Origin of the sequence: Micromonospora sp. GCM10011541 (assembly GCF_042650725.1) — a bacterium.
In the GTDB taxonomy this organism is placed as follows: Bacteria; Actinomycetota; Actinomycetes; order Mycobacteriales; family Micromonosporaceae; genus Micromonospora; species Micromonospora sicca.
Genome location: NZ_JBHSBP010000027.1, coordinates 1 through 47794, shown reverse-complemented (window position 1 = coordinate 47794; position 47794 = coordinate 1). Strand labels below are relative to the sequence as shown.

The window sequence follows — 47794 nt, the reverse complement described above, 5'->3', positions numbered from 1 at the left end:
CAGCAGGCCGCCCACCTCGTCGCCCAGCACTGGAACAGCTGACCTGACCAAGCAACACGCAACGAGCCGCTGGCCGGCACCCCGACGAGGGTGCCGGCCAGCGGCGTCTGCACTTCCCGAGATCTTGGAGAGTTGGCGTCAGCAGCGAACGGAAACTGTCCAAGATCGCAGGCGGTGGGGCGTACCAGAGAAAGACAGTGACGGGCGGGCGGCGGCCGACCACGACGGGGCTGGGGGTGACCGTCCCCGGCGCAGGGATCAAGCCTGACCGCCCGGAGCCGGGGACGGTCGCCCCCAGCCCCCAGCCCCCAGGCGCAACCAGGTCGGAAGCGGGACCCCGAAAGCCAGAAGCGCGAGCGCAACCACCGACAAGACCGCGAGCCACCGGGGCCCGACGAGGCCGGGTCCCACCCGATGACGTTGACGTCATCAGCTTCGTAGCGTGCCGGCAACAACCGCCAGGGCCCGTACCCGGGGAAAAGGCCGGAAAGGCCGACCGCCGCACCCCGGACAGGGCACGGCGGTCGGTGTCGGCGCTGGTGGACGGCCGGGCTCAGGTGCCCGGGGTGTCGCCGCGCTTGGCGGTCGCCGCGAGGTAGTCGCGGTTGAGCCGGCCGATCGTGTTCAGCGGGATGCCCTTCGGGCAGACCACGGTGCACTCACCGGCGTTGGTGCAGCCGCCGAAGCCGGCCTCGTCGTGCGCGTCGACCATGCCGATCACCCGGGTGTACCGCTCCGGCTGGCCCTGCGGCAGCAGCGAGAGCTGGGTGACCTTGGCGGCCGTGAAGAGCATGCCGGAGCCGTTCGGGCAGGCCGCCACGCAGGCGCCGCAGCCGATGCAGGCGGCCGACTCGAAGGCGGCGTCCGCGTTGGCCTTGGCCACCGGCGTGGAGTGCGCCTCGGGGGCGCTGCCGGTCGGCGCGGTGATGTACCCACCGGCCGCGATGATCTTGTCGAAGGCGTTCCGGTTGACCACCAGGTCCTTGATGACCGGGAAGGCCCGGGCCCGCCACGGCTCGATGTCGATCGTCTCGCCGTCGGAGAACTGCCGCATGTGCAGCTGGCAGGCGGTGGTGCCGCGCTGCGGCCCGTGCGCGTCGCCGTTGATCATCAGGCCGCACATGCCGCAGATGCCCTCGCGGCAGTCGTGGTCGAAGGCCACCGGCTCCTCGCCGGCGAGGATCAGCCGCTCGTTGAGCACGTCGAGCATCTCCAGGAACGACATGTCCGGGGAGACGTCGTCGACCTGGTAGGTCACCATCCGACCCTTGTCCTCAGGGCCCTTCTGGCGCCAGATGCGCAGGGTCAGGTTCACTTGTAGCTCCGCTGCGTGGGGTGGACGTATTCGAACTTCAGGTCTTCCTTGTGCAGCACGGACGGCTCGCCGGTGCCGGTGTACTCCCAGGCCGCCACGTACGCGAAGTGCTCGTCGTCGCGCTGCGCCTCACCGTCCGGGGTCTGGTGCTCGGCCCGGAAGTGGCCGCCGCAGGACTCCTCGCGGTGCAGGGCGTCGATGCACATCAGCTCGGCCAGCTCGAAGAAGTCGGCCACCCGGCCGGCCTTCTCCAGCGACTGGTTGAGCCCTTCGCCGTCGCCCGGGACGCGGACCCGCTGCCAGAACTGCTCGCGCAGCGCGCGGATCTCGTCGATCGCCTTGCGCAGACCGGCCTCGCTGCGCTCCATGCCGCAGTGCTCCCACATGATCTGGCCCAGCTCCCGGTGGAACGAGTCCACCGTCCGGTCGCCGTCGACGGCCAGCAGCCGCTGGATCCGGTCCTCGACGTCGGCGCGCGCCTCGACCACCGCCGGGTGGCTGGCCTCGACCTTGTCGAACGGGCCGGAGGCCAGGTAGTTGGCGATGGTGCTGGGCAGCACGAAGTAGCCATCGGCCAGGCCCTGCATCAGCGCCGAGGCGCCGAGCCGGTTCGCGCCGTGGTCGGAGAAGTTCGCCTCGCCGATCACGAACAGGCCCGGGATGGTCGACTGGAGGTCGTAGTCGACCCAGAGGCCGCCCATCGTGTAGTGCACGGCGGGGTAGATCCGCATCGGGACCTCGTACGGGTCCTCGCCGGTGATCCGCTCGTACATCTCGAAGAGGTTGCCGTACTTGGCCTCGATCGCCTTGCGGCCGAGCCGGTTGATCGCGTCCGCGAAGTCGAGGTAGACGCCGAGCTTCGTCGGGCCGACGCCCCGGCCCTCGTCGCAGACGTTCTTCGCGGCGCGGGAGGCGATGTCCCGGGGGACCAGGTTGCCGAAGGAGGGGTAGATCCGCTCCAGGTAGTAGTCCCGCTCGTCCTCGGGGATGTCCCGCGGCGCGCGGTCGTCGCCCTTGGCCTTCGGCACCCAGACCCGGCCGTCGTTGCGCAGCGACTCGCTCATCAGGGTCAGCTTCGACTGGTGGTCGCCGGAGACCGGGATGCAGGTCGGGTGGATCTGCGTGTAGCAGGGGTTCGCGAAGTACGCGCCCTTGCGGTGCGCCCGCCAGGTGGCGGTGACGTTGCAGCCCTTGGCGTTGGTGGAGAGGTAGAAGACGTTGCCGTAGCCGCCGGAGGCGAGCACGACCGCGTCGGCCATCTCGGTGGTGATCTCGCCGGTGACCAGGTCCCGGACCACGATGCCCCGGGCCTTGCCGTCCACGATGATCAGCTCCAGCATCTCGTGCCGGGCGTTCATCTCCACGTTGCCGAGGCCGATCTGCCGCTCCAGCGCCTGGTACGCGCCGAGCAGCAGCTGCTGGCCCGTCTGGCCCCGAGCGTAGAAGGTGCGCTGCACCTGCGCCCCACCGAACGAGCGGGTGTCGAGCAGGCCGCCGTACTCGCGAGCGAACGGCACGCCCTGCGCGACGCACTGGTCGATGATGTTGACCGAGACCTCGGCCAGCCGGTGCACGTTCGACTCGCGGGAGCGGAAGTCGCCGCCCTTGACGGTGTCGTAGAAGAGCCGGTGCACCGAGTCGCCGTCGTTGCGGTAGTTCTTGGCGGCGTTGATGCCGCCCTGCGCGGCGATCGAGTGGGCCCGGCGCGGGCTGTCCTGGTAGCAGTAGGACTTCACCCGGTAGCCCTGCTCGGCCAAGGTGGCCGCGGCGGAGCCGCCGGCCAGGCCGGTGCCCACCACGATCACCGTCATCTTGCGGCGGTTGGCCGGGTTGACCAGCTTCGCCTCGAAGCGGCGGCGGTCCCAGCGGGTCTCGATCGGGCCCTCGGGAGCCTTGGTGTCGGCGATCGGGTCGCCCTCGATGAAGAGATCCATGGTCAGGACACCAATCCGGTGAGTACGGCGAACGGGACCACCAGGTAGCCGGCGCAGAGCGCGACGGCCAGGACCAGCGCGCCGGTACGGGCGCGGCGCTCGCCCTTCGGCGTCTGCTGGCCGAGGCTGCGGAACGCGCTGAAGGCGCCGTGGCGCAGGTGGAAGCCCACCGTGACGACGGCGAGGGTGTAGAAGAGCGTGACGTACCAGCGCTCCGGCGCGAAGTCGGCGACCACATTGCCGTAGGGGTTGCTGGCGTCGCCCTGCGGGTTCAGGTGACCGGTGGTCAGGTCCAGGATGTGGTAGATCACGAAGAGCAGGATGATCACCCCACCCCAGCGCATGGTCCGGGCCGCGTAGCTGCCCTGCACCTTCTTGCGGTGCGCGTACTTGACCGGGCGGGCGGCGCGGGCGCGGCGGGCCAGCACGGTGGCGGCCACGATGTGGGCCACCACGGCGACGGTGAGCACGGTGCGCTGGATCCACAGGTACCAGGTGTGGGGCAGCAGCGGCGTGCCGATGTCGCGCAGCCAGTGCGCGTAGTGGTCGAACGAGGTCTCCCCCGTGAACACCTTCAGGTTGCCGAGCATGTGCGCGACGAGGAACAGCACCAGGAGAAGGCCCGTCACCGCCATGACGGCCTTCAGGCCGACGTTCGAGCGGATGGGCGACCGAGTTTTCGTGATTACCACACGACCGACGCTAGGAGCAGTTTGATCAGTCGTCCAATGCATCGACCTCGCAGTCTTGATAGCCGTAGGCTATGCAGATGCAGCTCCATCAGCTCCGGTACTTCGTGGCGGTCGCAGAAGTACGACATTTCACCCAAGCTGCCGACCTGGTCGGCATAACCCAGCCCTCGTTGAGTAAGCAAATTCACGCCCTTGAGGCCGGCCTCGGGGCCCCGCTCCTCGAACGGGTAAGGGGCAACATCGCCCTCACCACGGCCGGCGAGGTGCTGCTCCCGTTGGCCAAGCGGATCCTCGCCGACGTCGACACCGCCACCCGGGAGGTGCAGGAACTGGTCGGGCTGCGCCGGGGCCGGGTCCGCCTCGGCGCCACCCCCAGCCTGGCCACCTCCCTGGCGCCGCCGGTGCTGCGCCGGTTCCGCGACGCGCACCCCGCCGTCGACCTCGGGGTGGAGGAGGGCGGCTCGCAGGACCTGGTCCGCGACCTGCTCCGCGGTGACCTCGACCTGGCGCTGATCATCATGCCGTCGGCCGGCACCGACCCGGGCCTGCGCGCCGACCCGATCCTGCGGGAGAGCCTGGTGGTCGCCTCGGTGGACCCGCTGCCGGCCACCTCGGCCACCGGCGAGCTGCGCATCACCGACCTGCGCGATCAGCCGCTGGTGATGTTCCGGGAGGGCTACGACCTGCGCGACGCCACCCTCCACGCCTGCCGGGACGCCGGGTTCGAACCGACCCTCTCGGTCGACGGCGGGGAGATGGACGCCGTGCTCAGCTTCGTCGAGGCCGGGCTCGGCGTCGCCCTGGTGCCCGGCATCGTGGTCGCCCGCCGCCCCGGCATCCGGGTCACCCGGCTCGCCCCGCCCGGCGTACGCCGGACCATCGGGGTGGCCCGCCGGCGCGACGTCGTGCCCACCCACGCCGGCCGCGAACTCCGCCGCATCCTGCTCGAGTACGTCCACGACGCCACCGCCACCGACCAGCTCCCGCCGGGCGTCGAGCCGCTGTCGTGACGGGGCGGCTCAGCGGGCCTCGGCGTCGTCCATCGCCCGGTAGATCCGCTGCTCCGAGACCGGGTACGGGGTGCCGAGGGCCTGGGCGAAGACGTTCACCCGCAGCTCCTCGATCATCCAGCGGATCTGCCGCACCGCCGCCGAGTTTCGGCGGGCCGGCGGCAGTGCGGCGAGCATGTCCTGGTACTCCTTCTGCACCACCGCGATCCGGTCCTGCTGCTGCTTGTCCCGCTGCGGGTTGCCGGGCAACCGGTCCAGCCGGCGCTCGATCGCGGTCAGGTAGCGCAGCAGGTCGGGCAGCCGGGCGTACCCGGCCTCGGTGACGAAACCGGAGTGCACCAGGCCGGAGAGCTGGTTGCGGATGTCGGCGAGGGCGGCCACCACGGCCAGGTTCCGGGTCGCGCCGAGCCGCTGCTCCACCGCGTACGCGGCGGCGAGCACCCGGCGGACCCGGTCCATCACGTCGACGACCGTGTCCACGAGGTCGGCGCGGACCTTGTCGCGCAGCGCCGCGAAGCCCTCGGCGTCCCAGGCCGGGCCGCCCGCGTCGGCGATCAGCTTGTCGATCGCCGCGCCGGCCGCGTCCTCGATGAGCTGCTGCACCCCGCCGTGCGGGTTGCGGCTCAGCGCCAGCTTCGCCTCGTTGGACAGCCGCCCCTGGAGGAACTTCGCCGGCGACGGCACGGTCAGCCGCAGCAGCCGCCGGGTCCCCGCCCAGTGCGCGGCGGCCTGCTCCGCCTCCGAGTCGAAGACCTTCACCCCGACCGTGGTGCCCTCGTCCACCAGGGCCGGGTACGCGGTCACCGCGTACCCGGCGCGGACCTGCTCGATGGTGCGGGGCAGGGTGCCGATGCTCCACTGGGTCAGGCCGCTCCGGGCCACGTCCGGCGCGGCGGCGGCGACGACCTGGCGTACCTCCTGGCGGAGCCGGCGTTGCAGGGTCGGCAGGTCCTTGCCCTCGGCGACCGGCTGGTCGTCCTCGCCGAGCACCCGGAAGGTCACCCGCAGGTGCGGCGGCAGCTTCGCCACGTCCCAGGCGTCCCGGGGAACGGTGACCCCGGTCATCCGGCGCAGCTGCCGGGTGAGCGCGTCGAGCAGCGGCTCCTCGCCGGCCGGCATCGCGGCCAGCGCCGCCCGGGCGTAGTCGGGCACCGGGACGAAGTTGCGCCGGATCGCCTTCGGCAGCGACCGGATCAGCGCGACCACCAGCTCCTCGCGCAGCCCCGGCACCTGCCAGTCGAAGCTCTCCGCCGGCACCTGGTTGAGCATCGGCAGCGGGATGTCGACGGTCACCCCGTCGGTGGGGGTGCCCGGCTCGAAGCGGTAGGTCAGCGGCAGCGCCACCCCGTCGGCCCGCCACTCGTCCGGGTAGTCGGCCTCGTCCACCCCGCCGCGGCCGGCGTTGACCAGCAGCTCGCGGGTGAAGGTGAGCAGGTCGGGCCGCTCCCGGCGGGTCTTCTTCCACCAGGAGTCGAAGTGCCGGCCGGAGACCACGTCGGCGGGGATCCGCTCGTCGTAGAAGCCGAAGATCGTCTCGTCGTCGACCAGGATGTCCCGCCGCCGGGCCCGGCTCTCCAGCTCCTCGATCTCGGTCAGCAGCTTCTGGTTGTCCCGCCAGAACTGGTGGTGGGTCTGCCAGTCGCCCTCCACCAGGGCGTGCCGGATGAACAGCTCCCGGGACAGCGCCGGGTCGATCCGGCCGAAGTTGACCTTGCGGGAGGTGACCAGCGGGATGCCGTACAGGGTGACCTTCTCGTAGGCCATCACCGCGGCCTGCTTCTTCTCCCAGTGCGGCTCGCTGTAGCTGCGCTTGACCAGGTGCTGGGCCAGCGGTTCGACCCACTCCGGCTCGATCCGGCCGTTCACCCGGCCCCAGAGCCGGGAGGTCTCCACCAGCTCGGCGGCCATCACCCAGCGCGGCGGCTTCCTGAACAGCGCCGAGCCGGGGAAGAGCGCGAATTTCGCCCCCCGCGCCCCCAGGTACTCGTGCTTCTGGGCGTCCTTGAGCCCGACGTGGGAGAGCAGGCCGGGCAGCAGCGACTGGTGCACCTTCGGGGTGTCGATCTCCTCCGGCAGGTCCGCGGCGGGGCCGCGCCGGCCGTCGCCGTCGCGCGCCGGTCGCCCTCCTTCCGGGGTACGCAGCACCTGGCGCAACTGGCTGACGATGTCCTGCCACTCGCGGACCCGCAGGTAGTTCAGGTATTCCGCCTTGCACATCCGGCGGAACGCGCTGGACGACAGCGCCCGCTGCTGCTCGCGCAGGTACCGCCAGAGGTTGAGGAAGGCGACGAAGTCCGACTCGGAGTCGGCGAACCGGGCGTGCGCCTGGTCGGCCTGGGCCTGCTTCTCCGCCGGCCGCTCGCGCGGGTCCTGGATGGACAGCGCGGCGGCGATCACCACCACCTCGGTCGCGCAGCCGTTGCGCTCGCCCTCCAGGACCATCCGGGCCAGCCGCGGGTCGACCGGGAGCTGGGCCAGCCGCCGGCCCAGCGGGGTGAGCCGCTTCGCCGGATCCGCCTCGGTCGGGTCGAGCGCGCCCAGCTCGTGCAGCAGGTTCACGCCGTCGGCGACGTTGCGCCGGTCCGGCGGGTCGATGAACGGGAACGCGGCGATGTCGCCCAGCCCGATCGAGGTCATCTGGAGGATGACCGAGGCCAGGTTGGTCCGCAGGATCTCCGGGTCGGTGAACTCCGGCCGGGATTCGAAGTCCTGCTCGTCGTAGAGCCGGATGCAGATGCCGTCGGAGGTACGACCGCAGCGCCCCTTGCGCTGGTTGGCCGAGGCCTGCGAGACCGGCTCGATCGGCAGCCGCTGCACCTTGAGTCGGCTGGAGTAGCGGGAGATCCGCGCCGTGCCCGGGTCCACCACGTACTTGATGCCGGGGACGGTCAGCGAGGTCTCCGCCACGTTGGTGGCGAGCACCACCCTGCGTCCGGCGTGCGGGGCGAAGACCCGGTGCTGTTCGGCGGAGGAGAGGCGGGCGTACAGCGGCAGGATCTCGGTGCCCAGCAGCGACCGCTTCTTCTGCACCAGCTTGCCCAGCGCGTCGGCGGTGTCCCGGATCTCCCGTTCGCCGCTGAGGAAGACCAGGATGTCGCCGGGACCCTCGGCGGCCAGCTCCTCGACCGCGTCGCCGATCGCCTGGATCTGGTCGCGGACGTTCTCCTCGTCGGCGTCCTCCTCCTCGGCCTCGGTCACCTCGACCAGCGGCCGGTACCGCACCTCCACCGGGTAGGTACGCCCGGAGACCTCGACGATCGGCGCCGGCTGCCCCTCGGCGTCGGCGAAGTGCCGGGCGAAGCGGTCGGTCTCGATGGTCGCGGAGGTGATGATCACCTTGAGGTCGGGGCGGCGGGGGAGGAGCTGGCGGAGGTAACCCAGGATGAAGTCGATGTTGAGGCTGCGCTCGTGCGCCTCGTCGATGATCAGCGTGTCGTACTGGCGGAGCATCCGGTCGGTCTGCAGCTCGGCCAGGAGGATGCCGTCGGTCATCAGCTTGACCAGGCTGTTCTCGCCCACCTGGTCGGTGAAGCGGACCTTGTAGCCCACCACGTCGCCCAGCTCGGTGCCGAGCTCCTCGGCGATCCGGTCCGCGACCGTACGGGCGGCGAGCCGGCGGGGCTGGGTGTGCCCGATCAGCCCGCCGATCCCGCGCCCCAGCTCCAGGCAGATCTTGGGCAGCTGGGTGGTCTTGCCGGAGCCGGTCTCGCCGGCCACGATCACCACCTGGTGGTCCCGGATCGCGGCGGCGATGTCGTCCCGGCGCTCGCTGACCGGCAACTGCGCCGGATAGGTGATCACCGGCACGGCCGCCCGCCGGCTCGCCAGCCGCGCCTCGGCCCGCGTCACGTCGGCGCTGATCTCGGCGAGCGCAGCGTCCCGGCGCTGCGGGTCGCGCAGCCGGCGGACCCCGTCCAGCCGCCGCTGCAGCCGGCGCTGGTCGCGGAACATCAGGGCGGGGAGGCGGCGGTGCAGCTCGCGAACGGAGTCGGGCGCGGCGGGTACGGCTGGATTCTGCATGTCGTCGCCAAGAATAGGCAGCCCCGCGGCGAAGTGCCGCCGGGTTACCGCCCGCCGACCGGCGCGGGTGGCGGCGGCGCGGACCGCACCCGCGCGCGCCCTCCCCGGTCGGGGCCGGTCGCCGGGCTAGAGTGGCCGCCGACCGACATGCTCGACGGACGGGATGATCATGCGGGACACCGACCGGGCGCTGGTGCAGGCGGCCACCGCCGTCGCCAAGCTGCGCTGCCGCAGCGAGAACCACACCGTCGCCGCCGCCGCGCGCAGCGCCGACGGGCGGGTGTTCACCGGCGTGAACGTCTACCACTTCACCGGCGGACCGTGTGCCGAGGTGGTGGCGATCGGTGCCGCCGCCACCCAGGGCGTGACCGAGCTGGAGACCATCGTCGCGGTGGGGGACCGGGGCCGGGGCGTCATCCCGCCGTGCGGTCGCTGCCGGCAGGTGCTGCTCGACTACTTCCCGTCGATCAAGGTGATCGTCGGCCCGGTGGACGGGCTGCGCGCGGTCTCGGTGGCCGACCTGCTGCCCGAGACGTACGTCTGGGCCGACCAGCAGGTGGAGTTGGCGACGGTGCCCCGGACCGGGGTGTGGCCGATGCCCGTGGTGCCCGGCAGCCGCCCGGCGGCGGAGGACTGAGCCCGGGTCAGTCGCCCGACGCCGCCTCCAGCATGGACCGGGGGACCGGCACCTGCTCGAAGCGCACGTTGCCCTCCGGCACCATCCAGCTCATCACCTGGGCGACCAGCCGTCCGGCCCGGACGGCCGGGTCGTTGGCGTACAGCTCGCGGGCCATCTCGGGGTCCACCGAGAGCACGGCGAAGCCGTGCAGCCGTTCGTCGTCGGCGCCGAGGCACGGGCCGGCGGCGAGGACCGCGCCCTGCTCCACCAGCCCGGCCTGATGGGCGAGGTGCGCGTCCTGGAGGCGGTCGACCGCGTCCAGCGGCAGCTCGGGCGGGTCCGGCGGGCGGACCAGGAGGACGACGGTGTGCTGGTCGAATCGCATGCGGCCAGCCTAGGGGCGGAAAAGCCCTGATTGTCCGCCGGTTGCCGGTAGCGGCCCCATCCGGGGGGGCCTGCACCGCCCGGGCCGGCCCGACCGAGCCGGCATCGACGAATCCGAGTTAGGCCCGCCTAACCGACTCGGCTAAGGTAAGGCGATCCTAAGCTGAGAGGGCGGAACTCTGCCGTGACCACCGTCGCCACCCGACCCCAGCGGGCCGGCGTCCCGAGCCGCCGGCGGCCCGGCCGCCGAGCGGCGATCGCCGCGGCGGCAGCCCTGCTGCTGGTCCTGGCCCTGCTCGCCAGCCTCGCCCTCGGCAGCCGCCCGCTCGCCGTCGACCAGGTGTGGCAGGCGCTCACCGCTCCCGACGGCGGCGAGGCCACCACCATCGTCCGGGAGCTGCGCCTGCCGCGTACGGCGCTGGGGCTGATCGTCGGCCTCGCGCTCGCCGTCGCCGGGGTGCTCTTCCAGGCGCTCACCCGCAACCCCCTCGCCGAACCGCGGATCCTCGGCATCAGCGCCGGCGCCTCGTTCGGCGTGGTGCTCGCCATCGCGGTCTTCGGCGTCGGCAGCCTCGCCGGGTACGTCTGGTTCGGCGTCGCCGGCGCGCTCGCCGCCGGCCTGCTCGTCCTCGCCGTGGCCAGCGGCACCCGCGAGGGCGCCAGCCCGGTCACCCTCGCGCTGGTCGGCGCGGCCCTCGACGCCAGTCTCGCCGCCGGGGTGTACGCCATGCTCATCATCGACGCGCGCACCTTCGAGGAGTACCGCTTCTGGGTGGTCGGCGGGCTGACCGGCCGGGACGTCGGCGTCGCCGGACAGGTGCTGCCGTTCGTCCTGGCCGGGCTGGCGCTGGCCGCGCTGGTCGCCCGGGGCCTCGACGCGCTCGCCCTCGGCGACGACGTGGCCCGCGGCCTCGGCCACCGGATCGGCCTGGTCCGCCTCGGCGGCGGCGCCGCCGCCGTGCTGCTCACCGGCGCCGCGGTGGCCGCCGCCGGACCGATCGCCTTCGTCGGGCTCGCCGTGCCGCACCTGGCCCGGGCGCTGGTCGGCGCCGACCACCGGTGGACCCTGGCGGTCTCCGCCCTGCTCGGGCCGGCCCTGCTGCTCGGCGCCGACGTCGTCGGCCGGCTGGTCGCCCCGCCCGGTGAGGTGCCGGCCGGGATCGTCACCGCGCTGATCGGCGCCCCACTGCTGGCGTACCTGGTCCGCCGCGCGAAGGTGGTGACCGCGTGACCGCCGTCGAGTCGTCCCGCCCGACGTACGCCGGGCTGCCCGGTCGATCGCTGCTGCGGCTCGGGCCGGTCAGCGTGCAGGTCCGCCGCCGCGCGGTCCTGGTCGCTGCCGTGACGGCCGTGCTGCTCGCCGCCGCCGTCGTGCTCAGCCTCTCCCTCGGCACCCCGTACGTCGCCCCGGCCGACGTGCTCCGGTCGCTGTCGGGCGCCGGCACCCCGTACGACCTGGTGGTGCGCGACCTGCGGCTGCCGCGGATCGTGCTGGCCGCGACGGCCGGGGCGGCCTTCGGGACCGCCGGCACGCTCATCCAGAGCGTCGCCCGCAACCCGCTGGCCAGCCCGGACGTCATCGGTATCACCCAGGGCGCCGGCCTGGCCGCCACCGTCGCGATCACCACCGGTGCCGCCGCCGTGCTGGTCGCCCCGGCGGCGCTGCTCGGCGGGCTGGCCGCCGCGCTGCTGCTGCTCGCCCTCGGCACTCGGCACGGCCTGGCCGCCCAGCGGTTCGTGCTGGCCGGGGTGGCCGTCGCGTTCGCCCTGCGGGCGCTGACCGAGGTGGTCATGCTCTCCGCCGACCCGATCGACGGACTGCGGGCGCAGATCTGGCTGATCGGCACCCTGGCCGGCCGGGGCTGGTCCGAGACGGCGTGGATCGCGCTCACCCTGGCCGTCCTGCTGCCGGTGCTGGCCTGGGCCGGCTGGGCGCTGAACGGCACCGCGCTGGACGACGACACCGCCCGGGGGATCGGGCTGCGCCCGGTGGCCCGCCGGGTGGGCCTGGCCGTCACCGGCGTCGTGCTGGCCGCCACCGTCACCGCCCAGGTCGGCGCGGTCGACTTCGTCGCGCTGGTCGCCCCGCAGGTGGCCCGCCGCCTGGTCCGCGCCGAGCGGCCCCCACTGGTCTGCGCCGCCCTGGTCGGCGCGCTGCTGCTGGTGCTGGCCGACCTGGCCGGCCGGCGGCTCTTCGCCCCCACCCAACTGCCGGCGGGCGTGCTCACCGCCGCCATCGGTGGTCCGTACCTGATGTTCCTGCTGGTCCGACGGCGGCGGAGGTCCGCGTGAACCGCACCCCTGACACCCCTGGCCCGATGCTCTCGACCCGCGACCTGACCGTCGGCTACGACGAGCGGACCGTGCTGGACGGGCTCGACCTGGACCTGCCCACCGACGCCTTCACCGTCATCGTCGGGCCGAACGCCTGCGGCAAGTCCACCCTGCTGCGCACCATGGCCCGGCTGCTCACCCCGCGCCGCGGCACGGTGCTGCTGGACGGTACGGCGATCCGCGACCTGCCCACCCGCGAGGTGGCCCGCCGCCTCGGCGTGCTGCCGCAGAGCCCGCTGGTGCCCGAGGGGGTCACCGTGGCGGACCTGGTCGGCCGGGGCCGGCAGCCGTACCAGCGGTGGTGGCGGCAGTGGTCGGAGCAGGACTCGGCCGCCGTCGACCGGGCGATGGCCCAGGCCGACGTCGCGGGGCTCGCCGACCGGCCGGTGGACACCCTCTCCGGCGGGCAGCGGCAGCGGGTCTGGATCGCGATGACCCTCGCCCAGGACACCGAGGCGCTGCTGCTGGACGAGCCGACCACCTTCCTCGACCTGGCCCACCAGGTGGAGGTGCTGGATTTGCTGCACCGGCTGCGCGCCGAACGCGGCCGGACCGTGGTCGCCGTGCTGCACGACCTCAACCAGGCCGCCCGGTACGCCGACCACCTGATCGCCATGCGCGAGGGCAGCGTGGTCGCGGCCGGCCCGCCGCGCGAGATCCTCACCGCGGACCTGGTCCGCGACGTCTTCGGGCTCGACTGCGTGGTCGTGCCCTGCCCGGTGACCGGCGCGCCGCTCGTGGTGCCCGGCCTCACCAGCCCGTCCCTGGCGCGCCCGACCGCTCCGGCGGCACGCCCCTCCGTCGCCGACGCGGACCTGCCGCGCGTCGACTCGTACCCTTCGAAAGGAATCTGATGCGTCGTCTCGCCGCCGCCCTCACCGCGGCCGTCGCCCTCGGCGTGGGCCTGACCGCCTGCGGGGAGAGCGACCCGGTCGCCGGCACCGCCACCGGGGAGACCCGGGAGATCACCCACGCCATGGGCACCACCAAGGTCCCGGCGGACCCGAAGCGGGTCGTGGTCCTCGACACCGACAAGATCGACACGGCGCTCTCCTTGGGCGTCACGCCGGTCGGCGCCGCCACCGCCGGTGAGGCGAAGAGCTGGCCGACCTACTTCGGCGCCGAGAAGCTGGCCGGAATCAAGGAGGTCGGGGTGCTCACCGAGCCCGACCTGGAGGCGATCACCGCGCTGAAGCCGGACCTCATCCTGGGCAGCAAGTTCCGCCAGGAGAAGTTCTACGACGAGCTGAGCGCGATCGCCCCGACCGTCTTCACCGAGAAGGTCGGCATCACCTGGAAGGAGAACCTGCTCCTCGACGGCAAGGCCCTCGGCCGGGAGCAGCAGGCCAAGGACCTGCTGAGCACGTACGAGAAGCGGGCGAAGGACTTCGGCGCGAAGCTCGGCGACGCCGCGTCGCGGGAGGTCTCCATCGTGCGCTTCATCCCGGGCAACATCCGGGTGTACGGCCCGGACTCGTTCTCCGGGATCGTCGTCGGCGACACCGGCCTGGGTCGCCCGGCCCGGCAGCGGCTCGACGGCAAGGAGGACAAGCGCTTCGACCTGGTCAGCCCGGAGCGGGTCAACGAGGTCGACGGTGACGTGATCTTCGTGACCGCGTACGGCGAGAAGGCCGCCGCCGAGCAGGCCAAGGTCACCGGCGGCACCCTCTGGCAGGGTCTGTCCGCGGTGAAGGCCGGCAAGGCCCACGTGGTCTCCGACGAGGTCTGGATGACCGGCATCGGCGTCGGCGCCGCCAACAAGATCCTCGACGACCTGGAGAAGTACCTGGCCGCCGCCTGATCCCGTTCCACCGTCCGCGCCCGTCCGGCCCTGTGCCGGGCGGGCGCGTTCGCATGTCCGGGCTCGGCCCGCCGGCGTGATGGTCGGCGACGGCCGACTGTGGACCCGCCGGACGGCGGTGCGTTGACTTGTACTTAGGTTAGGGTAACCTAACTTCACCCGATCAACGCCGGACCGCCGGGGATCGCGCGTCGCCGCGACCGTCCCTTCGGGTCCGCCTCCGACCATTGAGGACCGCCATGAGTCTGCCCGGAGCAACCGTTCAGGCCCCCTCGACCGGCGCCGGCCGGGATCACCTGTTCACCGCCGGCTCGCTGGAGCGCTACCGCCGGGTGCTGGCCGACGGGATCGGCCGGGTGGCCGACCGGGTGGCCACCGTCGACCGGCCCTGCACCGGCGTCACCCCGCAGCACCTGGCCCCGCGCGTCCGGGGCATCGACCTGGACCGGCCGCTCGGCGACACCGGGGCGGCCCTCGACGAGCTCCACGACGTCTACCTGCGCGACGCGGTTTTCTTCCACCACCCCCGCTACCTGGCCCACCTGAACTGCCCGGTGGTGATCCCCGCGCTGCTCGGCGAGGCGGTGCTCAGCGCGGTGAACTCCTCGATGGACACCTGGGACCAGAGCGCCGGCGCCACCCTCATCGAACGCCGGCTGATCGACTGGACGGCCGACCGGATCGGGCTCGGGCCCGCCGCCGACGGGGTGTTCACCAGCGGCGGCACCCAGTCGAACCTGCAGGCGCTGCTGCTGGCCCGGGAGGAGGCCTGGGCGCGGGCCGGCGCCCGGCCGTCCCGCCCCGAACTGCTGTCCCGGCTGCGGCTGATCACCTCGGCGGCCGGCCACTTCAGCGTGCAGAAGGCGGCGAAGCTGCTCGGCCTCGACGCCGACGCGGTGCTCACCGTGGGCACCGACACCGACCGGCGGATGCGCGCCGACGAGCTGGCCCGGGAGATCGACCGCTGCCGGCGGGACGGGCTGCGGGTGATGGCCGTGGTGGCCACCGCCGGCACCACCGACTTCGGCACCATCGACCCGCTGCCGCGGATCGCCGACATCTGCGCCGCCGCCGGCGTGTGGCTGCACGTCGACGCCGCGTACGGCTGTGGGCTGCTGGTCTCGCCGACCCGGCGGCACCTGCTGGACGGCATCGAGCGGGCGGACTCGGTGACCGTCGACTACCACAAGTCGTTCTTCCAGCCGGTCAGCTCCAGTGCGGTGCTGGTCCGCGACCGCCGGGTGCTGCGGCACGTCACCTGGCACGCCGACTACCTCAACCCGGCCCGGGCGGTCGAGCAGCACATCCCCAACCAGGTCGACAAGAGCATCCAGACCACCCGCCGCTTCGACGCGCTGAAGCTCTGGCTGACCCTGCGCGTGATGGGGCCGGACGCCGTCGGCGCGCTCTTCGACGAGGTCATCGACCGGGCCGCGGACGCCTGGCGGCTGCTCACCGGAGACCCCCGCTTCGAGGTGGTGACCCGGTCGCCGTTGTGCACCGTGGTGTTCCGCTGGCGGCCCGCCGGCGTCGCGCCGCACCTGGTCGACGACGCCAACCTGTACGCCCGCGAGGCGTTGGCGGCCTCCGGCGCGGCCCTCGTCGCGGGCACCCGGGTCGACGGCGCGCACCACCTGAAGCTCACCCTGCTCAATCCGGAGACCACGGTGGCCGACCTCGCCCACGTCCTCGACCTGATCGCCGGACACGCCGGTGGGTACGTGCGCAGCCGCACGGCGGGCGACCTGTCCTGCCCCGTGGGCTGAGCGGGAGGACACATGTCGACCCACGACTTCATCGCCGTCGGGCTGGGCCCGTACAACCTCGGGCTGGCCTGTCTGACCGCACCGATCCGCGACCTCGACGGTCTCTTCCTCGAGGCGCGCGACAACTTCGACTGGCACCCGGGCATGCTGCTGGAGTCCACCCGCCTGCAGACCCCGTTCCTCGCCGACCTGGTCACCCTCGCCGACCCCACCTCGCCCTACTCGTTCCTCAACTACCTGAAGGAGTCCGGCCGGCTCTACCCGTTCTACATCCGGGAGAGCTTCTTCCCGCTGCGCAGCGAGTACAACGACTACTGCCGGTGGGCCGCGGCGAAGCTGCCGAGCGTCCGCTTCGGCCACGAGGTGACCGCCGTGGAGTACGACCCGGCCGACGAGCGGTACGTCGTGCACTGCGCCGCGGCGGGCGGGCGGGTGACCCACCGGGCCCGGCACCTGGTGCTCGGCACCGGCACCCCGCCGTACCTGCCGCCGCCCTGCCGGGGGCTGGGCGGCGACGCGATCCACAACGCGCGGTACCGGGAGCACCGCGCCGCGTTGCGCGCCAAGCGGAGCGTCACCGTGGTGGGCAGCGGGCAGAGCGCCGCCGAGATCTACCACGACCTGCTCGCCGACATCGACACCTACGGCTACCAGCTCAACTGGGTCACCCGCTCGCCGCGGTTCTTCCCGCTGGAGTACACCAAGCTCACCCTGGAGCTGACCTCACCGGACTACGTGGACTACTTCCACGCCCTGCCGGAGGCCACCCGCTACCGGCTGGAGGCGGAGCAGAAGGGGCTGTTCAAGGGGATCGACGCCGACCTGATCAACGGCATCTTCGACCTGCTGTACGCCAGGAGCGTCGCCGCTCCGCTGCCGACCCGGCTGATGACCAACACGGAGCTGACCGCCGCCGGGTACCACGCGGCGGACGGGACGTACACCCTGGGGCTGCGCAACGTCGAGCAGGGCCGGGACTTCGCCCTCACCACCGAGGGGCTGGTGCTGGCCACCGGCTACCGGTACCGGGTGCCCGGCTTCCTCGAGCCGATCCGGGACCGGATCCGCTGGGACGACCACGGACGGTTCGAGGTCGCCCGCAACTACAGCATCGACCACACCGGCCGGGGGATCTTCCTGCAGAACGCGGCCACCCACGCCCACAGCGTCACCTCGCCGGACCTGGGCATGGGCGCGTACCGCAACTCGTGGATCATCCGGGAGCTGACCGGGCGCGAGCACTACCCGATCGAGAGGCGGATCGCCTTCCAGGAATTCGGCGCCCCGGCGGGGGTCGCGTCATGACCGGGACGGTCTACCGCCGGGTCGACCCGCGCCTCGGCGAGTTCACGCTCCGCCGGGTCGATCCGGACACCGACGCCGCGCTGCTGCACGGCTGGGTCACCCACCCCAGGTCGGCGTTCTGGCTGATGCAGGACGCCGACGTGACCCGGGTGGCGCAGGAGTACCGGCGGATCGCCGCACACCCGCACCACGACGCGTACCTGGGGTCGTGGCGGGGCCGGCCGGCTTTCCTCGCCGAGCGGTACGACCCCGCCCACGTCGACCTCGTCGGCCGGTACGACGCCGCCGAGGGCGACGTCGGCATGCACTTCCTCTGCGCGCCCCCGGACAGCCCCGTGCACGGGTTCACCCGGGCGGTGATCACCACGGTGCTGGCCTGGCTCTTCGCCGACCCGGGCACCCGTCGGGTGGTGGTCGAACCCGACGTGCGCAACACGGCGGTGCACGCGCTCAACGCGGCCGTCGGCTTCACCGTCGTCGGACCGCTCACCCTGCCCGGGAAGACCGCCCTGCTCAGCGTCTGCACCCGCGAGCAGTTCCGGACCGCCACCGAAGGAGCCGTGCCCGCGTGACCCCCGCCGCCTCCGTGCCCCACCTGACCCCGCAGCACTGGGCCGCCGCCAACCGGCTGCTGGTCCGCAAGGCCCTCGCCGAGTTCGCCCACGAGCGCCTGATCACCCCGGAGCCGCAGGGCGGCGACAGTTACCTGGTGCGGGCCGACGACGGCGCGGTGGAGTATCGCTTCGCCGCCCGGGTGCTGGCCCTCGACCACTGGCAGCTCGACCCGGCCGGCATCACCCGGCACGCCGGCGGCCGGGAACTGCCGCTGGACGCCGTCGACCTCTGCCTCGAGCTGCGCGGCGCGCTCGGCCTCACCGACGCCGTCCTGCCCGTCTACCTGGAGGAGATCACCTCCACCCTGGCCGGCGCCGCGTACAAGCTCGGCCGGCCGGAGGTGAGCGCGGTCGACCTGGTCCGGGCGGACTTCCAGCGGATCGAGACGGCGATGACCGAGGGGCATCCCTGCTTCGTGGCCAACAACGGCCGGCTCGGTTTCGGGGTGCACGAGTACCACCGGTACGCCCCGGAGGCCGGGCGGCCGGTCCGGCTGGTCTGGCTGGCCGCGCACCGCGACCACACCACCTTCACCTGCGCGGCCGATCTGGACTACGACACCCTGGTCCGCGCCGAGTTGGGCGAGGACGCCCTCGCCGGCTTCGCCCGTACCCTCACCGGGCTCGGCCTCGACCCGGCCGGGTACCTGCTGCTCCCGGTGCACCCGTGGCAGTGGTGGAACAAGCTGGCCGTCACCTTCGCCGGCGAGGTCGCCCGGCGCCGCCTGGTGCCGCTCGGCGAGGGGCCGGACGGGTACCTCGCGCAGCAGTCGATCCGCACCTTCTTCAACGTCACCCACCCGGGCCGGCACTACGTGAAGACCGCCCTGTCGGTGCTCAACATGGGCTTCATGCGCGGGCTCTCCGCCGCGTACATGGAGCACACCCCGGCCATCAACGACTGGGTCGCGGGCCTCGTCGCCGCCGACCCGGTGTTCCGGCGGGCCGGGCTGTCGATCCTCCGCGAGCGGGCGGCGATCGGCTACCGGCACCGGCAGTACGAGGCGGCGACCGACCGGCACTCCCCGTACCGGAAGATGCTCGCCGCGCTCTGGCGGGAGAGCCCGGTGCCCGGGCTGGAGCCGGGCCGGCGGCTGGCCACCATGGCGTCGCTGCTGCACGTCGACCGCGCGGGGCGGTCGTTCGCCGGCGCGCTGATCGCCGAGTCCGGGCTCGCGCCCGCGGCCTGGCTGCGCCGCTACCTCGACGCCTACCTGGTCCCGCTGCTGCACAGCCTGTACGCGTACGACCTGGCGTTCATGCCGCACGGCGAGAACGTCATCCTCGTGCTGCACGACGGGGCGGTGGAGCGGGTGATCTTCAAGGACATCGCCGAGGAGATCGTGGTGATGGACCCGGACGCCGACCTGCCCCCGCCGGTACGCCGGATCCGGGTCGCCGTCCCCGAGCAGGACAAGATCCTGTCGATCTTCACCGACGTGTTCGACTGCTTCCTGCGGCACCTCAACGCGATCCTGGCCACCGAGGGAATCCTCGACGAGGAGACGTTCTGGCGAACGGTGGCCGGGTGCGTCGCGGACTACGCCGACAGCGTCCCGCACCTGGCCGACCGGCTCCACCGCCACGACCTGTTCGCGCCCGAGTTCGCGCTGTCCTGTCTCAACCGGCTGCAGCTGCGCGACAACCAGCAGATGCTCGACCTGGCCGACCCGTCCGGGTCGCTGCAGTTCGTCGGGACGCTGGCCAACCCGCTCGCCCGCTTCGCCCCGGACCGGGTCGGCTGAGCCGGCGGCGGGTGCCCACCGGCGGATGCCCGGAGCGAGCGCTCCTCTCTCCGGGCATCCGTCCGTGGGTCGGCATGGTGGGGGTCAGGCGGCGGTGGACCAGATGGCACGGAACGCGGCGGCCTCGCCGGCCAGCCACTGCTCGACCTGCGTGGGCTTGACCGTCTCGGGCATGCGGTGGGCCTCGCCGCGGCGGACGTCGACGAGGACCGGCTCGGCGTGCGGGAGGACCGCGTCCATGTGCCGGGCCATCAGGTGCAGGGTGGCGAGCGTCGCCTCCTCGCTGGGCGGCGCCTCGTCGAAGTGCAGGCGGACCGCCTCGGCGCGGCCGTCGGCGTACCGGACGCCGAAGTGGGGGTTGATCTTTACGGGCAGGTCGCCGAGCATCGCCAGGGCGTCCCGGGTCTGGGCGAGGTCGACGCCGGCCGGCTCACCGAGCGACTGGAGCCAGGCGGTCGCCCCGGGGACGAGCGCCTGGTAGAGCGGGCGCCAGCGGGGCTTGACCAGATCGGGCACCTGGGCCAGGTGCGTGCCGCCGGTGTGGAACGCGATGTCGGCCTTGAGCGCCTTGACGAACTGGCCGTGCGGGTTGAACCCGTGCCGGCTCGCGCGCTGCTTGCGCAGGCCGCCGACGAAGGTGGCCTTGGTGGGCCCGGTGCGGTCCACGTACCGGGTGAAGCCGAGGAGGGTGGCGTACGGCGTCAGGGGGGTGGAGATGGGCGCGGTCACGAGCATCCTCCCAGGTCAGGAACTCGATTAGTACATACATTCTAATCGACGGGCCTGACATCGCCCAGGGTAGAAAAGGGGCCGTCCGGACGCACCGGACGGCCCCTCGGAGAGAAATTCCTACAGCTGCTCGACGGCGGTGATCCGGACGACCGCGGCGCCCACCTCGTCGGAGGCGGCCAGGTCGACCTCGGCGCTGATGCCCCAGTCGTGGTCGCCCTCCGGGTCGTCGAGGACCTGCCGGACGGTCCAGCGGTCCCGACCCTGCTCGATCATGAGCAGCGCCGGCCCGCGCGCGTCCGGGCCCACCCCGATCGAGTCGTACGAGTCGAAGTACGGCTCCAGCGCGTCCGCCCAGGCGTCGGCGCCCCAGCCGTCCCCGGCGTCGAGCTCGCCGAGCAGGTCCCAGCGGCGCAGGGCGGCCAGCTCGACCCGGCGGAACAGCGCGTTGCGCACCAGCACCCGGAACGCCCGCGCGTTGCGGGTCACGGCCGGCGGCCGGTCGTCCAGGGCCGCGTGGGCCTGGGCCACCTCCGCCACGTCCGACGGGTTGCGCAGCCGCTCCCACTCGTCGATCAGGCTGGAGTCGACCTGGCGGACCAGCTCGCCCAGCCACTCGATGAGGTCGACCAGCTCCTCGGTCTTGGCGTCCTCGGGCACGGTCTGCCGCAGCGTCTTGTACGCGTCGGCGAGGTACCGCAGCACCAGGCCCTCGGAGCGGGACAGCCCGTAGAAGCTGACGTACTCGGTGAAGGTCATCGCCCGCTCGTACATGTCCCGCACCACGGACTTGGGGGAGAGCTGGTGGTCGGCCACCCAGGGGTGCCCCTGCCGGTACATCTCGTAGGCGCCGTCCAGCAGCTCCGCGAGCGGCTTGGGCCAGGTCACCTCGTCGAGCAGCTCGAGGCGGGCCTCGTACTCGATGCCCTCGGCCTTCATCGCGGCGACCGCCTCGCCGCGCGCCTTGAACTGCTGCGCGGAGAGCACCTGGCGCGGGTCGTCGAGGATCGACTCGATGACGGAGAGCACGTCGAGGGCGTACGACGGCGACTCCTGGTCCAGCAGCTCGATCGTCGCGAGGGCGAGCGGGGAGAGCGGCTGGTTGAGCGCGAAGTCGAGCTGGAGGTCGACGGTGAGCCGGACCCGCCGGCCCTGCTCGTCCGGCTCGGGCAGCTCCTCGACCACGCCGCCGGCCCGCAGCGCCCGGTAGATGGCGATGGCCCGCCGGATGTGCCTCCGCTGGGCGGCCCGGTCCTCGTGGTTGTCGGTGAGCAGGTGCCGCATCGAGGCGAACGCGTCGCCGGGCCGGCCGATCACGTTGAGCAGCATCGAGTGGCTGACCTGGAAGCTGGAGATCAGCGGCTCCGGCTCGGCCTCGACCAGGCGCTGGAAGGTCGGCTCGCCCCAGCCGATCGAACCCTCCGGCGGCTTCTTCTTGACCACCTTGCGGCGCTTCTTCGGGTCGTCGCCGGCCTTGGCGAGCGCCTTCTCGTTCTCGATGACGTGCTCGGGGGCCTGCACCACGACCCGGCCGAGGGTGTCGAACCCGGCCCGCCCGGCCCGCCCGGCGATCTGGTGGAACTCGCGGGCCTTGAGCAGCCGGGTCCGGGTCCCGTCGTACTTGGACAGGCCGGTGAAGAGCACGGTGCGGATCGGCACGTTGATGCCGACGCCGAGGGTGTCGGTGCCGCAGATGACCTTGAGCAGGCCGGCCTGGGCGAGGGTCTCCACCAGGCGGCGGTACTTGGGCAGCATGCCGGCGTGGTGCACGCCGATGCCGTGCCGGACCAGCCGGGACAGGGTCTTGCCGAAGCCGGAGGTGAACCGGAAGTTCCCGATGGCCTGCGCGATCATGTCCTTCTCGGCGCGGGTGCAGACGTTGACGCTCATCAGCGCCTGCGCGCGTTCCAGCGCGGCGGCCTGGGTGAAGTGCACGACGTACACCGGGGCCTGCTTGGTCTGGAGCAGTTCCTCCAGGGTCTCGTGCAGCGGGGTCATCGCGTACGAGAACAGCAGCGGGACGGGCCGCTCGGCCGTGCGGACGACGGCGGTCGGCCGGCCGGTGCGCCGGGTCAGGTCGTCGACGAACCGGGTGGTGTCGCCGAGCGTGGCGGACATCAGCACGAACTGCGCCTGCGGCAGTTCGATGATCGGCACCTGCCAGGCCCAGCCCCGGTCCGGCTCGGCGTAGAAGTGGAACTCGTCCATGATCACCTGGCCGACGTCGGCCCGGGCGCCCTCGCGCAACGCGAGGTTGGCCAGGATCTCCGCGGTGCAGCAGATGATCGGGGCGTCGGCGTTGACGCTGGCGTCGCCGGTGAGCATGCCGACGTTCTCCGCGCCGAAGACCTCGCAGAGGGCGAAGAACTTCTCCGACACCAGGGCCTTGATCGGGGCGGTGTAGAAGGTGGTGCGGTTGTCGGCCAGGGCGGCGAAGTGGGCGGCGATCGCGACCAGGCTCTTGCCCGAGCCGGTCGGCGTGTTCATGATCAGGTTCGCGCCGGAGACGATCTCGATGACCGCCTCCTCCTGATGGGGGTAGAGGTCGAGGCCGCGCTCCTTCGCCCAGCCGGCGAACGCGTCGAAGAGGGTGTCGGGGTCGGCGCTTCGAGGCAGCGCGGCAGTGAGCGTCATAGCGCCCCCCATGGTGCCCGGATCATGGGCCGCCGCGCCAACCGGGGCGTCCGCGACGCCCGCCGGGCGCGCGGTCCGTCCCGTGCGTCCCGATCCCGCCGGGGCGTGGACCACCCGAGAGGTACGCCCGCGGGGTCAGCCCCGGGCGGGCGTGGGCGTGGCGGCGACCCGGCGGTGGATCAGGTCGAAGATCGGGCGGCCGGCGGTGAGGGCTCGGCGCTCGAACTTGGTCACCGGGCGGTGGGCGGGGCGCGGGGCGAAGTCGCCGTGGACGTCGACCAGCTCCGGGTCGGCGGTCAGCGTCTCCCGCATCGACTCGGCGTACTCGGCCCAGTCGGTGGCGCAGTGCAGCGTCCCGCCGGGGGCCAGCCGGGAGCGCAGCAGCGCCACGTGGCCGGGCTGGATCAGCCGGCGCTTGTGGTGCCGGGACTTCGGCCAAGGGTCGGGGAAGAAGACGTGCACCGCGTCGAGCGAGCCCTCCGGCAGCGCCCGGACCAGGTCCAACGCGTCGCCCCGGGCCACCCGGACGTTGCCCAGCGCGTGCCGTTCCGCCAGGTCGAGGAGGTTGGCGATTCCGGGCGTATGCACCTCGACCGCCAGATAGTGTCGGTCCGGGTCGGCCGCCGCCATCGCGCCGGTGGCGTCGCCCATGCCGGAACCGATCTCCAGCACCAGCGGGGCCCGCCGGCCGAACAGGGCCGCCGGATCGAACGGCCCGTCGAGGTCGGCGATGTCCAGGCCGTACGCCGGCCAGAGCCGGTCCAGCGCGTCGACCTGGCGGCCGCTCATCCGCCCCCGGCGGGGATGGAAGGTCCGGATCCGCGCGGCGTGCGCGGGCGGGGCGGCGGCGGGGTTCTGGTCGGTGGAGGTCACAACGACCCGAGCGTACGCGACGGTTGCCGCGTATCGGATGTGATGTACGCCCGAGGGTGAGACGATTCATCCCGTACGGCATAACGGGCGGACCGTTGCCCGGTACCGCCCTACGGCGCCGGGAGGGGTCATGGTGTCAGTCACGCGCCGCGCGGCGCTGGTGATCGCGGCCGCCGCGTTCGCCGCCCCGCTGGTCGGGGCGGTCCCCGCCCTGGCCGCCCCGGTCCCCGTCGCCGAGCCGGCCCCCGGCCAGCCGGGGCAGTCGCAGCCGCCGCCCGAGGACGTGATCTTCGTCGAGGTCACCCCGAGCACCGTGGAGCCCGGCTTCCTGGTCGGCATCCGGGCGAGCTGCCGGGACAACTCGGTGCCGGCGACCGTGGTGTCGGACGCCTTCGGCCGGGTGCAGGTGCAGCCGCAGCGCGGGCTGCTGACCGCCTCGCCGATGGTCCGGGAGCGCACCCGTCCCGGCAACTACCGGATCAAGCTGGAGTGCCCGGGCGGGCAGACCGCGTCGACGATGCTCCAGGTGGTCAATCGGGTGGTGCCGAGCCGCGGACCGGCGACCGGCTTCGGCGGCACCGCCGGTAGCGGCCTCGGCCTCGGCGGGCTGCTCGTGCCGATGGGACTCGCGCTGACCCTGGCCGGGGCGATCGTCGGCGTGGTGGCGGCGCGCCGGCCCCGTCCCGTCCGTGGCGCCGCCCGCCGCTGAGTCCCGCCATGGCCTCGCATCCCGCTCCGCAGCCAGCCGCCCGACCCGGCCGGCGCGACCCGCGGGCCGGCCGCAGCCCCTGGTCGGCGCCGCTGGCCGTGGTGCTGGTGCTGATCGGGGTCTTCGCCACCGGGGCGGGGCTCGGCCGCACCGCCGGGCCGTTCGACTGGGCCGACGCCGCGGCGGGACCCGGCCAGGGCGACCCGCAGCCCGACGGCCGGCTGCCGGCGAGCCGCCCGGTCAGCCTCTCCGTGCCGGCGATCAAGGTCAGCGCGCCGGTGACCCCGGTCGGGCAGGCCCGGGACGGCTCGATCGCCGTGCCGCCGTTGAGCAAGCACAACCAGACCGGCTGGTACGACCGCAGCCCGACGCCCGGCGAGCCGGGCCGGGCGATCATCGTCGGGCACGTGGACACCAAGAGCGGCCCGGCGATCTTCTACCAGCTCGGCAAGCTCAAGCCCGGCGACCGGATCGAGGTGACCCGGTCGGACCGGAGCGTGATGACCTTCAAGGTCGACACGGTCGAGCACTTCGACAAGGCCAACCTGCCGGCCGACCGGGTGTACGGCGACGACGGCCCGCCGGGACTGCGCCTGATCACCTGCGGCGGGGAGTGGGTGGGCGGCAGGACCGGCTACGAGGACAACGTGATCGCGTTCGCCTCGCTGGTCGACAGCCGCAAGCCCTGACCGGGCTCAGCCCTTCCCAGCTGCCGGGACATCCAGGGCCACGACGCGGGAAAAGATCAACTAGGTTGTCCAGGTTGGGCGGCAGGCTCAACCGGTGTCCGGCCGGAGGAATGGGCTTCTCTGCCTTCGCGGCGACCGGGCGAGCGGGCGAGCGAGCCCATCGCGATCAGCTGCGCAACCACCAACAGCGTGACCGGGACCAGCCACCAGAGCCCGAGGTCGCCGCCGATCGTGACGGTCAGGAGCGCGACACCGACCAGCGCCAGGCCGGCCGAGAGCCAGCCGGTGAGGCCACGCAGGGCCCGTCGGTGACGCCAGATCAGCCAGACGGCCGGCAGCCACGCGACCACCGCGATGACCATCCCGACGAAATCCACCAGCGAGGGCCCGTGCGTCCGGCTGAATGAGAACAGCCGAGGCCCAGTGTCCGGCATTGCGATCAACAGGCCACCTGCAGCCGAGCCGACCAGCCAGCCGAGCAGGCGGCTGGCTACTGGCGGGCGAGTCATGGCGGCATGATCCCACGCCCATGACAGGGCAACAACCAGCTTCCCGGCTACCTCGCTTCTTCCGGCACCCGCGGCACTGCCCTGCCATGCCCGGTGTGCCTATCCCGCGGACTTCTAATCGCGGGGGCCCGATGCCCGCCAGCCCTGATCGCTCAGGCCTTGCCAGGGACCTGCTGGACCACCTCGAACTCCAGCAGGTTCGCGCCGCTGGCCACCGGCCGGCGCTGCTCGCCGCCCGCGTGCGCGGCCCGGGACGGCCCGGCCGCCCACGCCTGGTACGCCTCCTCGGACTCCCAGCGCGTGTAGACGAAGTAGCGGCTCTCCCCGGCGACCGGGCGGAGCAGCTCGAAGCCGAGGAAGCCGGGGGAGTTCTCCACCGCGCCGGCCCGGGCCGCGAACCGCTTCTCCAGCTCCTCGCCGGCGCCGGGCGGGACGTCGATCGCGTTGATCTTCACGACTGCCATGGCTCCACCATAACGACCGGGCCGGCTGTCGATCCGGGCGGCGACGTCGTCGGGCGGATCAGAACGCCTCGACGGCCGGCACCAGGTCGGCGTCGACCACGATCGGGGCGTGGTCGGACGGGCCCTTGCCCTTGCGCGCCTCCCGGTCCACGTACGCGGAGCGGACCGCCCGGGCGAACGGCGCGGAGGCGTACACCAGGTCGATCCGCATGCCCTTGTTCTGGTGGAACATCCCGGCCCGGTAGTCCCAGTAGGTGAAGGGGTGCGGGCCCTTCATCGGGGTGGGCACCACGTCGGTGAGCCCGAGGTCGCGCAGCGCGGCCAGAGCCGCCCGCTCGGCCGGGGTGACGTGGGTGGAGGCGACGAAGAGCGCCGGGTCCCAGACGTCGGCGTCGGTCGGCGCCACGTTGAAGTCGCCGCAGACCGCGAGGGGCAGCCCGGTGGTCAGCTCCGGTTCGAGCGCGTCACGCAGCGCGGCGAACCAGGCCAGCTTGTACGCGTAGTGCGGGTCCTCGGGGGTGCGGCCGTTCGGCACGTACACCGACCAGACCCGCAGCCCGTCGCAGGTCGCCGAGATGGCCCGGGCCTCGGGCTCGGGGAAGCCGGGTTCGCCGGGGAACCCGACGGCCACGTCGGCCAGCCCGACCCGGGAGAGGATGGCCACCCCGTTCCATCGGCCGTCGCTGTGGCTGGCCGCCTCGTAGCCCAGCTCGCCCACCTCGGCGACCGGGAACGCCCCGTCGGGGCACTTGGTCTCCTGCAGGCAGACGACGTCGGGCTTCGTGGTGGCCAGCCAGTCGAGCAGCCGGGGCAGGCGGGCCTTCACCGAGTTGACGTTCCAGGTCGCCAGGCGCATGCCTCCAGCCTGCCGTATCGCCGGCCGACCCGCCGGGTCACCTCCCCGGGGTGTCGTGCCGAGCCGTGGGCGGGTCCCGCCGGAACGACACCCAGGGGTCAGGTGCCCGGGGTGTCGTTCGGGCGGGTCTGCTCGGCCAGGAAGCGTTCCAGCTCGGCGCCGAGCTCGTCGGCGGTGGGCAGCGGGCCGGTCTCGGCGGCCAGCAGGTTCTTCTCGCCGCGGCCCCGGGCGAACGCGTCGTACTGCTCCTCCAGGGCCTGGACCAGGGTGGCCGCCTCCTCGGTCTGGGCGACCTGGCGGTCGATCTCCACCCGGACCACCTCGGCGGCCGCGCGCAGCCCGTCCCGGGGCAGCAGCAGGCCGGTGCTGCGGGACACCGAGGCGAGCAGCGCCTCGGCGGCGGCCGGGTACTCGGTCTGGGCGACGTAGTGCGGCACGTGCGCGGCGAAGCCGAGCGCGTCGCGGCCCTGCTCGCCGAGGCGGTACTCCAGCAGGTGGCCGACGCTGCCCGGCACCTGCACCCGTTGCAGCCACGGTTCGTAGCCGGCGATCAGCTCCCGGCGGGTGGCATGCGCGGTGACCCCGGTGGGACGGGTGTGCGGCACCGCCATCGGGATGGAGTTGAGCCCGACGGTGAGCCGGACGTCCAGCCGGGCGGAGAGCCCGGCGACCGCGGCCACGAAGCGCTCCCACTGGAGGTCCGGCTCGGGGCCGGTGAGCAGCAGGAAGGGCGTCTCGTCGTCGTCGTGGAGCAGGTGCAGCTCCAGAGCCGGGGCCTCGTAGTCGGCCCAGCGGTCCTCGACGAAGGTCATCACCGGGCGGCGGGAGCGGTAGTCGAAGAGCTGGTCGACGTCGAACCGGGCGATGGGCCGCGCCTGGAGGGAGGTGAGCAGCTGCTCACGGGCCAGCCGGGTGGCGCTGCCGGCGTCGACGAAGCCGGTGAGCGCCTGGATCAGCACCGGTTGACCGAGTTCGGGCAGCTCGTCGGTGAGTTCGTAGAGCTCGTGTGGGTCGAGCACCGGTCGGGACCTCCCTGGATACGCGCGTACGGGTGGCCGTGCGCGCACGGCACCCGGTTCGGGCAACGTACCCGCAATCCTGATCCATTCCGGCGGGACCCGGCTCGGCGGCCAACTGGATGATCACAATTCGGCGCACCGATTGATCAAATCGGGGCGAATACGCCGATCTTGCACCGCCCGCCGCCGTACGGGTGAATGGTGGATCGGCCGAAAGGACTAGTTAGCCGTTCATGGCCCTATCGCCCGCCGGGCGCGTGCTACCTCCCCTGGACGGCGCGACTCGTGACCCGGCGGAGGTTTGACCGGCCCGCGAGGATCCTCCCGTCCGGGCCCAGGGTGGCCCGGCCGGTCCGGTTCGGGAGGGCGCAACTGTGGCAAGGGCCACTCGATGACGCTGGGTGACCCGCGGTCCACCTGCCTACCCTCGTCGAATGCGTGACGACGGCACCCTCGACGACCAGTACGGCCTCGGCGGTTCGGCTGACCGTTCGGACGATAACTCCTCCACCGTTCGGTCAACCAGCCCCTGCGAGCCCTCCACTTCTCGGCTCCCCGGCCTCGGCTTCCTCCGTACCCGCCTCCGCGGGTTCGCTAACCCCCTCGCCCCCCGGCCAGGCCGGACCCGGCTGGCGGTGGCCACCGGCGCGGTCTGCTGCCTCGGTCTCGTCGGCGTCACCCAGGTCGGCGCCGGCGCGGTCGGTGGCACGAAGCCCCCCGCCCAGCCGGCGGAGGTCGCCGAGCGGGCGACCCCGGACGCGGCGTCCCGGGGCAGCGACCGGCAGACCCCGGCGCCGGTCGCGCAGACCGCCGACCCGGACGTCTCCCCGTCGGCGACGAAGAAGCCAGTGGCCAAGCCGAAGCCGAAGCCGAAGCCCAAGCGGATCGCCCCGGTGGCCGGCCTCGACGAGGACCAGATGGACAACGCCAAGGCGATCGTGCGCGCCGGCCGGGACATGGGCGTGCCCCGCCGCGGCCTGGTCATCGCGGTGGCCACCGCGATGCAGGAGAGCAACCTCTACAACTACGCCAGCGCGGTGCTGCCCGAGTCGCAGAACTACCCGCACCAGGCGATCGGCTGGGACCACGACTCGGTCGGGCTGTTCCAGCAGCGCCCCAGCAGCGGCTGGGGGGCGGTGGAGGACCTGATGCAGCCGGAGTACGCCACGAAGCAGTTCCTCGCCGCGCTGGAGCAGATCCCCGGCTGGCAGGACATGGCGCTCACCGATGCCGCCCAGGCCGTGCAGGTGTCCGCCTTCCCGTGGGCCTACGCCCAACACGAGTGGCGGGCCGAGCGGGTCGTCGACGCGATCCTCGGCTGACCGGGGCGGGTGCCGCGGCGCACTGTGGACGCGTGCCGGACGGCGGTTCCGGGTACCAGGGTTTGCCGCACCCGGGTACACATGACGGGAGACCGCCGACAGGAGGACGACATGTCACTGGTGCAACGGATCAGCATGTTCCTGCGTTCACCGCGCGGCCAGCAGCTCGTCCAGCGGGGACGGCGTGAGTTGGCCAAGCCGGAGAACCAGCGCAAGCTCAAGCAGTTGGCCTCGCGGCTGTCCGGCCGCCGACGCTGACCCCGTACCGCCGCGAACCGACCCCCCGGGAGCCCTGGTGACCGACTCCGCACCCGTCGACGGCGAGCCCACCGTCCCCACCGCGCCGGCCGACGCCCCCGAGACCCCGCCGGCCACGCTCTGGGACCGGATGCGGGACGACCCGCAGTACGCCCCGGAGCACCTGGCCCTGGAGGCCGTCCGGCGACTCGGGCCGGAGGCGGCGCAGTGGGCCGCCCGGGAGCGCGCGGAGCGGCCCGACGTCTCCGGCGACGAACTCGCCGACCAGGCGGTCCGCAAGTTCGTCAACCACGCCCGGCTCTCCGGCGCGGTCTCCGGGGCCGCCGGGCTGGCCGGCGCGGTGGTCGACGTGGGCGTGCTGGCCTGGACCCAGGCCCGGCTGGTGCTGCACGTCGCGGCGGCGCACGGCGTCGACCCGGTGCACCCCGACCGGGCCACCGACCTGCTGGTGCTGCAGCGGGTGCACAAGGTCGCCGAGAGCGCCCGGCTCGCCCTCGGGGTGGCCGCCGGGCGGGAACGGGCCGGCGCCCTCTTCGGCATGGCCGGGGAACGCCCGCTGGGCAGGGTGATGCTCCAGCTCGGCGTACGGCTGGCCCAGATGGCCGGGATGCGGGCGGCGAAGCGGGTCGTCGCCAAGGTGGTTCCCGGCGCGGCGATCGTCCTCGGCACCTGGGCGAACTCGTCGGCCACCAAGGATCTCGCCGAGCGGGCCCGCGCCCTCTACCGCAACGGCCCGGACGGCCTGCCCCGGCAGCGCCGCCCCTGACCCGGCCACCGCCCCACGTTCCTCCGGACCGGGCCGAGGTGTGCGGCGGGGTGCCGATCAGTCCGACCAGCCGGCGGCCGGCCAGCTCACCTCGGCGAGCCGGTCCTGGCCGGAGGCGTTCGGGTGGAACCAGTCCAGGCTGTTGACCAGGTCCAGGCCGAAGCGGAGCCGGTGCGCCGCGCCGCCGTCCCACCGGCAGCGGGACCCGTACGCCCGGCAGGCCGCGCGGAGCTGGGCGTTGTAGTCGTCGATCCGCTGCCGGAACCGGGTCCGCCGGGCCACCGCGGCGGGCGCCATCGAGGTCGGGTCGGCCAGCAGCGCCGGGCAGATGCCGTACCCCCAGGCCCGTACCGTCCGGGGCTCGGTGTGCCCCACCTCCCAGAGCCGGTACAGGTCGGGGATGCTGACCACCAGCACCCGCGCCTTGGGCCGGCCGTTGCGCAGCACCCGCATCCCCCGGTCGAGCTGGTCGCGGAAGGTGGCCACCGGGGTCATCGCGTCGATGCCGCCGTGGCAGGCGTCGTTGGCGCCGATCAGCACCGTGACGTAGTCCGCCTGGTCGCGGACCGCCGCGCCGGCCTGCCCGGCCAACGCCGTGGCCCGGGCCCCGGGCGACGCCCGGTCGTACGCCCGCAGCGCGGGGTTGCGCTCGCGCAGCCGCCGGTAGTGGCTCTCCACCCGCAGGCCGTCCCCAGTGGACCAGGAGTTGCGTTCGCAGCTGACCAGCACCAGGCAGGAGGCGAAGCCGCTGGTGATCGAGTCGCCGAGCGCGGACATCACCGCCGGCGCGCCGGGGCGCGCGGAGCCCGACGGGCGCGGCGAGGCGTCGGCCCCGTCGCAGGCGATCGCCACCAGCGCCGCCAGGCAGGCGAGGGCGGCGACCCAGCGTCGAGGCATCACGTCCCCCGTCCGACGGCACAGAGCAACGGCACGGTGACCCTATGCGCGCCGCGCGACGGGGAGCGACTCCTGTCAACTTTCAGGCATTGACAACTGTCGTTAAAGTCTGCGTGCTAACGACCGCTGCGCCAGGGTGCCGGCTGGCCGTGCAGCCACCAGTGCAGGGCCCGGGTGATCCTCGGCAGCACCAGGTAGGGACCGGCGGGTCGAGCCGCCCTCATCCTCCCCGGAGTCGTCCGGTTCGGCCCGGTCACGGCGCACCGGTGTAACGCAACCCACCGGGGGGTCGAATCCACCGGATACCCCGGCCCGTGGCCGGCAATCACCAGGGCCGCCCGTCTCGCCTGGGGCGGGTGGTCGCCGGCCCGGCGCGGGCCGCAGGTTAGCCGCCACGGGGGCCGGGTAGGTCGGAGAAATGACGCGATCGCAGCCCCGCCGCAGGGTCAACGCCGCCTACAGCGCGCTGAACCTGCGGCTCGTGCTCGCCAGCTTCGGGCTGGTGGCCATGACCGTCTTCGCGGTGGTGGCGTTCTGGGCCGGTGTGGCCTGGCTGGGCGTCGTCTGCGCGGTCCTCGCCGTTGTGGCCGCGGTCGACCTGATCGTCATCCAGCGCCGACGCGCGGCCCGCCACCGCGAGGAGCCGGGCGCGCGGCACTCACTGTTCGAGTGACAGGAGTACGACATGCCCATCGCCACCACCAACCCCGCCACCGGACAGGTGCTCAAGACGTACGACCCGATGTCGGCCGAGCAGCTCGACGCGGCCATCGGGCGGGCCGACCTCGCCTTCCGGGACCTGCACCGCACCACCGTCGCTCAGCGGGCGCAGTGGATGAACGCGGCGGCGGACCTGCTCGACGCCGAGCGCGACGACACCGCCCGGCTGATGACCACCGAGATGGGCAAGACGTACGCGGCGGCGCAGGCCGAGGTGACCAAGTGCGCCACGGCCTGCCGCTTCTACGCCGCGAATGCCGAACGGATGCTCGCCGACGAGCCGGCCGACGCCGGCGCGGTGCAGGCGAAGCGGGCCGTCGTCCGCTACCAGCCGCTCGGCCCGGTGCTCGCGGTGATGCCGTGGAACTTCCCGCTCTGGCAGGTGATCCGGTTCGCCGCGCCGGCCCTGATGGCCGGCAACACCGGCCTGCTCAAGCACGCCTCGAACGTGCCGCAGACCGCCCTCTACCTGGAGGACGTCTTCCGCCGGGCCGGCTTCGGAGAGGGCGCGTTCACCACCCTGCTGGTCGGCTCGGACGCCGTCGACCGGATCCTCAGCGATCCCCGGGTCCGCGCCGCCACCCTCACCGGCAGCGAGGGCGCCGGCCGCTCGATCGCCCAGATCGCCGGCCGGGAGCTGAAGAAGACGGTGCTGGAACTCGGCGGCAGCGACCCGTTCGTGGTGATGCCCTCGGCCGACCTGGACCGGGCCGCCGAGGTCGCCACCACCGCCCGCTGCCAGAACAACGGCCAGTCCTGCATCGCCGCGAAGCGGTTCATCGTGCACACCGACGTCTTCGACGCCTTCGCCGAGAAGTTCGCCGCGAACATGGCGGCGCTGAAGGTCGGCGACCCGATGGACGGGGGCACCGACGTCGGTCCCCTCGCCAGCTCGCACGGCCGGGACGAGGTGGACGCCCAGGTTCAGGACGCGGTCCAGAACGGCGCCACCCTCCTGTGTGGCGGCGAGCAGCCCGCCGGCGACGGCTGGTACTACCCGCCGACCGTGGTCACCGACCTGACCCCGCGGATGCGGATGTGGTCCGAGGAGGTCTTCGGCCCGGTCGCCGGCCTCTACCGGGTCTCCTCGTACGAAGAGGCCATCGAGGTGGCCAACGGCACGAAGTTCGGCCTCGGCTCCAACGCCTGGACCACCGACCCGGCCGAGCAGGAGCGCTTCGCCACCGACCTCGACGCCGGCAACGTCTTCATCAACGGCATGACCACCTCCTTCCCGGAGCTGCCCTTCGGCGGCGTGAAGAACTCCGGATACGGCCGGGAACTGTCCGCCGTGGGCATGCGGGAGTTCTGCAACACCAAGACCGTCTGGGTGGGGGAGGGCGCCGCCTCGGCGGGCGCCGGCGCGCACGCCGAGTAGCCGCGATTGACCGCACACCGCCATGGGTAGGAGATGGCCCCATGACGGTGTTCGGCTTCCACGCGTCCCATGAGCAGATCCACCCGGCCCGGCTGCTGGAGGCGGTGGTCCACGCCGAGCGGGCCGGCTTCGACGCCGCCATGTCCTCGGACCACTTCTCGCCGTGGAGCGCCCGGCAGGGGCACTCCGGCTTCGCCTGGTCCTGGCTGGGCGCCGCCCTCCAGGCCACCAACCTGTCCTTCGGCGTGGTCAACGCGCCCGGGCAGCGGTACCACCCGGCGATCATCGCGCAGGCCATCGGCACCCTCGGCGCGATGTACCCGGGCCGGTTCTGGGCGGCGCTGGGCACCGGCGAGGCGAGCAACGAGCACATCACCGGGGACGGCTGGCCGCGCAAGGACGTCCGCGCCGCGCGGCTGCGCGAGTGCGTCGACGTGATCCGGGCACTCCTCGCGGGGGAGGAGGTCAGCCACGACGGGCTGGTCCGGGTCGACCGGGCGAAGCTGTGGACCCGCCCCGACCAGCCTCCGGCGCTGATCGGCGCGGCGGTCAGCGTGGCCACCGCGCGCTGGTGCGCCGAGTGGGCCGACGGCCTGATCACCGTCAACGCGCCCGTCGACCACCTCCGCCGGATGATCGACGCGTACCGGGACGCCGGCGGCCGGGGGCCGCTGCACCTCCAGGCGCACCTGAGCTGGGCGCCCGACCAGGCCGAGGCCGAGGCCGTCGCGTACGACCAGTGGCGCAGCAACGTCTTCGCCCCGCCGGTCTGCTGGGACCTGGAGCTGGCCGAGCACTTCGACGTCGTCTCCGCGGACGTGCCGCTGGAGAAGGTCACCTCGAGCGTCAACGTCTCCGCCGACCTGGGCCGGCACGTCGGCTGGCTGGAGGAGTACCTGGCGCTCGGCTTCGACCAGATCGCCCTGCACCACGTCGGGCAGGAGCAGCGGGCGTTCATCGACGCCTTCGGCGCCGAGGTGCTGCCGAAACTCCGCACGGCCGCCTGATCACCCGGGCCCGCCGCGACCCCTAGGCTCGTACCCCATGGAAGCTCTGTTCGAGGTCGTGGTCTTCCTCGCGATCGCCACCTTCGGCGCGGCGCTGGCCCGCCGGTTGGGCCTGCTCGCGCCGATCCTGCTGGTCGTGCTCGGCCTCGCGCTGTCCTTCCTGCCGTTCTTTCCGCAGGTGCGGCTGGACCCGGAGCTGGTGCTGGTCGGCATCCTGCCGCCGCTGCTCTACGTGGCGGCCCTGGACACGTCGGTGCCGGCGTTCAAGCTCAACCTGCGGCCGATCCTGCTGCTCGCGGTGGGACTGGTGCTGTTCACCGCCTTCGTCGTCGGCACCGTCGTGCACCTGCTCCTGCCCGACCTGCCGTACTCGATCTGCCTGGCCCTCGGCGCGGTGGTGGCGCCGCCCGACGCGGTGGCCGCCACCGCGGTGGCCCGGAAGGTCGGACTGCCCCGCCGGATCGTCACCATCCTGGAGGGGGAGAGCCTGGTCAACGACGCCACCGCGCTGGTGCTGCTCCGGGTCGCCATCGTCTCGGCCACCGTGGCCGGCGGCGGGGTGGGCTTCGGTGACGTGGCCCGCGAGGTGCTGGTCGCCACCGGCGGCGGCATCCTGATCGGACTGCTCGGCGTCGTCGTCTTCGGCTACCTGCACGAGCGGACCACCGACGCGGTGCTGGACAACGCGCTGTCGCTGATCGTGCCGTTCGCGGTCGTCTTCGCCGCCGAGGAGATCCACGCCTCCGGGGTGGTCGCCGTGGTGGTGACCGGGCTGGGCATCGGCCACAAGCTGCCGCTGCTGATGTCGGCCGCCTCCCGGCTCCAGGTCGCCGCGTTCTGGCGGCTGATCCGGTTCCTGCTGGAAGGGCTGGTCTTCCTCCTGGTCGGCCTGCAACTGCGGGAGGTGGTCCGGGACCTCGACGAGCCCTTCGGCTTCCTGGCCGGGATCACCGTGGCGGTGCTGCTCGCCGTCTTCCTGACCCGGTTCGTCTGGCTCTTCCCGGCCACCTACCTGGCCCGGCTGATGCCCCGCGTCCGGCGCCGGGACCCGGTGCCGCCGGTGCAGGTCCCGATCGTCATCGGCTGGGCCGGGATGCGCGGCGTGGTCACCCTCGCCGCGGCGCTCGCCCTGCCGATCACCCTGGCCGAGGGGCGGCCGTACCCGCGGCAGCTCTTCATCTGGCTGGCGTTCGCGGTGATCGTGGTCACCCTGGTCGCCCAGGGCGCCACCCTGCCGGCCGTCGCCCGGCGGTTGAAGCTCCCGGCGGACGACCCGGTGCAGGACGCGCTCTCCGCCGCCGCCGTGCAACAGCAGGCCAGCCGCGCCGCCCGGGAACGCCTCGACGAACTGGCCGACGGGGCGCCGCCCGCCGTCGTCGAGCGGCTGCGCGGGCTGGTGCAGAGCCGCACCAACCTGGCCTGGGAACGGCTGGGGGGCACCGAGCGGGAAACCCCGTCCCAGGCGTACGGTCGGCTGCGGCAGGAGATGATCGACGCCGAGCGGGAGGTCTTCCGGGCCGCCCGCGACTCCGGGAAGATCCCCGAGGAGGTGCTGGTGCGCGCCTACCGGGACCTGGATCTGGAGGAATCGTTGCTGCGTCAGGAGAACGACGAGTGAGCCGCCGAGTCGAGCGGGAGGATGACCGATGAGCTGTCAGCATCTGGCCGAGCCAGGGGCGGCCGAACCGAAGACCACCGGCGAGTGCCCGGACTGCGTGACCGTCGGCAACGCGGACTGGGTGCACCTGCGGGGCTGCCTGACCTGCGGGCACGTCGGCTGCTGCGACTCCTCGCCGCTCCAGCACGCGACGAAGCACTTCGAGTCCACCGGGCACCCGGTGATGCGTTCGATCGAGCCGGGGGAGGCGTGGCGCTGGTGCTTCGTCGACGAGGAGATCGGCTGACGGGCGTGCCCGTCGACGCCGAGGTGTGAGCGCTCAGTCGAGGCGGCGGGCGAGGACCTGACCGGGCCAGGGCTCCCGGCCCGGGCGCACGACCGTGAAGGGCTCGGTGGCGGTGAAGCCGCAGCCCTCGTAAAAGCGCACCAGCGCCCGGTCGTCCCCGCCGTAGCAGTCCACCCGCAGCAGCCCCAGCCCGCGCGCCCGGGCCAGCTCCGCGGCGTGGTCCAGCAGCCGCGCCCCGACCCCCAGGCCGGCGTGCGCCCGGTCCGTGACCAGCAGGTTCACGTACAGCTCCGGCTCGGTGGCTGGCGGAACGTAGTCGGTGGCCGCGCCCACCACCAGCGCGCCCACCGGGGTGTCGCCGAGCAGCGCCAGGTGCAGGCCACCGCCCGCCGCCCAGGCGTCGGCCTGGGCGATCCGGCGCGGGTCGGCCGACGCGGGCTCGGTGCCCCACTGGCCGGTCCGGCCGCGCGCCACCAGCCAGGCGGTGGCGCGGTCGAGCAGCCGCAGCACGGTGGCCGCGTCGTCGGGTCCGCCGGGTCGGATGGTGATGGTCTGCTGGTCCGTCATGCCCGCCATGCTGCTACACCGGCGCGGACCGTCGATCATCGGATGACCGGTACCGGCCGGCGCGATCGGCCGGGCCGGTCGCTCAGCCGGCACGACCGGAGGATGCCGGCGCCCGGTCCTCCGCCTCGGGTGCCGGGCGGGTGGCGAGCGCCCACCGGGCCAGCGCCGGGGTGGCCAGGCCGACGCCGGCGAAGAGCACGCCGACCGCCAGCCAGCCGGGCACCCCGCCGTCGAGGACCACCAGGGTCAGCAGGGCCGGGCCGACCGCCCGGGCCAAACCGGCCAGCAGCCCGTCCGCCCCCTGGTACGCGCCGACGGCGTCCGGCGGGGCCAGGTCGTAGGCCAGCCCGGCCCCGGCGGTGCCGTGCCACAGGTCGCCGACCGTGTGGACGACGGTGGCGACCAGCAGGAGCGCGACCGCCGGGGCGGTGGGCAGGCCGGCGGTGGCGGCGTACAGCAGCATCGCCGCGGCCAGCACCAGGCCGGCCCGGCGCAGCTGCCGGGCCGCCGGGACGATGCCGTTTGCGCCGCGGCTCAGCCGCACCGCCAGCAGCACGGTGAGCACCGTGTTGGTCAGCAGCACCGCCGACACCACGGGCGGTGGCGCGCCGGCCCGGGTCACCGCCCACAGCGGCACGACGAGGGTCAGCACCGTCAGGTGCAGCGCGAGCACCGCCGACGCCCCGCTCACCGCGAGGAACCGCCCGTCGCGCAGCGCCCGGCCGCGCCGCCGGCCGACGGCCGTCCGGGGGCGCGGGGCCGGCGGGTAGGCGGGCAGTCGCAGCAGCAGCGCCGCGGACACCAGGTAGGTGGTCGCGTTGCCGGCCACCAGCACCTGGTACGCCAGGTGCGTGTCGGCGGCCAGCGCGAACCCGGCCAGGCCCGCCCCGACCGCGATGCCCAGGTTCGCCACCGCCCGCAGCGTGGCGAAGGCGTGCACCCGGCCGTCAGGACCACCCACGGCGGCGACCAGGGCGGCGCGGACCGCCAGATTGCCGGAGGCAGACAGCAGTTCGAGCACCGCGACGATCAGGAACGCCGGGAACGAGCCGACCAGCAGGTACGCCGCGGCGACGACGGCCTGGCAGAGCTGCAGGACCGCCCGGAGCGTACGCGGGTCGCGCCGGTCGGCGAGGCTGCCGAGCGGCATGCTGACGGTCAGCCCGACCAGCCCGGCGACGGTGAGCCCGGCGCCGACCGAGGCGGCGGAGAGCCCCACGTCACGGGTGAGGTAGAGCGCCGCGCCGGCCAGCCACAGTCCCGAGCCGACGGTGTTGGCGAGGGTGGCCAGGGAGAGGGTGCGCAGCGGCCCCGGCGGTGGGATGGGCGACATCGCCGCGGCCAGGCGCCCCGCGAGCCGGCTCGGAGACGACGGTCGAGCTGCGGCGTCCTCATCGACGGCCATGCCACCGACCCTAGGCAGGGCCGGGTGGACCGGCTGCCCCCGGCGACGCGACGCCGGTCACAGCAGACCGGTCACCGCCGCCCGCGGGCTGCGGTACGCGGACGGAGGCCATGCCGGCCGCGGTGGCGGCCTGGCGGCCGAGGTACGGGATCGGGCTGGAAACACGCTGGCCGGGACGGTGTCGCTCTGCTTGGCTCGGCGACGTGGAGAGCATCAGGATCGCGCGGGCGGACGAGTTGACCGAGGTGCAGCGGATCGAGGTGGCCTCCGGGGCGCCGTTCCGGGAGATCGGCATGGTCGACGTCGCCGACATGCCGCCGCTGCCGCTGGACGCGCTCGCCACCTGCCAGCGGGCCGGGGGACTCCGGGTGGCGGTGGACGCCGAGGACCGGCCGCTCGCCTTCGCCGTGCTCGACCTGGTGGACGGCTGCGCGCACGTCCAGCAGCTCAGCGTCGATCCCACGTACGCCCGGCGGGGAATCGGGCGGAGACTGCTCGACGACGTGGCCGGGTGGGCTATCGGCCAAGGCCTGCCGGCGTTGACGCTGACCACGTTCCGCAGCGTGCCGTGGAACGGGCCGTACTACGCCCGGTGCGGATTCCGGGAGTTGACCGGGGCGCAGGTCACGCCGGGGCTGGCCGAGCTGCTGGCGGCCGAAGCCGCGATCGGTCTGGACCCGGCCGACCGGGTCGCCATGCGTCGCCCCGCCGGCTGACCGTCAGCGTCGGCCGGGACTCAACCCGCCGGCGGCAGCTCCCACATCCGCGCCTCAAGCCGGGCGAGGGCGCGCGGGTCGGCGTCGGACGGGCGGACGAGGCGATCCTCCCGCCAGCGCCGCAGCACGTCCGCCGTCCAGGGATTCGGTACGGCCGGCTCAGTGGGCGCCGCCGAGGTTGAGCACGACCACCCCGGCGATCACCAGACCCGCCCCGATCACCTTGGTCACGCTGAGTGGCTCACCCAGGAAGGCCGCGCCGATGGCCATGATGGCCGCGGTGCCCAGTCCAGGAGCGGCGGGAAGCCCCGGGGATCCGCCGAAGAACGCCTGCCGGGCGGCCGGAACGCGCTGAGCGCGCTGCCGGGGTGCATTCCCGCCGGCGGGTTCTCGCCGCTGGATCGTGCCGGCCGAACGGGACCGACATGGTGGCTGGTGCGCTACGAAGCTGATGTCGTGGGTGAATCAGGGCGACGGCCGGCCGCGGCCGGGCTGGCTCCGGGTGCCGCGTCGCTGAATCGTTTACGTCATCAGCTTCATAGCGTCTCCCCAGAAGGCCTACGCGCGGCGCGCCCCGGTCGGGGCCGAGGGCGATCGATGACGGTTCATCGACCGCCAGCGTCTCGCCGCTGGCAATCGATCGACCCCGATGATCTGACGCGGGTCCGCGGCGCGACGGACAGTGAGATTCACCGCGCCACGCGAGCCTCGTCCTGATCTCCTAGAGACAACTGAGCCCTTCGCCTGGCAGGCTGCCTCCCATGACCCTGAAGCTTCGTTCCGTGGGGGCGAGCGACCGTGGGCTGATCCGCAGCGGGAACCAGGACGCGCTCCACGCCGGCAGCTGGCTCGTCGCCGTCGCCGACGGCATGGGAGGCATGGCGGCCGGTGACCTGGCCAGCCGGATCGCGATCGACGCCGTCGGGCCGCTGGATGTGGAGACCCCCGAGGACGCGCTGGTCGCCGCCCTGCAGAGCGGGCTCGAGCTGGCTACGGCGCGGATCCGTCAGGCGGTGGCGGAGGATCCGGAACGCCAGGGCATGGGCACCACACTGACCGCCCTGCTCTTCGCCCGGACCGGGAGCTGCCTGGCCCTGGCCCACGTCGGCGACTCCCGGGCCTACCTGTTCCGCGAAGGGGTGCTCAAGCAGGTCACCCGCGACGACACCTTCGTGCAGATGCTCGTCGACCAGGGTGTGATCACCGCCGAGCAGGCCAGCAGCCACCCGCGCCGGGCGGTGGTCACCCAGGCCCTGCAGGGCGACGAGGTCTCCCCGACGTACGCGACGATGGTGCCGTGGGCCGGCGACCGCTGGCTGCTGTGCAGCGACGGCCTCTCCAACGTGGTCCGCCCGGACACCCTCGCCGAGGTGCTGGCCGGCCAGCCCGACCGGGAGGCGTGCGCCCGCCAGCTGATCGACCTGGCCCTGCGGGCCGGCGGCCCGGACAACGTCACCGTGGTCATCGCCGACATCGTCGACGAGTAGTGCCTCAGCGTCGCCGGGGCGCGGCGCGCCGGGTGGGCTCGGCGGTGGTCGGATCCTCCGGCCACGGGTGCCGCGGGTAGCGCCCCCGCAGCTCCGCCCGGACCTGGGGGTAGCCGGACCGCCAGAAGGACGGCAGGTCGGCGGTGACCGCGACCGGCCGGCCGGCGGGGGAGAGCAGGTGCAGCAGCACCGGCACCCGGCCGTCGGCGAGCCGGGGCGCCTCCCGCCAGCCGAAGGTCTCCTGGAGTTTCACCGCGAGCACCGGCGCGGCCGGGTCGGCGTAGTCCACCCGGACCCGGGAGCCGCTCGGCACAGCCAGCCGCTCTGGGGCCAGCTCGTCGAGCCGGGCGGCCTGCCGCCAGTCCAGCAGCCGGCGTAGCGCCGACGCGACGTCGATCCGGGCGAGGTCGGCCCGACGGCGGGCCCGGGCCAGCTCCGGACCGAGCCAGCGCGGGGCGTCGGCCAGCAACGCGGCGTCGCTCACGTCCGGCCAGTCGTCGCCGAGGGCCTGCCGGCAGAACGCCAGCCGCGCGCGCAGCGCGGTCGCCGCCGGGGTCCAGGTCAGCAGCCCCAGCCCGCCCTGGCGCAGGCCGGTCAGCACCGCCGCGGCGACCAGCTCCGGCCCCGGCGCGGTCAACGGCCGGTCGACCAGCACGACCGCGCCCAGCCGGACCACCTCCCGCGCCACCACGTCCCCGCCGGACCAGCCCACCTCGCGCTCGGTGCGCAGCAGCGGGCCGCCCGCCTCCCGCGCGGTCGCCTCGTCCACCGGCGCGGCGAGTCGCACCCGGGCCGACGGCGCGCCGGGGGAGCGGTCGGCGACGGCCACGGCCAGCCACGCCGACCCGGCCAGGCCCGACCCCGCCGCCAGCTCCGCCGCGGTGCCGCCCGCCATCAGGTACGCCGAGCCCCCGGCCCGCCGCGCCCGGGCCAGCCGCTCCGGGTACGCCAGGCCCACCACCAGCCCGGCAGCCAGGTCGTCGGGGAGGCGGCCGCCCGGCACGTCACCTGCCCGCTCCGCGACGCCGAACGAGCTGCCGCCCGGCGTATGCCGGCCCCGAGCGCCGCTCTCCCGGGCGTCCCGTCCGGTGGGCCGCGGGCCGCCCGTCTCGCCGGGCCGCCCGGCGGGCAGGGCGCCGCGCAGCCGGCGTACCTCGGTGCGCCAGCGGGCGGTGGCGGCCGGGTCGGCGTTCGTGCGCAGCCGGCGCCAGGCGGCGGTCAGGTCGTCGCCGGGCCCCGCGACAGTCTCCTCGGCCAGCAGCGCGACCACCTCGGCCGCACGGTCCGGGCCCACCCGGTCGGCCCCGTCGAGCAGCGCCCGGGCCAGCCGGGGATGCGCCCCGACCGACGCGATGGTCCGGCCCCGGGTGGTGATCCGGCCGTCCGCGTCGACCGCACCGAGGGCGGTGAGCGTTTCCCGGGCGACCACCATCGCGGCCGGTGGCGGGGGATCGGGCAGGGCCAGCCCGGCGCCGTCGGGGTCGCCCCAGGCCGCCAGCTCCAGCGCGAAGCCGGTCAGGTCGGCGGTGGCGATCTCCGGTTCCGGCTGCGCGGCCAGCCGGGCGTGCGTCGCCTCCGACCAGCACCGGTAGACCGCGCCGGGGGCCTCCCGGCCGGCCCGGCCGGCCCGCTGGGTGGCCGCCGCCCGGGACACCGGGACGGTCACCAGCGCACCCAGCCCGCGGGCCAGGTCGGTGCGGGCCACCCGGCTCAGCCCGGCGTCCACCACCACCCGGACCCCGGGCACGGTCAGGCTGCTCTCCGCCACCGCGGTGGCCAGCACCACCCGGCGCCGGTCCGTCGGCTGCAGCGCCGCGTCCTGCGCCGCCCCGGGCAGCCGGCCGTGCAGCGGCAGCAGGGCGATCCGGTCCCGCAGGTCGGCCAGCCGGCCGGCGACCGCGGCGATCTCACCGGCGCCGGCCAGGAACACCAGGACGTCGCCGTCCCGCTCGCGCAGCGCCCGCCGCACGGTGGCCGCCACGTGGTCGAGCAGCGCCGGGTCGACCCGGCCCGCGCCCGGCGCGGCCACCGGCCGGGGCGGCGGCGCCCAGACCCGGCTGACCGGGTGCAGCGCGGCCTCCGCCCGGACGACCGGCGCGGGTCGGCCGGCGGCGCCGAGCAGCGCGGCGAACCGGTCGGCCTGCGGCGTGGCCGACATCGCCAGCAGCCACAGGTCGGGGCGGAGCGTGCCACGGGCCTCCACCGCGAAGGCCAGCGCCAGGTCGGCGTCGAGTTGCCGCTCGTGACACTCGTCGAGCAGCACCGCCCCGACCCCGGGCAGCTCCGGGTCGCGGTGCAGGCGGCGGAGCAGCAGGCCGGTGGTGACCACCTCGACCCGGGTGGCCCGTCCGACCCGGCGCTCGCCCCGGACCGCGTACCCGATCCGCTCGCCCACCGGCTCGCCGAGCAGGCCGGCCATCCGGCGGGCGGCGGCCCGGGCGGCGACCCGGCGGGGCTGCGCGATCAGTACCCGGCCGGCGACCTCGTCGGCCACCGCGAGCGGGGCCAGCGTCGTCTTGCCGGTGCCGGGCGGCGCCACCAGCACCGCGTCGCCGGCCGCCCGCAGCGCCCTGAGCAGCGCCGGGAGCACCGGCCGGACCGGCAGGTCGAGGGGTACGTCGGAGAGCACAGTCCCACTCTCGCACCCGGTGCTCAGTCCCGGCGCACCCCGTCCACGCCGGTGACGAAGGCCGCCCAGGCCGTCGGCGGGAAGACCAGTGCCGGCCCGCCGCGGTCCTTGCTGTCCCGCACGGCGATCCGACCGCCCACCGCGGCGACCTCCACGCAGTTGCCGTTGCCACTGCTGCGCGTGCTGGTGCGCCAGTCCGCCCGGGACAGGTCGAGCGCGGTCATTCCCGTACCTCTCGTCTTCCGTCGGCGTGCCGCTTAGCGTCACGCAAAGTTACGAGAAGCCTCCTCCAGGCGGATCAGCGACGCCGCCGGATCCAGTGCCATCCGGCACAGCTCCTCATGCAGCAGGCTATACCCGTGCACCTGCGCGGCATCCTCCAGAGCGAGCCCCATGGTGAGATTGTCCAGGTAGACCACGGAGGCGTCGGCGGCGTCGGCGAAGCCGAGGATGACGTACGGGGTGCTCATCGCCGGATGCCCGCCGGCACTGAATGGAAGTACGTGAATGGTTACGTTGGGTAACTGAGCGAGTTTCGCCATGTGGCTGAGCTGAGCGGCCATCACGGCCGGGCCGCCGACGGCGCGCAGCAGCACCGCCTCGTTGAGCACCACGGAGAGCCGGACCGGCGACCCGCGGTGCAGCACGTCCTGCCGGTGCAGGCGGGCGGCGACCTTGCGTTCGATGCCGTCCTCGCCCGCGGTGATCCGGTAGATCTCCCGGGCGTACGCCTCGGTCTGCAGCAGCCCCGGCACCGACTCGGCCTCGTACGTCCGCAGGGTGGCCGCCTCGGCCTCCAGTCCGACGTAGAACTCGAACCACTCCGGCAGCACGTCGCTGTAGTTCTGCCACCAGCCGCGCTGCTGCGCCCCCCGGGCGATTTCGATCAGTGCCTCGGCGTCGGAGCCGGTCACCTGGTAGAGGGCGAGCGCGGCGCGGACGTCCCGGGGCTTGATGCCGATCTGCGCGTTCTCGATCCGGGAGAGGTTGCTCTTGGACATGTCGAGCTGGCGGGCCGCGACATCGAGGGTCATCCCCGCGTGCTCGCGCAGTTGGCGAAGTTCCCGAGCGATCCGGCGGCGGCGAACGGTGGGGCTGGCGGTCACCCTCCGAGTCTGTCACGCCAAGATCCGCAGGTCGCGTCCGCACGGAGTGCAACCGTCGAATTCGGGAGTTGCATTGCGATAGTGCAAGGTGCATCCTCTGTCCGGTGTTGATCGCATGTGGACAGGCCGGAGGCTCGTTTGCTCATCGCTGATGAGTTCTTCCTGGTCGCCCACAACGACAGCCGGGGCAAGGCCAAGCTGCATCCGGCGGCGACCGGGCTGGGGCTCGCCGCCGGCCTGCTCGGTGAGCTGGTCCTTTTCGGACGGATCACCGTCTCTGCTGGATTGGTCACGGTGCTGGACCGCCGGCCGCCGGCCGACGCGCTCGCGCACACCGTGCTCGACCAGTTGATCGGGGAACCCCAGCACCAGGCGGTCCGCACCTGGCTCAGCTTCCTGGCCCAGACGGGCGTGAGCTCGGTCGGCGAGCGGCTGGCCCGCGCCGGCGTGCTGCGCCGGCAGGAGAGCCGCCGGCTGCTGCGGACCAGCCTGAGCTACGTCCCGGTCGACCTCAACGCGGCGGCCTGGCCGGCGACCCGGCTGCGGACCCTGCTGGAGCGCCCGGAGCCCCCCTCCGTGCCGGACGCCCTGCTGCTCGGTCTGGTCGCCGCCACCGGACTGACCCGCGAGGTGCTCTGGAGCGCCGGGCCGCTGGCCCACCACCGGCTGGGCGTCGTCGTCCCGGCGCTGCCGGCGCCGCTGAAGGAACTGGTCGGGCACACCGAGGCCGCCGTCGGGGCCGCGGTGCTGCGCGGCTTCCCCTGACCCACCAACCCCTCATCCCTCCCCTCGAACCGGAGTGGCCCCATGCCCCCTGCAGCCACCGTCGACCGTCCCAGCAACGTCTCCGATTCCCTGGCCCGTGGCCGGCTCGGCGTACCGTCGGTCATCTTCTTCGTCCTCTCCGCCGCCGCCCCGCTGACCGTGGTGGCCGGGGTGGTCACCACCGGGTACGCGGTCACCGGCGTCACCGGCATCCCGCTGGCGTTCCTGGTGGTGGCGGCGGTGCTCGCGCTCTTCTCGGTCGGCTACGTGGCGATGGCCCGCCGGCTGACCAACGCCGGCGCCTTTTACGCGTACGTCGCCCGTGGGCTCGGCCGGCCGGCCGGGGTGGGCGCGGCCTGGGTCGCGCTGATCGCGTACAACGCGCTGCAGGTGGGGCTCTACGGCGCGATCGGCGCCGCGGCCGAACCGGTGCTCCAGCAGCTCTTCGGCGGCTCGCCCGCCTGGTGGGTGGTGGCGCTGGTCGCCTGGGCGCTGGTCGCGATCCTCGGCCTGCTGCGGGTGGACGTGAACGGCATGGTGCTGGCCGTGTTGCTGGTCGCCGAGATCCTGGTCATCCTCGTCTTCGACGTCGCACAGGTCAGCCACCCGGCGGGCGGTTCGGTCAGCTTCGCCACCCTGTCGCCGGACAACCTGCTGGTGCCCGGCGTGGGCGCGATCCTGGTGCTGGCCACCACCGGCTTCACCGGCTTCGAGTCCGCGGTGGTGTTCAGCGAGGAGAGCAAGGACCCGAAGCGGACCGTGCCGATGGCCACCTATCTCTCGGTGGGCATCATCGCCGCGCTGTACGCCTTCTCGGCCTGGACGATGACCGTCGCGACCGGGCCGGCCCGGATCGTCGACGCGTCCCGCGAGCAGAGCACGGCGCTCATCTTCAACCTCGCCGGGGCGCACCTCGGCGACACCGCGGTGACGATCGGCCAGGCGCTCTTCCTCACCTCGCTGCTCGCGGCGATGATCTCGTTCCACAACACCACCGCCCGGTACGCCTTCGCGCTCGGCCGGGAGCGGGTGCTGCCGGCGCTGTTCGGGCAGACCTCGCCGCGCACCGGCGCGCCGCGGGTCGCCTCGCTGGCGCAGAGCCTGCTGGGGCTGGTCGTGATCGTGCTCTACGCGGTCGCCGGCTGGGACCCGCTGGTGCAGTTGTTCTTCTGGGGCGGCACCGGCGGCGGGTTCGGGGTGCTGCTGCTGATCGCCACCACCTCGGTCGCGGTGATCGCCTTCTTCGCCCGGACGCGGACGGGGGAGACCCTGTGGCGGCGGGCGATCGCCCCCGGCCTCGCCGCGATCGCCCTCACCGCCGTCATCGTGGTCGCGGTGGACAACTTCGCGATCCTGCTCGGCGTCGCCCCGGACTCGCCGCTGCGCTGGGCGATCCCGGCGGTCTACCCGGTCGCGGCGCTGCTCGGGCTGCTCTGGGGACTGGTGCTGCGCGGCAGCCGGCCGGACGTGTACGCCCGGATCGGGCTGGGCGCGGAGAGCGCGGTCGCCGAGGCGCCGCTGGTCACCCCCGAGCCGGCGCAGGCCGGTGTGGAGGCGGCCCGGTGACCGAGGCGCCCATCGAGCGGTTGGGGCCGGCGGAGACCCGCGGGGTCGCGGAGCGGATCGCCGAGGCGTTCCGGCACCTGGACGTCACCCGCTGGCTGGTGCCGGACGAGGCGAAGCGGGAGGCGGTGCTCGCCGACAACTTCGAGATCCTGGTCGACCACGCGATGCGGCACGGCATCGTGCACGGCACCGCGGACCGGTCGGCGGTGGCGGTCTGGTTCCCGCAGGCCGGCGAGCCGGCCCCGCCACCCGTCGACTACGACGCCCGGCTGGCCGCCGCCTGCGGCGAGTGGACGCCCCGGTTCCAGCACCTCGACGAGCTGTTCGAGGCGAACCACCCGCACGCCGACCACCATCACCTGGCGTTCCTGGCGGTGGAGGCGCGGCTGCAGGGGCGGGGGCTGGGCAGCGCGCTGCTGCGGCACCACCATGCCGTGCTCGACGCCGAAGGGGTGCCCGGGTACCTGGAGGCCAGCAGCGAGCGCAGCCGCGACCTGTACGCCCGGCACGGCTACCGGGCCGCCGAGCCGTTCCGACTGCCCGACGGGTCGGCGTTCCATCCGATGTGGCGCGACCCGCGCGGCTGACCGGCGCGCGACGACCCCCTGAGTCGACGGGCGGCGGTGGCGCGACACCTGCCCACCGCCACCGTCGGCCCGGTGCTCGACCTCGGGGCGGGCACGGACGCTGTGCCGCGGCGCGCCGGTGCGGCGGATGCGCGCGGCGGCGGCGCGGACGCCGGACGCGCCGGTGGTCGACCCGATGGACCTGCTGGTGCTGTGCTGAGCGCGCGGAAAGGCCCGGCCGGCGAACCGCCCGGCCGGGCCTGTGGACGCGACGATGGCCGGGCCCGCCGACCCGGCCATCGTCTCCACCCCCTAGTACGTTCCGTCGAGCTGCCCGCGCAGCTTCGTCAGCGCCCGGGCCAGCAGCCGGGACACGTGCATCTGCGAGACGCCGATCTGCTCGGCGATCTGCGACTGGGTCAGGTTGCCGTAGAAGCGCAGCGTGAGGATCTTCTGCTCGCGCTCGTCGAGGGTGGCGAGCGCCGGGCCCAGCGCGACGCGCAGCTCGGCCAGCTCGAACTCGCCGTCCTCGCCGCCGAGCATGTCGCCCAGTTCGGTGGCCCGGTCGCCGTCGCCGGTCGGGGTGGACAGCGACACGGCGTTGTAGGCGCGGGCGCCCTCCAGGCCCTCCAGGACCTCTTCCTCGGTCAGCTTGAGGTGGGCGGCGATGTCGGCGACGGTCGGCGAGCGGCCGAGGGTCTGCAGCAGGCAGCT

General features: G+C 73.7%; 44 protein-coding genes. 25 read left to right on the top strand and 19 right to left on the bottom strand.

The features are described from left to right. Positions 1-553: 553 nt before the first annotated feature. From ACFOYX_RS12175 to ACFOYX_RS12165, 3 genes are read right to left on the bottom strand one after another with little or no spacing between them, the layout of a single operon-like run. Entirely contained in the window at positions 554-1315 is a 762-nt protein-coding gene (locus ACFOYX_RS12175; protein ID WP_109806044.1) for a succinate dehydrogenase/fumarate reductase iron-sulfur subunit, read from the bottom strand. Then, positions 1312-3249, bottom strand: a complete 1938-nt coding sequence (locus tag ACFOYX_RS12170; protein ID WP_322442935.1) for a fumarate reductase/succinate dehydrogenase flavoprotein subunit — start codon at positions 3247-3249, stop codon at positions 1312-1314. The genes ACFOYX_RS12175 and ACFOYX_RS12170 overlap by 4 nt, the downstream gene beginning before the upstream one ends. 2 nt (positions 3250-3251) lie before the next feature. Beyond that, the gene (locus ACFOYX_RS12165; RefSeq protein WP_201750056.1) at positions 3252-3983 is read right to left on the bottom strand and encodes a succinate dehydrogenase cytochrome b subunit; all 732 of its coding nucleotides are present in this window, start codon (positions 3981-3983) and stop codon (positions 3252-3254) included. A 29-nt stretch (positions 3984-4012) separates the two neighbouring features. Between ACFOYX_RS12165 and ACFOYX_RS12160 the strand changes: the two genes are divergently transcribed. Continuing rightward, complete coding sequence (locus tag ACFOYX_RS12160) at positions 4013-4951, top strand: LysR family transcriptional regulator (RefSeq protein WP_322442934.1); 939 nt, start codon at positions 4013-4015, stop codon at positions 4949-4951. A gap of 9 nt (positions 4952-4960) precedes the next feature. Here the strand turns inward: ACFOYX_RS12160 and hrpA are convergent, their stop codons facing one another. Beyond that, a complete protein-coding gene (hrpA, locus tag ACFOYX_RS12155) occupies positions 4961-8971 on the bottom strand; it encodes an ATP-dependent RNA helicase HrpA (RefSeq protein WP_322442933.1) in 4011 nt (1336 codons plus the stop codon). A 169-nt stretch (positions 8972-9140) separates the two neighbouring features. Here hrpA and ACFOYX_RS12150 point away from each other — a divergent pair, with 169 nt between their 5' ends. Further along, positions 9141-9608, top strand: a complete 468-nt coding sequence (locus ACFOYX_RS12150; RefSeq protein ID WP_322442932.1) for a cytidine deaminase — start codon at positions 9141-9143, stop codon at positions 9606-9608. Between the two features lie 7 nt (positions 9609-9615). On the opposite strand, the gene ACFOYX_RS12145 is transcribed toward ACFOYX_RS12150, so the two are convergent. Further along, positions 9616-9975: a YciI family protein gene (locus tag ACFOYX_RS12145; RefSeq protein ID WP_322442931.1), complete on the bottom strand. Its 360-nt coding sequence runs from the start codon at positions 9973-9975 to the stop codon at positions 9616-9618. Between the two features lie 183 nt (positions 9976-10158). Here ACFOYX_RS12145 and ACFOYX_RS12140 point away from each other — a divergent pair, with 183 nt between their 5' ends. The 8 genes from ACFOYX_RS12140 (at position 10159) to ACFOYX_RS12105 (ending at position 19539) form a co-directional block, all read left to right on the top strand. After that, positions 10159-11205: an iron ABC transporter permease gene (locus tag ACFOYX_RS12140; protein WP_322442930.1), complete on the top strand. Its 1047-nt coding sequence runs from the start codon at positions 10159-10161 to the stop codon at positions 11203-11205. After that, positions 11202-12266 carry an iron ABC transporter permease gene (locus ACFOYX_RS12135; RefSeq protein WP_322442929.1) on the top strand — a complete coding sequence of 355 codons (1065 nt, stop codon included), beginning with the start codon at positions 11202-11204 and terminating at the stop codon, positions 12264-12266. The genes ACFOYX_RS12140 and ACFOYX_RS12135 overlap by 4 nt, the downstream gene beginning before the upstream one ends. A gap of 26 nt (positions 12267-12292) precedes the next feature. After that, positions 12293-13162: an ABC transporter ATP-binding protein gene (locus tag ACFOYX_RS12130; RefSeq protein WP_322442938.1), complete on the top strand. Its 870-nt coding sequence runs from the start codon at positions 12293-12295 to the stop codon at positions 13160-13162. Continuing rightward, positions 13162-14109 carry an iron-siderophore ABC transporter substrate-binding protein gene (locus tag ACFOYX_RS12125; RefSeq protein WP_322442928.1) on the top strand — a complete coding sequence of 316 codons (948 nt, stop codon included), beginning with the start codon at positions 13162-13164 and terminating at the stop codon, positions 14107-14109. Before ACFOYX_RS12130 ends, ACFOYX_RS12125 begins: the two co-directional genes overlap by 1 nt. Before the next feature lie 239 nt (positions 14110-14348). Then, a complete protein-coding gene (locus ACFOYX_RS12120; RefSeq protein ID WP_322442927.1) occupies positions 14349-15875 on the top strand; it encodes an aspartate aminotransferase family protein in 1527 nt (508 codons plus the stop codon). Positions 15876-15887: 12 nt separating this feature from the next. Beyond that, a complete protein-coding gene (locus tag ACFOYX_RS12115) occupies positions 15888-17180 on the top strand; it encodes a lysine N(6)-hydroxylase/L-ornithine N(5)-oxygenase family protein (RefSeq protein WP_322442926.1) in 1293 nt (430 codons plus the stop codon). After that, positions 17177-17752: a GNAT family N-acetyltransferase gene (locus ACFOYX_RS12110; protein ID WP_322442925.1), complete on the top strand. Its 576-nt coding sequence runs from the start codon at positions 17177-17179 to the stop codon at positions 17750-17752. The genes ACFOYX_RS12115 and ACFOYX_RS12110 overlap by 4 nt, the downstream gene beginning before the upstream one ends. Continuing rightward, entirely contained in the window at positions 17749-19539 is a 1791-nt protein-coding gene (locus tag ACFOYX_RS12105) for an IucA/IucC family siderophore biosynthesis protein (protein ID WP_322442924.1), read from the top strand. Before ACFOYX_RS12110 ends, ACFOYX_RS12105 begins: the two co-directional genes overlap by 4 nt. Before the next feature lie 84 nt (positions 19540-19623). Here ACFOYX_RS12105 and ACFOYX_RS12100 read toward each other — a convergent pair whose 3' ends face one another. The 3 genes from ACFOYX_RS12100 to trmB all read right to left on the bottom strand — a co-directional run bounded on the left by ACFOYX_RS12100 (position 19624) and on the right by trmB (position 23775). After that, the gene (locus tag ACFOYX_RS12100) at positions 19624-20268 is read right to left on the bottom strand and encodes a hypothetical protein (protein WP_322442923.1); all 645 of its coding nucleotides are present in this window, start codon (positions 20266-20268) and stop codon (positions 19624-19626) included. 120 nt (positions 20269-20388) lie between these two features. Beyond that, complete coding sequence (locus tag ACFOYX_RS12095) at positions 20389-22902, bottom strand: DUF3516 domain-containing protein (RefSeq protein ID WP_322442922.1); 2514 nt, start codon at positions 22900-22902, stop codon at positions 20389-20391. A 135-nt stretch (positions 22903-23037) separates the two neighbouring features. Next, the gene (gene trmB, locus ACFOYX_RS12090) at positions 23038-23775 is read right to left on the bottom strand and encodes a tRNA (guanosine(46)-N7)-methyltransferase TrmB (RefSeq protein ID WP_109806058.1); all 738 of its coding nucleotides are present in this window, start codon (positions 23773-23775) and stop codon (positions 23038-23040) included. Positions 23776-23905: 130 nt separating this feature from the next. Between trmB and ACFOYX_RS12085 the strand changes: the two genes are divergently transcribed. Further along, positions 23906-24484, top strand: a complete 579-nt coding sequence (locus ACFOYX_RS12085) for a hypothetical protein (protein WP_322442921.1) — start codon at positions 23906-23908, stop codon at positions 24482-24484. Between the two features lie 8 nt (positions 24485-24492). Further along, on the top strand, positions 24493-25173 hold the full coding sequence (locus ACFOYX_RS12080) for a class F sortase (protein ID WP_322442920.1): 681 nt from the start codon (positions 24493-24495) through the stop codon (positions 25171-25173). 56 nt (positions 25174-25229) lie between these two features. On the opposite strand, the gene ACFOYX_RS12075 is transcribed toward ACFOYX_RS12080, so the two are convergent. The 4 genes from ACFOYX_RS12075 to ACFOYX_RS12060 all read right to left on the bottom strand — a co-directional run bounded on the left by ACFOYX_RS12075 (position 25230) and on the right by ACFOYX_RS12060 (position 28021). Next, on the bottom strand, positions 25230-25682 hold the full coding sequence (locus tag ACFOYX_RS12075; RefSeq protein ID WP_322442919.1) for a hypothetical protein: 453 nt from the start codon (positions 25680-25682) through the stop codon (positions 25230-25232). 152 nt (positions 25683-25834) lie between these two features. Continuing rightward, positions 25835-26146, bottom strand: coding sequence for an antibiotic biosynthesis monooxygenase (locus tag ACFOYX_RS12070; RefSeq protein ID WP_109806063.1), 312 nt, complete (start codon positions 26144-26146; stop codon positions 25835-25837). A gap of 58 nt (positions 26147-26204) precedes the next feature. Further along, entirely contained in the window at positions 26205-27002 is a 798-nt protein-coding gene (locus ACFOYX_RS12065) for an exodeoxyribonuclease III (protein WP_109806064.1), read from the bottom strand. A gap of 98 nt (positions 27003-27100) precedes the next feature. Continuing rightward, the gene (locus tag ACFOYX_RS12060) at positions 27101-28021 is read right to left on the bottom strand and encodes a proteasome assembly chaperone family protein (protein WP_109806065.1); all 921 of its coding nucleotides are present in this window, start codon (positions 28019-28021) and stop codon (positions 27101-27103) included. 434 nt (positions 28022-28455) lie between these two features. Between ACFOYX_RS12060 and ACFOYX_RS12055 the strand changes: the two genes are divergently transcribed. From ACFOYX_RS12055 to ACFOYX_RS12045, 3 genes are all read left to right on the top strand, one after another. Continuing rightward, positions 28456-29343 (top strand): peptidase M23, encoded by an 888-nt coding sequence (locus ACFOYX_RS12055; protein ID WP_322442918.1) that lies wholly within the window; start codon positions 28456-28458, stop codon positions 29341-29343. 111 nt (positions 29344-29454) lie between these two features. Continuing rightward, complete coding sequence (locus ACFOYX_RS12050; protein WP_322442917.1) at positions 29455-29601, top strand: hypothetical protein; 147 nt, start codon at positions 29455-29457, stop codon at positions 29599-29601. A 37-nt stretch (positions 29602-29638) separates the two neighbouring features. After that, the gene (locus tag ACFOYX_RS12045) at positions 29639-30367 is read left to right on the top strand and encodes an EcsC family protein (RefSeq protein ID WP_322442916.1); all 729 of its coding nucleotides are present in this window, start codon (positions 29639-29641) and stop codon (positions 30365-30367) included. 57 nt (positions 30368-30424) lie between these two features. Here the strand turns inward: ACFOYX_RS12045 and ACFOYX_RS12040 are convergent, their stop codons facing one another. Further along, the gene (locus ACFOYX_RS12040; protein WP_322442915.1) at positions 30425-31264 is read right to left on the bottom strand and encodes a GDSL-type esterase/lipase family protein; all 840 of its coding nucleotides are present in this window, start codon (positions 31262-31264) and stop codon (positions 30425-30427) included. 418 nt (positions 31265-31682) lie between these two features. Here ACFOYX_RS12040 and ACFOYX_RS12035 point away from each other — a divergent pair, with 418 nt between their 5' ends. The 5 genes from ACFOYX_RS12035 to ACFOYX_RS12015 are packed head-to-tail and all read left to right on the top strand — an operon-like array spanning position 31683 to position 36273. Then, complete coding sequence (locus ACFOYX_RS12035; protein WP_109800269.1) at positions 31683-31937, top strand: DUF6343 family protein; 255 nt, start codon at positions 31683-31685, stop codon at positions 31935-31937. Positions 31938-31949: 12 nt separating this feature from the next. Beyond that, on the top strand, positions 31950-33362 hold the full coding sequence (locus ACFOYX_RS12030; protein ID WP_322442914.1) for an NADP-dependent succinic semialdehyde dehydrogenase: 1413 nt from the start codon (positions 31950-31952) through the stop codon (positions 33360-33362). A gap of 41 nt (positions 33363-33403) precedes the next feature. Beyond that, complete coding sequence (locus ACFOYX_RS12025; RefSeq protein ID WP_322442913.1) at positions 33404-34369, top strand: TIGR03885 family FMN-dependent LLM class oxidoreductase; 966 nt, start codon at positions 33404-33406, stop codon at positions 34367-34369. Positions 34370-34406: 37 nt separating this feature from the next. Then, positions 34407-35987 (top strand): Na+/H+ antiporter, encoded by a 1581-nt coding sequence (locus tag ACFOYX_RS12020; protein ID WP_322442912.1) that lies wholly within the window; start codon positions 34407-34409, stop codon positions 35985-35987. 28 nt (positions 35988-36015) lie between these two features. Further along, positions 36016-36273, top strand: a complete 258-nt coding sequence (locus ACFOYX_RS12015; RefSeq protein ID WP_322442911.1) for a UBP-type zinc finger domain-containing protein — start codon at positions 36016-36018, stop codon at positions 36271-36273. Between the two features lie 33 nt (positions 36274-36306). On the opposite strand, the gene ACFOYX_RS12010 is transcribed toward ACFOYX_RS12015, so the two are convergent. Continuing rightward, complete coding sequence (locus ACFOYX_RS12010) at positions 36307-36840, bottom strand: GNAT family N-acetyltransferase (RefSeq protein ID WP_109800278.1); 534 nt, start codon at positions 36838-36840, stop codon at positions 36307-36309. A gap of 82 nt (positions 36841-36922) precedes the next feature. Next, positions 36923-38245 (bottom strand): MFS transporter, encoded by a 1323-nt coding sequence (locus ACFOYX_RS12005; RefSeq protein WP_377533989.1) that lies wholly within the window; start codon positions 38243-38245, stop codon positions 36923-36925. A gap of 203 nt (positions 38246-38448) precedes the next feature. On the opposite strand from ACFOYX_RS12005, the gene ACFOYX_RS12000 reads away from it, so the two are divergent. Both ACFOYX_RS12000 and ACFOYX_RS11995 read left to right on the top strand, forming a co-directional pair. Next, a complete protein-coding gene (locus ACFOYX_RS12000) occupies positions 38449-38961 on the top strand; it encodes a GNAT family N-acetyltransferase (protein WP_322442910.1) in 513 nt (170 codons plus the stop codon). A gap of 761 nt (positions 38962-39722) precedes the next feature. Then, positions 39723-40448, top strand: coding sequence for a PP2C family serine/threonine-protein phosphatase (locus ACFOYX_RS11995; protein ID WP_238453245.1), 726 nt, complete (start codon positions 39723-39725; stop codon positions 40446-40448). Positions 40449-40452: 4 nt separating this feature from the next. Here the strand turns inward: ACFOYX_RS11995 and ACFOYX_RS11990 are convergent, their stop codons facing one another. The 3 genes from ACFOYX_RS11990 to ACFOYX_RS11980 are packed head-to-tail and all read right to left on the bottom strand — an operon-like array spanning position 40453 to position 44183. After that, positions 40453-43077, bottom strand: a complete 2625-nt coding sequence (locus ACFOYX_RS11990; RefSeq protein ID WP_322442909.1) for an ATP-dependent helicase C-terminal domain-containing protein — start codon at positions 43075-43077, stop codon at positions 40453-40455. Between the two features lie 23 nt (positions 43078-43100). Next, entirely contained in the window at positions 43101-43301 is a 201-nt protein-coding gene (locus tag ACFOYX_RS11985) for a DUF397 domain-containing protein (protein WP_109805861.1), read from the bottom strand. A gap of 39 nt (positions 43302-43340) precedes the next feature. Next, positions 43341-44183, bottom strand: a complete 843-nt coding sequence (locus ACFOYX_RS11980) for a helix-turn-helix transcriptional regulator (RefSeq protein ID WP_322442908.1) — start codon at positions 44181-44183, stop codon at positions 43341-43343. Positions 44184-44321: 138 nt separating this feature from the next. On the opposite strand from ACFOYX_RS11980, the gene ACFOYX_RS11975 reads away from it, so the two are divergent. From ACFOYX_RS11975 to ACFOYX_RS11965, 3 genes are read left to right on the top strand one after another with little or no spacing between them, the layout of a single operon-like run. Beyond that, positions 44322-44948, top strand: coding sequence for a GPP34 family phosphoprotein (locus ACFOYX_RS11975; RefSeq protein ID WP_109805863.1), 627 nt, complete (start codon positions 44322-44324; stop codon positions 44946-44948). Positions 44949-44990: 42 nt separating this feature from the next. Then, a complete protein-coding gene (locus ACFOYX_RS11970) occupies positions 44991-46514 on the top strand; it encodes an APC family permease (RefSeq protein ID WP_322442907.1) in 1524 nt (507 codons plus the stop codon). After that, entirely contained in the window at positions 46511-47101 is a 591-nt protein-coding gene (locus ACFOYX_RS11965) for an N-acetyltransferase (protein WP_109805865.1), read from the top strand. Before ACFOYX_RS11970 ends, ACFOYX_RS11965 begins: the two co-directional genes overlap by 4 nt. A 291-nt stretch (positions 47102-47392) precedes the next feature. Here ACFOYX_RS11965 and ACFOYX_RS11960 read toward each other — a convergent pair. After that, positions 47393-47794: sigma-70 family RNA polymerase sigma factor (locus ACFOYX_RS11960; protein WP_377533988.1), on the bottom strand; the 402-nt coding region annotated here is incomplete at its 5' end.

Bases quoted from the DNA above. Each gene is read 5' to 3' on its own strand.
- ACFOYX_RS12170 (WP_322442935.1), bottom strand. From the start codon at position 3,249: ATGGATCTCTTCATCGAGGGCGACCCGATCGCCGACACCAAGGCTCCC.
- ACFOYX_RS12165 (WP_201750056.1), bottom strand. From the start codon at position 3,983: ATGCATTGGACGACTGATCAAACTGCTCCTAGCGTCGGTCGTGTGGTA.
- ACFOYX_RS12160 (WP_322442934.1), top strand. From the start codon at position 4,013: ATGCAGATGCAGCTCCATCAGCTCCGGTACTTCGTGGCGGTCGCAGAA.
- hrpA (WP_322442933.1), bottom strand. From the start codon at position 8,971: ATGCAGAATCCAGCCGTACCCGCCGCGCCCGACTCCGTTCGCGAGCTG.
- ACFOYX_RS12150 (WP_322442932.1), top strand. From the start codon at position 9,141: ATGCGGGACACCGACCGGGCGCTGGTGCAGGCGGCCACCGCCGTCGCC.
- ACFOYX_RS12145 (WP_322442931.1), bottom strand. From the start codon at position 9,975: ATGCGATTCGACCAGCACACCGTCGTCCTCCTGGTCCGCCCGCCGGAC.
- ACFOYX_RS12130 (WP_322442938.1), top strand. From the start codon at position 12,293: ATGCTCTCGACCCGCGACCTGACCGTCGGCTACGACGAGCGGACCGTG.
- ACFOYX_RS12125 (WP_322442928.1), top strand. From the start codon at position 13,162: ATGCGTCGTCTCGCCGCCGCCCTCACCGCGGCCGTCGCCCTCGGCGTG.
- ACFOYX_RS12120 (WP_322442927.1), top strand. From the start codon at position 14,349: ATGAGTCTGCCCGGAGCAACCGTTCAGGCCCCCTCGACCGGCGCCGGC.
- ACFOYX_RS12115 (WP_322442926.1), top strand. From the start codon at position 15,888: ATGTCGACCCACGACTTCATCGCCGTCGGGCTGGGCCCGTACAACCTC.
- ACFOYX_RS12110 (WP_322442925.1), top strand. From the start codon at position 17,177: ATGACCGGGACGGTCTACCGCCGGGTCGACCCGCGCCTCGGCGAGTTC.
- ACFOYX_RS12095 (WP_322442922.1), bottom strand. From the start codon at position 22,902: ATGACGCTCACTGCCGCGCTGCCTCGAAGCGCCGACCCCGACACCCTC.
- ACFOYX_RS12085 (WP_322442921.1), top strand. From the start codon at position 23,906: ATGGTGTCAGTCACGCGCCGCGCGGCGCTGGTGATCGCGGCCGCCGCG.
- ACFOYX_RS12080 (WP_322442920.1), top strand. From the start codon at position 24,493: ATGGCCTCGCATCCCGCTCCGCAGCCAGCCGCCCGACCCGGCCGGCGC.
- ACFOYX_RS12075 (WP_322442919.1), bottom strand. From the start codon at position 25,682: ATGACTCGCCCGCCAGTAGCCAGCCGCCTGCTCGGCTGGCTGGTCGGC.
- ACFOYX_RS12070 (WP_109806063.1), bottom strand. From the start codon at position 26,146: ATGGCAGTCGTGAAGATCAACGCGATCGACGTCCCGCCCGGCGCCGGC.
- ACFOYX_RS12065 (WP_109806064.1), bottom strand. From the start codon at position 27,002: ATGCGCCTGGCGACCTGGAACGTCAACTCGGTGAAGGCCCGCCTGCCC.
- ACFOYX_RS12055 (WP_322442918.1), top strand. From the start codon at position 28,456: ATGCGTGACGACGGCACCCTCGACGACCAGTACGGCCTCGGCGGTTCG.
- ACFOYX_RS12050 (WP_322442917.1), top strand. From the start codon at position 29,455: ATGTCACTGGTGCAACGGATCAGCATGTTCCTGCGTTCACCGCGCGGC.
- ACFOYX_RS12040 (WP_322442915.1), bottom strand. From the start codon at position 31,264: ATGCCTCGACGCTGGGTCGCCGCCCTCGCCTGCCTGGCGGCGCTGGTG.
- ACFOYX_RS12035 (WP_109800269.1), top strand. From the start codon at position 31,683: ATGACGCGATCGCAGCCCCGCCGCAGGGTCAACGCCGCCTACAGCGCG.
- ACFOYX_RS12030 (WP_322442914.1), top strand. From the start codon at position 31,950: ATGCCCATCGCCACCACCAACCCCGCCACCGGACAGGTGCTCAAGACG.
- ACFOYX_RS12025 (WP_322442913.1), top strand. From the start codon at position 33,404: ATGACGGTGTTCGGCTTCCACGCGTCCCATGAGCAGATCCACCCGGCC.
- ACFOYX_RS12020 (WP_322442912.1), top strand. From the start codon at position 34,407: ATGGAAGCTCTGTTCGAGGTCGTGGTCTTCCTCGCGATCGCCACCTTC.
- ACFOYX_RS12015 (WP_322442911.1), top strand. From the start codon at position 36,016: ATGAGCTGTCAGCATCTGGCCGAGCCAGGGGCGGCCGAACCGAAGACC.
- ACFOYX_RS12010 (WP_109800278.1), bottom strand. From the start codon at position 36,840: ATGACGGACCAGCAGACCATCACCATCCGACCCGGCGGACCCGACGAC.
- ACFOYX_RS12005 (WP_377533989.1), bottom strand. From the start codon at position 38,245: ATGGCCGTCGATGAGGACGCCGCAGCTCGACCGTCGTCTCCGAGCCGG.
- ACFOYX_RS11995 (WP_238453245.1), top strand. From the start codon at position 39,723: ATGACCCTGAAGCTTCGTTCCGTGGGGGCGAGCGACCGTGGGCTGATC.
- ACFOYX_RS11985 (WP_109805861.1), bottom strand. From the start codon at position 43,301: ATGACCGCGCTCGACCTGTCCCGGGCGGACTGGCGCACCAGCACGCGC.
- ACFOYX_RS11970 (WP_322442907.1), top strand. From the start codon at position 44,991: ATGCCCCCTGCAGCCACCGTCGACCGTCCCAGCAACGTCTCCGATTCC.